The organism is Bacillus sp. LH1, from assembly GCF_057924895.1.
In genome coordinates, this window is the sequence record NZ_CM175007.1 from 155,001 (window position 1) to 212,671 (window position 57,671).

General features: G+C 35.7%; 51 protein-coding genes, 9 tRNA genes, 2 rRNA genes and 3 riboswitches (2 of these 65 cut by a window edge). Of the genes, 43 read left to right on the top strand and 19 right to left on the bottom strand.

What is annotated here, in order from left to right:
• From ACX9TM_RS00885 to glmS, 18 genes are all read left to right on the top strand, one after another.
• A 23S ribosomal RNA gene (locus ACX9TM_RS00885) occupies positions 1-477 on the top strand (it extends 2,445 nt beyond the left edge of the window).
• Positions 478-568: 91 nt separating this feature from the next.
• A 5S ribosomal RNA gene (gene rrf / locus ACX9TM_RS00890) occupies positions 569-684 on the top strand.
• A 9-nt stretch (positions 685-693) separates the two neighbouring features.
• Positions 694-768, top strand: a tRNA-Asn gene (locus ACX9TM_RS00895).
• Between the two features lie 4 nt (positions 769-772).
• Positions 773-845 (top strand) — tRNA-Thr (locus ACX9TM_RS00900).
• A gap of 24 nt (positions 846-869) precedes the next feature.
• A tRNA-Glu gene (locus tag ACX9TM_RS00905) sits at positions 870-944 on the top strand.
• 5 nt (positions 945-949) lie between these two features.
• Positions 950-1,025 (top strand) — tRNA-Val (locus ACX9TM_RS00910).
• 17 nt (positions 1,026-1,042) lie between these two features.
• A tRNA-Tyr gene (locus ACX9TM_RS00915) sits at positions 1,043-1,126 on the top strand.
• Between the two features lie 65 nt (positions 1,127-1,191).
• A tRNA-Gln gene (locus tag ACX9TM_RS00920) sits at positions 1,192-1,266 on the top strand.
• A gap of 5 nt (positions 1,267-1,271) precedes the next feature.
• Positions 1,272-1,344 (top strand) — tRNA-Lys (locus ACX9TM_RS00925).
• 8 nt (positions 1,345-1,352) lie between these two features.
• Positions 1,353-1,424, top strand: a tRNA-Gly gene (locus ACX9TM_RS00930).
• 10 nt (positions 1,425-1,434) lie between these two features.
• Positions 1,435-1,507: transfer RNA gene (locus ACX9TM_RS00935), tRNA-Ala, on the top strand.
• Positions 1,508-1,624: 117 nt separating this feature from the next.
• Positions 1,625-2,770: a glycerate kinase gene (locus ACX9TM_RS00940; RefSeq protein WP_000869588.1), complete on the top strand. Its 1,146-nt coding sequence runs from the start codon at positions 1,625-1,627 to the stop codon at positions 2,768-2,770.
• A 210-nt stretch (positions 2,771-2,980) separates the two neighbouring features.
• Positions 2,981-3,874 carry an arginase gene (gene rocF, locus ACX9TM_RS00945; RefSeq protein ID WP_000711563.1) on the top strand — a complete coding sequence of 298 codons (894 nt, stop codon included), beginning with the start codon at positions 2,981-2,983 and terminating at the stop codon, positions 3,872-3,874.
• A 248-nt stretch (positions 3,875-4,122) separates the two neighbouring features.
• Positions 4,123-4,944 carry a diadenylate cyclase CdaA gene (cdaA, locus tag ACX9TM_RS00950; protein ID WP_001115697.1) on the top strand — a complete coding sequence of 274 codons (822 nt, stop codon included), beginning with the start codon at positions 4,123-4,125 and terminating at the stop codon, positions 4,942-4,944.
• Positions 4,937-6,418, top strand: a complete 1,482-nt coding sequence (locus tag ACX9TM_RS00955; RefSeq protein WP_048538434.1) for a CdaR family protein — start codon at positions 4,937-4,939, stop codon at positions 6,416-6,418. Before cdaA ends, ACX9TM_RS00955 begins: the two co-directional genes overlap by 8 nt.
• Positions 6,411-7,757, top strand: a complete 1,347-nt coding sequence (gene glmM / locus ACX9TM_RS00960; RefSeq protein WP_000521476.1) for a phosphoglucosamine mutase — start codon at positions 6,411-6,413, stop codon at positions 7,755-7,757. The genes ACX9TM_RS00955 and glmM overlap by 8 nt, the downstream gene beginning before the upstream one ends.
• Before the next feature lie 288 nt (positions 7,758-8,045).
• On the top strand, positions 8,046-8,231 hold the full coding sequence (locus ACX9TM_RS00965; RefSeq protein ID WP_001206405.1) for a hypothetical protein: 186 nt from the start codon (positions 8,046-8,048) through the stop codon (positions 8,229-8,231).
• Positions 8,232-8,243: 12 nt separating this feature from the next.
• A complete protein-coding gene (glmS, locus tag ACX9TM_RS00970; RefSeq protein ID WP_000334163.1) occupies positions 8,244-10,046 on the top strand; it encodes a glutamine--fructose-6-phosphate transaminase (isomerizing) in 1,803 nt (600 codons plus the stop codon).
• 181 nt (positions 10,047-10,227) lie between these two features.
• Here glmS and ACX9TM_RS00975 read toward each other — a convergent pair whose 3' ends face one another.
• Both ACX9TM_RS00975 and ACX9TM_RS00980 read right to left on the bottom strand, forming a co-directional pair.
• Positions 10,228-11,118 (bottom strand): hypothetical protein, encoded by an 891-nt coding sequence (locus ACX9TM_RS00975; RefSeq protein WP_049106473.1) that lies wholly within the window; start codon positions 11,116-11,118, stop codon positions 10,228-10,230.
• 61 nt (positions 11,119-11,179) lie between these two features.
• Positions 11,180-13,750, bottom strand: a complete 2,571-nt coding sequence (locus ACX9TM_RS00980) for an AAA family ATPase (RefSeq protein WP_049106472.1) — start codon at positions 13,748-13,750, stop codon at positions 11,180-11,182.
• A 181-nt stretch (positions 13,751-13,931) separates the two neighbouring features.
• On the opposite strand from ACX9TM_RS00980, the gene ACX9TM_RS00985 reads away from it, so the two are divergent.
• From ACX9TM_RS00985 to ACX9TM_RS01010, 6 genes are all read left to right on the top strand, one after another.
• Positions 13,932-14,405 carry a hypothetical protein gene (locus ACX9TM_RS00985; protein ID WP_049106471.1) on the top strand — a complete coding sequence of 158 codons (474 nt, stop codon included), beginning with the start codon at positions 13,932-13,934 and terminating at the stop codon, positions 14,403-14,405.
• A gap of 290 nt (positions 14,406-14,695) precedes the next feature.
• On the top strand, positions 14,696-15,505 hold the full coding sequence (locus tag ACX9TM_RS00990; protein ID WP_049106470.1) for a TnsA endonuclease N-terminal domain-containing protein: 810 nt from the start codon (positions 14,696-14,698) through the stop codon (positions 15,503-15,505).
• Between the two features lie 15 nt (positions 15,506-15,520).
• A complete protein-coding gene (locus ACX9TM_RS00995) occupies positions 15,521-17,695 on the top strand; it encodes a Mu transposase C-terminal domain-containing protein (RefSeq protein ID WP_053089515.1) in 2,175 nt (724 codons plus the stop codon).
• A complete protein-coding gene (locus tag ACX9TM_RS01000) occupies positions 17,673-19,385 on the top strand; it encodes an ATP-binding protein (RefSeq protein WP_049106469.1) in 1,713 nt (570 codons plus the stop codon). The genes ACX9TM_RS00995 and ACX9TM_RS01000 overlap by 23 nt, the downstream gene beginning before the upstream one ends.
• Positions 19,351-21,237 carry a TnsD family Tn7-like transposition protein gene (locus ACX9TM_RS01005; protein ID WP_049106468.1) on the top strand — a complete coding sequence of 629 codons (1,887 nt, stop codon included), beginning with the start codon at positions 19,351-19,353 and terminating at the stop codon, positions 21,235-21,237. Before ACX9TM_RS01000 ends, ACX9TM_RS01005 begins: the two co-directional genes overlap by 35 nt.
• 123 nt (positions 21,238-21,360) lie before the next feature.
• The gene (locus ACX9TM_RS01010) at positions 21,361-21,543 is read left to right on the top strand and encodes a hypothetical protein (RefSeq protein WP_049106467.1); all 183 of its coding nucleotides are present in this window, start codon (positions 21,361-21,363) and stop codon (positions 21,541-21,543) included.
• Positions 21,544-21,555: 12 nt separating this feature from the next.
• On the opposite strand, the gene ACX9TM_RS01015 is transcribed toward ACX9TM_RS01010, so the two are convergent.
• From ACX9TM_RS01015 to ACX9TM_RS01025, 3 genes are all read right to left on the bottom strand, one after another.
• On the bottom strand, positions 21,556-21,720 hold the full coding sequence (locus ACX9TM_RS01015) for a hypothetical protein (RefSeq protein WP_160310372.1): 165 nt from the start codon (positions 21,718-21,720) through the stop codon (positions 21,556-21,558).
• 5 nt (positions 21,721-21,725) lie between these two features.
• The gene (locus ACX9TM_RS01020; RefSeq protein ID WP_049106466.1) at positions 21,726-22,772 is read right to left on the bottom strand and encodes a hypothetical protein; all 1,047 of its coding nucleotides are present in this window, start codon (positions 22,770-22,772) and stop codon (positions 21,726-21,728) included.
• A 329-nt stretch (positions 22,773-23,101) separates the two neighbouring features.
• Positions 23,102-24,229, bottom strand: a complete 1,128-nt coding sequence (locus tag ACX9TM_RS01025; protein WP_011109777.1) for a DUF3994 domain-containing protein — start codon at positions 24,227-24,229, stop codon at positions 23,102-23,104.
• A gap of 588 nt (positions 24,230-24,817) precedes the next feature.
• Between ACX9TM_RS01025 and ACX9TM_RS01030 the strand changes: the two genes are divergently transcribed.
• Positions 24,818-26,782 (top strand): S9 family peptidase, encoded by a 1,965-nt coding sequence (locus ACX9TM_RS01030; protein WP_016126168.1) that lies wholly within the window; start codon positions 24,818-24,820, stop codon positions 26,780-26,782.
• A gap of 107 nt (positions 26,783-26,889) precedes the next feature.
• The gene (locus ACX9TM_RS01035; protein ID WP_000147394.1) at positions 26,890-27,456 is read left to right on the top strand and encodes a DUF4256 domain-containing protein; all 567 of its coding nucleotides are present in this window, start codon (positions 26,890-26,892) and stop codon (positions 27,454-27,456) included.
• 72 nt (positions 27,457-27,528) lie between these two features.
• Here the strand turns inward: ACX9TM_RS01035 and ACX9TM_RS01040 are convergent, their stop codons facing one another.
• Positions 27,529-28,035, bottom strand: coding sequence for a DoxX family membrane protein (locus ACX9TM_RS01040; protein ID WP_000236367.1), 507 nt, complete (start codon positions 28,033-28,035; stop codon positions 27,529-27,531).
• 392 nt (positions 28,036-28,427) lie between these two features.
• Between ACX9TM_RS01040 and ACX9TM_RS01045 the strand changes: the two genes are divergently transcribed.
• Positions 28,428-29,204 carry an SDR family oxidoreductase gene (locus ACX9TM_RS01045; RefSeq protein WP_033684235.1) on the top strand — a complete coding sequence of 259 codons (777 nt, stop codon included), beginning with the start codon at positions 28,428-28,430 and terminating at the stop codon, positions 29,202-29,204.
• A 39-nt stretch (positions 29,205-29,243) separates the two neighbouring features.
• Here ACX9TM_RS01045 and ACX9TM_RS01050 read toward each other — a convergent pair whose 3' ends face one another.
• The 4 genes from ACX9TM_RS01050 to ACX9TM_RS01065 all read right to left on the bottom strand — a co-directional run bounded on the left by ACX9TM_RS01050 (position 29,244) and on the right by ACX9TM_RS01065 (position 32,941).
• Positions 29,244-29,912: a methionine ABC transporter permease gene (locus tag ACX9TM_RS01050; RefSeq protein ID WP_000527148.1), complete on the bottom strand. Its 669-nt coding sequence runs from the start codon at positions 29,910-29,912 to the stop codon at positions 29,244-29,246.
• The gene (locus ACX9TM_RS01055; protein ID WP_000571313.1) at positions 29,887-30,927 is read right to left on the bottom strand and encodes a methionine ABC transporter ATP-binding protein; all 1,041 of its coding nucleotides are present in this window, start codon (positions 30,925-30,927) and stop codon (positions 29,887-29,889) included. Before ACX9TM_RS01055 ends, ACX9TM_RS01050 begins: the two co-directional genes overlap by 26 nt.
• 12 nt (positions 30,928-30,939) lie before the next feature.
• A complete protein-coding gene (locus ACX9TM_RS01060) occupies positions 30,940-31,752 on the bottom strand; it encodes a MetQ/NlpA family ABC transporter substrate-binding protein (protein ID WP_000756994.1) in 813 nt (270 codons plus the stop codon).
• Positions 31,753-31,838: 86 nt separating this feature from the next.
• Positions 31,839-31,953: riboswitch (SAM riboswitch) on the bottom strand.
• Between the two features lie 79 nt (positions 31,954-32,032).
• Entirely contained in the window at positions 32,033-32,941 is a 909-nt protein-coding gene (locus ACX9TM_RS01065) for an NAD(P)-dependent alcohol dehydrogenase (protein ID WP_000643856.1), read from the bottom strand.
• Positions 32,942-33,098: 157 nt separating this feature from the next.
• Here ACX9TM_RS01065 and ACX9TM_RS01070 point away from each other — a divergent pair, with 157 nt between their 5' ends.
• From ACX9TM_RS01070 to ACX9TM_RS01095, 6 genes are all read left to right on the top strand, one after another.
• Positions 33,099-33,863 carry a DUF6612 family protein gene (locus ACX9TM_RS01070; protein ID WP_000720580.1) on the top strand — a complete coding sequence of 255 codons (765 nt, stop codon included), beginning with the start codon at positions 33,099-33,101 and terminating at the stop codon, positions 33,861-33,863.
• Positions 33,864-33,929: 66 nt separating this feature from the next.
• On the top strand, positions 33,930-35,366 hold the full coding sequence (locus ACX9TM_RS01075) for an FAD-binding oxidoreductase (protein WP_065382031.1): 1,437 nt from the start codon (positions 33,930-33,932) through the stop codon (positions 35,364-35,366).
• Positions 35,363-35,896, top strand: coding sequence for an MFS transporter (locus ACX9TM_RS01080; protein ID WP_000222361.1), 534 nt, complete (start codon positions 35,363-35,365; stop codon positions 35,894-35,896). The genes ACX9TM_RS01075 and ACX9TM_RS01080 overlap by 4 nt, the downstream gene beginning before the upstream one ends.
• A 78-nt stretch (positions 35,897-35,974) precedes the next feature.
• Positions 35,975-37,693 (top strand): DUF3981 domain-containing protein, encoded by a 1,719-nt coding sequence (locus tag ACX9TM_RS01085; RefSeq protein ID WP_065382032.1) that lies wholly within the window; start codon positions 35,975-35,977, stop codon positions 37,691-37,693.
• A gap of 125 nt (positions 37,694-37,818) precedes the next feature.
• The gene (locus tag ACX9TM_RS01090) at positions 37,819-39,069 is read left to right on the top strand and encodes a multidrug effflux MFS transporter (protein ID WP_001006738.1); all 1,251 of its coding nucleotides are present in this window, start codon (positions 37,819-37,821) and stop codon (positions 39,067-39,069) included.
• Positions 39,070-39,330: 261 nt separating this feature from the next.
• Positions 39,331-39,834 (top strand): hypothetical protein, encoded by a 504-nt coding sequence (locus ACX9TM_RS01095; RefSeq protein ID WP_000756528.1) that lies wholly within the window; start codon positions 39,331-39,333, stop codon positions 39,832-39,834.
• A 16-nt stretch (positions 39,835-39,850) separates the two neighbouring features.
• On the opposite strand, the gene ACX9TM_RS01100 is transcribed toward ACX9TM_RS01095, so the two are convergent.
• Positions 39,851-40,066, bottom strand: a complete 216-nt coding sequence (locus tag ACX9TM_RS01100) for a DUF3951 domain-containing protein (protein WP_065382033.1) — start codon at positions 40,064-40,066, stop codon at positions 39,851-39,853.
• Between the two features lie 167 nt (positions 40,067-40,233).
• Positions 40,234-40,339: riboswitch (SAM riboswitch) on the top strand.
• 136 nt (positions 40,340-40,475) lie between these two features.
• Here ACX9TM_RS01100 and ACX9TM_RS01105 point away from each other — a divergent pair.
• The 5 genes from ACX9TM_RS01105 to ACX9TM_RS01125 are packed head-to-tail and all read left to right on the top strand — an operon-like array spanning position 40,476 to position 45,775.
• A complete protein-coding gene (locus tag ACX9TM_RS01105; protein WP_000289312.1) occupies positions 40,476-41,393 on the top strand; it encodes an ABC transporter permease in 918 nt (305 codons plus the stop codon).
• 16 nt (positions 41,394-41,409) lie between these two features.
• Entirely contained in the window at positions 41,410-42,414 is a 1,005-nt protein-coding gene (locus ACX9TM_RS01110; protein WP_000501525.1) for an ABC transporter permease, read from the top strand.
• Positions 42,371-43,381, top strand: coding sequence for an ABC transporter ATP-binding protein (locus ACX9TM_RS01115; RefSeq protein ID WP_000531265.1), 1,011 nt, complete (start codon positions 42,371-42,373; stop codon positions 43,379-43,381). The genes ACX9TM_RS01110 and ACX9TM_RS01115 overlap by 44 nt, the downstream gene beginning before the upstream one ends.
• Positions 43,378-44,151: an ABC transporter ATP-binding protein gene (locus ACX9TM_RS01120; protein ID WP_000205673.1), complete on the top strand. Its 774-nt coding sequence runs from the start codon at positions 43,378-43,380 to the stop codon at positions 44,149-44,151. Before ACX9TM_RS01115 ends, ACX9TM_RS01120 begins: the two co-directional genes overlap by 4 nt.
• Positions 44,152-44,164: 13 nt before the next feature.
• Positions 44,165-45,775, top strand: a complete 1,611-nt coding sequence (locus ACX9TM_RS01125) for a peptide ABC transporter substrate-binding protein (RefSeq protein ID WP_025690493.1) — start codon at positions 44,165-44,167, stop codon at positions 45,773-45,775.
• Positions 45,776-45,791: 16 nt separating this feature from the next.
• Here ACX9TM_RS01125 and ACX9TM_RS01130 read toward each other — a convergent pair whose 3' ends face one another.
• Positions 45,792-46,259 carry a YusW family protein gene (locus ACX9TM_RS01130; protein ID WP_001221552.1) on the bottom strand — a complete coding sequence of 156 codons (468 nt, stop codon included), beginning with the start codon at positions 46,257-46,259 and terminating at the stop codon, positions 45,792-45,794.
• A gap of 173 nt (positions 46,260-46,432) precedes the next feature.
• Here ACX9TM_RS01130 and ACX9TM_RS01135 point away from each other — a divergent pair, with 173 nt between their 5' ends.
• The 3 genes from ACX9TM_RS01135 to ACX9TM_RS01145 are packed head-to-tail and all read left to right on the top strand — an operon-like array spanning position 46,433 to position 47,816.
• A complete protein-coding gene (locus ACX9TM_RS01135; RefSeq protein WP_000544202.1) occupies positions 46,433-47,332 on the top strand; it encodes a helix-turn-helix transcriptional regulator in 900 nt (299 codons plus the stop codon).
• 17 nt (positions 47,333-47,349) lie between these two features.
• Positions 47,350-47,541, top strand: a complete 192-nt coding sequence (locus ACX9TM_RS01140; protein WP_000922547.1) for a hypothetical protein — start codon at positions 47,350-47,352, stop codon at positions 47,539-47,541.
• On the top strand, positions 47,538-47,816 hold the full coding sequence (locus ACX9TM_RS01145) for a hypothetical protein (RefSeq protein WP_000156944.1): 279 nt from the start codon (positions 47,538-47,540) through the stop codon (positions 47,814-47,816). The genes ACX9TM_RS01140 and ACX9TM_RS01145 overlap by 4 nt, the downstream gene beginning before the upstream one ends.
• Before the next feature lie 44 nt (positions 47,817-47,860).
• Here ACX9TM_RS01145 and ACX9TM_RS01150 read toward each other — a convergent pair whose 3' ends face one another.
• The 4 genes from ACX9TM_RS01150 to proC all read right to left on the bottom strand — a co-directional run bounded on the left by ACX9TM_RS01150 (position 47,861) and on the right by proC (position 53,575).
• Positions 47,861-49,501, bottom strand: coding sequence for a peptide ABC transporter substrate-binding protein (locus ACX9TM_RS01150; RefSeq protein WP_065382034.1), 1,641 nt, complete (start codon positions 49,499-49,501; stop codon positions 47,861-47,863).
• A gap of 405 nt (positions 49,502-49,906) precedes the next feature.
• Positions 49,907-51,547, bottom strand: coding sequence for a peptide ABC transporter substrate-binding protein (locus ACX9TM_RS01155; RefSeq protein ID WP_000726482.1), 1,641 nt, complete (start codon positions 51,545-51,547; stop codon positions 49,907-49,909).
• 132 nt (positions 51,548-51,679) lie between these two features.
• A riboswitch (SAM riboswitch) is annotated at positions 51,680-51,784 on the bottom strand.
• 152 nt (positions 51,785-51,936) lie between these two features.
• Positions 51,937-52,770 carry an aldo/keto reductase gene (locus ACX9TM_RS01160; RefSeq protein ID WP_000604203.1) on the bottom strand — a complete coding sequence of 278 codons (834 nt, stop codon included), beginning with the start codon at positions 52,768-52,770 and terminating at the stop codon, positions 51,937-51,939.
• 1 nt (position 52,771) lies between these two features.
• A complete protein-coding gene (gene proC, locus ACX9TM_RS01165; RefSeq protein WP_000956250.1) occupies positions 52,772-53,575 on the bottom strand; it encodes a pyrroline-5-carboxylate reductase in 804 nt (267 codons plus the stop codon).
• A 186-nt stretch (positions 53,576-53,761) separates the two neighbouring features.
• Between proC and pnuC the strand changes: the two genes are divergently transcribed.
• Entirely contained in the window at positions 53,762-54,412 is a 651-nt protein-coding gene (pnuC, locus tag ACX9TM_RS01170) for a nicotinamide riboside transporter PnuC (RefSeq protein WP_000252484.1), read from the top strand.
• 67 nt (positions 54,413-54,479) lie between these two features.
• On the opposite strand, the gene ACX9TM_RS01175 is transcribed toward pnuC, so the two are convergent.
• From ACX9TM_RS01175 to modA, 3 genes are all read right to left on the bottom strand, one after another.
• On the bottom strand, positions 54,480-55,331 hold the full coding sequence (locus ACX9TM_RS01175) for a GRP family sugar transporter (RefSeq protein WP_065382035.1): 852 nt from the start codon (positions 55,329-55,331) through the stop codon (positions 54,480-54,482).
• A 300-nt stretch (positions 55,332-55,631) separates the two neighbouring features.
• On the bottom strand, positions 55,632-56,306 hold the full coding sequence (gene modB, locus ACX9TM_RS01180; protein WP_000020526.1) for a molybdate ABC transporter permease subunit: 675 nt from the start codon (positions 56,304-56,306) through the stop codon (positions 55,632-55,634).
• A 5-nt stretch (positions 56,307-56,311) separates the two neighbouring features.
• On the bottom strand, positions 56,312-57,118 hold the full coding sequence (gene modA, locus ACX9TM_RS01185) for a molybdate ABC transporter substrate-binding protein (RefSeq protein ID WP_001031846.1): 807 nt from the start codon (positions 57,116-57,118) through the stop codon (positions 56,312-56,314).
• Between the two features lie 160 nt (positions 57,119-57,278).
• Here modA and ACX9TM_RS01190 point away from each other — a divergent pair, with 160 nt between their 5' ends.
• On the top strand, positions 57,279-57,671 hold the start of the coding sequence (locus ACX9TM_RS01190) for a substrate-binding domain-containing protein (RefSeq protein ID WP_002180310.1). 528 nt of this gene lie beyond the right edge of the window; only the first 393 of its 921 coding nucleotides appear in the window; its start codon is at positions 57,279-57,281; the stop codon falls past the right edge of the window.

Consider the following 57,671-nt stretch of genomic DNA (forward strand, 5'->3'; position numbering starts at 1 on the left):
TCAACGGATAAAAGCTACCCCGGGGATAACAGGCTTATCTCCCCCAAGAGTCCACATCGACGGGGAGGTTTGGCACCTCGATGTCGGCTCATCGCATCCTGGGGCTGTAGTCGGTCCCAAGGGTTGGGCTGTTCGCCCATTAAAGCGGTACGCGAGCTGGGTTCAGAACGTCGTGAGACAGTTCGGTCCCTATCCGTCGTGGGCGTAGGAAATTTGAGAGGAGCTGTCCTTAGTACGAGAGGACCGGGATGGACGCACCGCTGGTGTACCAGTTGTTCTGCCAAGGGCATAGCTGGGTAGCTATGTGCGGAAGGGATAAGTGCTGAAAGCATCTAAGCATGAAGCCCCCCTCAAGATGAGATTTCCCATAGCGTAAGCTAGTAAGATCCCTGAAAGATGATCAGGTTGATAGGTTCGAGGTGGAAGCATGGTGACATGTGGAGCTGACGAATACTAATAGATCGAGGACTTAACCATATAATATGTAGCAAATGTTATCTAGTTTTGAAGGAATATATATTAAAATTTCTTCTTGACATTTCGAAAGAAATGTTTATAATGATAAAAGTCTGGTAATGATGGCAGAGAGGTCACACCCGTTCCCATACCGAACACGGAAGTTAAGCTCTCTAGCGCCGATGGTAGTTGGGACCTTGTCCCTGTGAGAGTAGGACGTTGCCAGGCTAATATTATTCCGCAGTAGCTCAGTGGTAGAGCTATCGGCTGTTAACCGATCGGTCGTAGGTTCGAGTCCTACCTGCGGAGCCATTATGCTTCCATAGCTCAGCTGGTAGAGCACTTCCATGGTAAGGAAGAGGTCACCGGTTCAAGCCCGGTTGGAAGCTTGGGAATAGGTTTAAAACTTTTTTGGCCCGTTGGTCAAGTGGTTAAGACACCGCCCTTTCACGGCGGTAACACGGGTTCGAATCCCGTACGGGTCACCACTTTTGGAGGATTAGCTCAGCTGGGAGAGCACCTGCCTTACAAGCAGGGGGTCGGCGGTTCGATCCCGTCATCCTCCACCATATATATTTAAAATGTCGGAGGGGTAGCGAAGTGGCTAAACGCGGCGGACTGTAAATCCGCTCCTTCGGGTTCGGCAGTTCGAATCTGCCCCCCTCCACCATTTTCTTTAAAATAACCTGAGAGGGTTTATTTTTTTGAAAAGATAACCATACTAGTAAATATTAATGGGCTATAGCCAAGCGGTAAGGCAACGGACTTTGACTCCGTCATGCGCTGGTTCGAATCCAGCTAGCCCAGCCATTTACGAGCCATTAGCTCAGTTGGTAGAGCATCTGACTTTTAATCAGAGGGTCGAAGGTTCGAGTCCTTCATGGCTCATCATTTTTGCGGAAGTAGTTCAGTGGTAGAATACAACCTTGCCAAGGTTGGGGTCGCGGGTTCGAATCCCGTCTTCCGCTTAATTAATAAGGGGCCTTAGCTCAGCTGGGAGAGCGCCTGCCTTGCACGCAGGAGGTCAGCGGTTCGATCCCGCTAGGCTCCATCTAAATAAAAAAGCTTACATCATACGATGTAAGCTTTTTTTGTGTTTAAAAAGACAACTTTTATACTTGTCGTTTAAAATGAAGAAAACGTAAAAATAAGGGATGGGGAGATAATTGTGAAAGTTGTTATTGCATCTGATTCATATAAAGAAAGCCTAAAAGCTATAGAAGTATGTGGAGCTATTGAAAGAGGTTTTAGAGCAATTTTTCCTAATGCAGAGTATGTGAAAATACCAATTGGAGATGGAGGAGAAGGGACGGTTGAATCACTTGTTGATGCTACAGGGGGGAGAATTATATCAATTAGTGTGACAGGACCGCTTAGAGAAGGTATACAAGCTTTTTATGGCATTTCTAAAGATAAAAAGACAGCGTTTATTGAAATGGCAGCAGCATCAGGATTACAGCACGTTCCAGTTGAAAAGCGCAACCCACTTATTACAACGACAAAAGGAACAGGAGAACTTATATTACATGCGCTAGATCAAGGAGTGGAGTACATAATTTTAGGACTTGGAGGAAGTGCTACAAATGATGGCGGGGCAGGTATGTTAGAGGCTTTAGGAGTAAGGTTTATAAATGGTAAGGGTGAAGTAATAGATCCATCTGGAGGCACATTACACTCGATTGTTACTATTGATTTTTCACGAATGGACCCACGCTTAAAGGGGGTAAAGATAGAAGCGGCATGTGATGTGGATAATCCATTAGTCGGAATGCAGGGAGCATCTTTCGTATTTGGGAGACAAAAGGGTGCAAATATCGAGATGATGAAAGAGCTAGATGAGAATTTACAACATTATGCGAATATGCTTAAACGATATGTATCTTTTGATGTATCTGAAATACCTGGTGCAGGGGCAGCGGGAGGAATGGGAGCGGCTGTTATTTCAGTGTTAAAGGGAGACTTGCGTAGGGGCATTGAAATTGTATTAGATTATACAAATTTCGATAAACATATAGAAGATGCACATCTTATTATAACTGGTGAAGGTAGAATAGATAAACAAACTGCATATGGAAAGGCTCCTGTGGGTGTTGCGGGGCGTGCAAAACGTTTTTCTGTGCCTGTAATTGCTATTGGAGGGTCTGTATCATCTGATTGTTCAGCTGTGTACGAGAAAGGAATAGATGCGGTATTTAGTATCACAACGAGACCGATGACACTAGAAGAAGCATATAAAGTAGCAGAAGAAAATATTGAAATGACAACGAAGAATATTGCAACAGTATGGAAAATAGCATCAGAAAAACACTTCTAAATATAGGAGTGTTTTATTATTATTATTTAATAATAGTGATTGCGATTGTTTCATTAAGTTAACTTTATACATAGAATAGTCTTAAAATTTGGTTTTCAACGTGAATATAAGTGAATAAATTGTATATCCATACAGAAAAATGTCGAGTTGAGTCAGACTATATAAAAGATTTAAAATATTTAGTGAAGGCATAAAAGGGGGATACTATCTATGAAAAAAGAAATCTCAGTTATTGGAGTTCCAATGGATTTAGGACAGATGCGTCGTGGAGTTGATATGGGACCGAGCGCGATCCGTTATGCAGGGGTAATTGAAAGAATTGAAGAAATTGGATATGACGTTAAAGATATGGGAGATATATGTATAGAGAGAGAAAAAGAGATAGATGAAAATACAAAATTAAGAAACCTTACACAAGTTGCAACTGTATGTAATGAATTAGCAAGTAAGGTGGATCATATTATAGAAGAAGGTCGTTTTCCACTTGTATTAGGTGGTGACCATAGTATTGCTATCGGTACATTAGCTGGTGTAGCAAAACATTATAAAAACTTAGGCGTTATTTGGTATGATGCACACGGTGATTTAAATACAGAGGAAACTTCACCATCTGGAAATATTCATGGTATGTCACTTGCAGCAAGTTTAGGTTATGGACATTCTTCACTTGTAGATTTATACGGAGCATATCCAAAGGTGAAAAAAGAGAATGTCGTAATTATCGGTGCGCGTGCATTGGATGAAGGAGAAAAAGATTTCATTCGCAATGAAGGTATTAAAGTGTTCTCAATGCATGAAATTGATCGTATGGGGATGACGGCTGTGATGGAAGAAACAATCGCATATTTATCTCATACCGATGGTGTACACTTATCATTAGATTTAGATGGTCTTGATCCTCATGATGCACCAGGTGTTGGAACGCCTGTAATTGGCGGTCTATCTTATCGTGAAAGTCATTTGGCGATGGAAATGTTAGCAGAAGCTGATATTATCACATCTGCTGAATTTGTTGAGGTAAATACGATTTTAGATGAGAGAAATAGAACGGCAACAACAGCAGTTGCTTTAATGGGTTCTTTATTCGGTGAAAAACTAAAATAAATGTAAGAAAAGCAACTGAGAAGTTGCTTTTTTTATTTGAAAATAAGCGTATAATAATGATTTATATTATACTGTACAATAAAAATGTTTGACATCTTACCAATTTGAGCTAAAGGGGGTTGTTTGTAATTGTCGTTTGTTTCATGTATGGTATAATTAACTAGTTGTTGGAAATACATACAGATAGAGCATAAAACAATATTTCAATATATGGATAGAATTGCTCGTAAGTAGGAGGAAGGGATAGCATGCCTTTTGAAGATACGACCATTTTGAAATATCTTAGTACGGCATTAGATATTGCCATTGTATGGTTTATTATATATAAGCTAATTCTTATAATCCGAGGGACGAAAGCTGTTCAACTTTTAAAAGGGATTACAGTTATTATCGTCGTTAAGATGATCAGTATTTTCCTTGAATTGCGTACGCTATCTTGGCTAACTGAACAAGTATTAACGTGGGGATTTTTAGCCGTTATTATTATCTTTCAGCCAGAATTGCGAAGAGCACTTGAGCAGCTAGGGCGCGGGAGTTTATTTTCGCGTGTTGGAACGCATGAGGATGATGAACCTGAAATGGTTGCAACAGCGATAGCAAAAGCAACCGAATATATGGGGAAACGTAGAATTGGTGCATTAATTACTTTGTCAAAAGAGACCGGTATGGGTGATTATGTGGAAACGGGTATTCCGCTTAATGCAAACGTATCATCGGAATTACTTATTAATATTTTTATTCCAAATACACCTCTTCATGACGGAGCGGTAATTATGCAAGGAAGTACAATTAAAGCAGCAGCATGCTATCTTCCATTATCAGAAAGTCCGTTTATTTCTAAAGAATTAGGAACTAGACATCGTGCTGCAATGGGAGTTAGTGAAGTTACTGATAGTATTACAGTAGTTGTGTCTGAAGAAACTGGTCAAATTTCTTTAACGAAAAATGGTAAGTTGCATCGTGATTTGAAGACAGAACAGCTGAAAGATATGTTATTAGCTGAATTTAGTGGAAACGAAAAAACGACTTCTTCGTCTTTATGGAATTGGAGGAGAAAGCGTCATGGATAAGTTAATGGAGAATCATTGGTTTTTAAAAGGGATCTCATTACTATTGGCGTGTATGCTTTTTATGTCAGCGACGTTAACTGAAAAAAATACGACATCAGGTATATTACCTTTTGCAAATGATACGAAAGAAACATTAACTAATTATGCTATTAATCTTAAGTATGATGAGGAGAAATATATTGTAAGTGGTATTCCGGCAGAGGGCGTTAAAGTAAAATTAGAAGGCCCAAAAGCATCAGTTGCTACAGCAAAAGCAAAAAAACAATTTGACATACCGGTTGATTTGCGAGATAGTCCAAAAGGAACTTATGAGATTTCTTTAAAAACGAACGGGCTTCCAGATGATGTGAAAGGAACAGTTCAGCCATCAACAATTAAAGTTACTCTTCATGAAAAGGCGAGAAAATATGTTCATGTAGATCTGAAATTATCAAATGAGGATCAGATGCCAGCGGGGGCTACTCTAGAAAAATCAAGCCTTAAACCGGATACTGTTGAGGTAGTTGGGACGAAAGAAGAAATTGAAAGCATTTCCTCTGCCAAAGCGTATGTTGATTTAAAAGGTGTTAATAAAACTGTTACAAAAACGCCCGAAGTTACATTATACAATAAAGAAGGAAAACGTTTAAATGTAAGAACAAGTCCATCTAAGATTAGTGTAACGTTGAATGTGGCAACGCAAACTACAGCCAATAATACTGAAAAAACTGTTCCTGTAACGTATACGAAGAAGGGGAGTTTAGCAGAAGGATTGGCGGTTACAAATATCAGTGTTGAACCGAGAGAAGTAACGATAGCTGGTCCAAAAGATATTTTGGATAATATACAATCGCTAGAGGGGGTCGAAGTAGATCTTAGTCAATTGACAGAGTCTACAACATTCGATGCCTCTGTTTTATTACCCAAGGGTGTAACAAGTGCAAAACCGAATCAAGTGAAGGTTTCGGTGGGAGTGCAAAAAACAAAACAAACGAAAACAAAAACGATTGATGGTATCCCAATCCAGAAAAATGGACCGTCTAAAGATGTTACTGCTCAGCTACTTTCGCCGCAAGATGGAAAGATAAGTGTTGATATTTCAGGAGAAGCAAGTATAGTAGATAAAATAACAGCTGCTCAAATAACAGCGGTAATTAATCTGCAAAATGTATCCTCAGGGACGAAAGATATTTCCATTCAAGTGAGCGGTCCTGGTAATATTTCAATAGAGCCAAAACAAAAAAGTGCTAAAGTTACTATTGTGAAGAAAGAAAAACCAGATAAAGAAGTACAGGGTAATGGTCAACAACCGGATTCAAATACGGATCAAGAAAATCAAAATGAGAAACCAAAAAATCCTGAACCTGATTCAGAAAAAGAACAGGAAAAGAATCAAAACCAAAATCAAAATCAAGATAAAGATAAAGAAACGAGTCAAGAACCAACAGTAGATAATCAAAAAGAGCAAGAAAAAGGAGCGAATCATAATGGGTAAATATTTTGGTACAGATGGAGTACGCGGAGTTGCAAATAAGGAGTTAACACCTGAATTAGCTTTCAAAATTGGACGTTTTGGTGGTTATGTATTAACAAAAGATACAGATCGTCCAAAAGTAATTATCGGTCGTGATACACGTGTATCTGGTCATATGTTAGAAGGAGCTTTAGTAGCAGGTCTATTATCAACTGGAGCAGAAGTAATGCGCCTTGGCGTTATTTCTACACCGGGCGTTGCTTATTTAACAAAAGCACTAGATGCACAAGCGGGTGTTATGATTTCTGCATCTCATAATCCAGTACAAGATAACGGTATTAAATTCTTTGGTTCAGACGGCTTTAAATTAACAGATGAGCAAGAAGCTGAGATTGAAGCTTTATTAGACAAAGAAGTTGATGAACTACCACGTCCGACAGGTACTAATCTTGGACAAGTGAGCGATTACTTTGAAGGTGGACAAAAATATTTACAGTACATTAAACAAACTGTTGAAGAAGATTTCTCTGGCCTACATATCGCTTTAGATTGTGCACATGGTGCAACTTCTTCTCTAGCTCCATACTTATTTGCAGACCTAGAAGCTGATATTTCAACAATGGGAACTTCTCCAAACGGTATGAATATTAATGAGGGTGTAGGATCTACACATCCAGAAGGCTTAGCTGAATTGGTAAAAGAAAAAGGTGCGGATATCGGACTTGCTTTTGATGGCGATGGCGACCGTTTAATTGCTGTAGACGAAAAAGGAAACATCGTTGACGGTGATCAAATTATGTTCATTTGTGCGAAATATATGAAAGAAACTGGTCAATTAAAACATAATACAGTTGTTTCAACTGTTATGAGTAACTTAGGTTTTTACAAGGCACTTGAAGCAAATAATATTACAAGTGATAAAACAGCAGTTGGTGACCGCTACGTAATGGAAGAAATGAAGCGTGGGGGTTACAACCTAGGTGGAGAACAATCAGGCCATATTATCTTACTTGATTACATTACAACTGGTGATGGAATGTTAAGTGCACTTCAACTTGTAAACATCATGAAAATGACGAAAAAGCCATTATCTGAGCTTGCAGGAGAAATGACGAAATTCCCACAATTGTTAGTAAACGTTCGTGTAACAGATAAAAAATTAGCATTAGAAAATGAAAAAATTAAAGAAATTATTCGTGTTGTAGAGGAAGAAATGAACGGTGATGGCCGTATTCTTGTTCGTCCATCTGGAACAGAGCCACTTATTCGTGTAATGGCAGAAGCACCAACACAAGAAGTTTGTGATGCATATGTACATCGCATTGTAGAAGTTGTGAAAGCCGAAGTTGGCGCTGAATAATTAGCTGAATTTATATGAAAAAGGAGCACAAAAAGTGCTCCTTTTTCATATGTTTTATAGACGATGAAAAAAATTTCATTGACGGTTTATCCATGTTTGTTATAAGATGGTCTTGTTCTTTTTCTCAAAGGAAATATTGTAAATTATAAAAGCGCCAGAACTACAAATAGTGTAGTTGACGAGGTGGGGTTTATCGAGATTTCGGCGGATGACTCCCGGTTGTTCATCACAACCGCAAGCTTTTACTTAAATCATTAAGGTGACTTAGTGGACAAAGGTGAAAGTGTGATGAGAGAAGAGGAACGGATGAAAACTAGCTGTATAAGTATATACGGACTTAAACCCAATCGAGAGGAAGGTGAAAGCCGTTACAAGCTTACAGGGCTAGCAATATGTAATCCGTTTTTTAGTATAAATAAAAATGGTATCGGACTATGTCGTTACATGTTCGCAGAGCAGTGTAAGCATTTGTAACGGCGACTAAACATGTGTGGAATCGTAGGATTTATTGGAGAGCAAGATGCAAAGGAAATTTTATTAAAAGGTTTAGAAAAGCTAGAATATCGTGGATATGATTCAGCAGGTATTGCAGTACAAGCAGAGAACGGTGTTGTTGTATACAAAGAAAAAGGCCGTATCGCAAAACTTCGTGAAATCGTAGATGAGAACGTAGCAGCAAGCGTGGGTATCGGACACACACGCTGGGCTACACACGGTGTTCCAAGTAAAGTAAACGCGCATCCGCATCAAAGTACATCAAAACGCTTTACATTAGTTCATAACGGTGTAATTGAAAACTATGAATTAGTGAAAAAGGAATATTTACAAGATGTAACGTTCGTAAGTGAAACAGATACAGAGGTTATCGTACAGCTTATGGAACAACAAGTGAGCACAGGATTAAGTGTAGAAGAAGCGTTCCGTAATACGCTATCTCTTTTACATGGCTCTTATGCAATCGGATTACTTGATGCTGAAAATCCAAACATGATTTATGTTGCTAAAAACAAAAGCCCGCTATTAGTAGGTGTTGGTGACAACTTTAATGTTGTGGCAAGCGACGCTATGGCGATGTTACAAGTTACAGATCAATTTATTGAGCTAATGGATAAAGAAATCGTAATCGTAACGAAAGAAAGTATTACAATTAAAAACTTACAAGGTGAAACGATTGAACGTGCACCGTTTACAGCGGAATTAGACGCAAGTGATATTGAAAAGGGAACATATCCTCATTTCATGCTTAAAGAAATCGATGAGCAACCACTTGTAATCCGTAATATAATTCAAAAGTATCAAGATGAAAATGGCGAAATTGAATTAAATCAAGACATCCGCAATGCGATTTTAGATAGCGATCGTATTTACATCATTGCATGTGGAACGAGTTATCATGCAGGTCTTGTTGGAAAACAATTTATCGAGAAGTTTGCAAAAATGCCAGTTGAAGTACACGTGGCAAGTGAATTCTCTTACAACATGCCATTATTAACAGAAAGACCATTCTTCATTTACATTTCACAAAGTGGTGAAACAGCTGATAGCCGTGCAGTACTTGTGCAAACAAATGAAATGGGCCATAAAGCATTAACAATTACAAACGTGCCTGGTTCTACGCTTTCTCGTGAAGCTGATTATACACTTCCGTTATACGCTGGACCAGAAATTGCAGTTGCATCAACGAAAGCTTACACAGCACAGCTTGCAGTACTTTCAATTTTAGCGGCTGATATTGCTAAAGCAAAAGGTGAAGTTCTTGATTTCGATTTAACACACGAACTAGGACTTGTAGCAAATGCAATGATAGAACTTTGTGATCAAAAAGAAGAAATGGACGCATTAGCAAAACAATTTTTAGCAACAACGCGTAACTGTTTCTTCATCGGCCGTAGCGTAGACTTCTACGTAGGATTAGAAGGTGCGTTAAAACTAAAAGAAATCTCTTACATCCAAGCAGAAGGATTCGCTGGAGGAGAGTTAAAACACGGTACAATCGCTTTAATTGAAAATGGTACACCAGTTATCGCACTTGCTACACAAGAGCACGTAAACCTTGGAATTCGTGGTAACGTGAAAGAAGTAGTAGCACGCGGGGCTAACCCATGTATCATCTCAATGAAAGGCTTAGAAATGGAAGGTGACAGCTTCGTATTACCAGCTGTACACGAAGCGCTAGCACCGCTAGTAGCAGTTATTCCATTACAACTTATCTCATACTACGCAGCGCTTCACCGCGAGTGTGACGTTGATAAGCCACGTAACTTAGCTAAGTCTGTTACTGTTGAGTAGGAGATTGGTAGGTTAATAAATATATGTTGAAATACAAAAAAGTCGGGAACTGAACAAAAAAGTCAGAAACCAGACAAAAAAGTTAGGAACCGAACAAAAAAGTCGGGAACTAAAATAGTAAGAAAAAAGCATGGCGAATGCCATGCTTTTTTCTATCTTATTAGCAGATTCACCTGAATATTTATAATTTGTATTTTGTCCAATCATCACTTAGATCAATACAATTCAAATCTCTAATTACATTCCAAGGTAACATCCATTTATTGGTTTTTGATAATATCAATAAGTGGAAAGATATTGGCATCCCAGAACTTTGTTTAATTAAATAGTTTCGGATTTCTTCAATATCAATAAAATTTTTATCACCCAATTCATACTCCACTTTATAATGTTTGGGTTTGGAGATATTAAACAGAGGATCCCCATGTAAGTGTTCTAGTTTATCAACCAAAAACTTTATTGTCATATAAACAGACTCACTATCCACAGATCGGGCAATTAATTCATCTGTCAGTAAGGAGACAGCTTCAGATAAATACAATATGTCTTTAAAACTAACATTTAGCTCATAATGCTTGTTTCGGTCCTCAAACGAAAAGTATAGGTCTCCACAGACATTGGTGCCCCAGTTACCATGAATTATTTTATTTCTATAAATTGCAAGCTTCTTATAAAGCTTAAAAAATACCTGTATAAGCGGCTGTTCGTTAATGAGAGATGTAGGATATTTAAATTCTGATAATCCATTCGAATGTTCATATAACTTTATTTTTTTAGCGAACTGAAATGGAACATTACTCTCATTTTCTTCTAATATCCATTCAAAAATCATATCGAGAGCTTTATAACATGTAACAAAAAGTAAAGGGCTTAAATTTTCGAGAACTTCAATTCTTTTGCTCGAGCCGAACTCCGCATACATTTCTAATTTATGAGTCTTTAAACCGTCTAATTGAAATGTCACAGTTGAATCAGACGTTATCCCATATCCTTTTTCAACAGCTAAAACAGATTCTCTCAAAACCCATCTTTCATAGCCCAGTTTTTCTACTAAATCTTGACCTCTGAACAACTTTTTCAACACCTTTATATGAATTTCCTAACAAATAAAATAGCGAAAGGTTCCTTGTTTATTATTTAAACGATTTACTGAACAGGTCCAGTTTATTAAGGTCTTCAATCATTTCTTCATTACTTGGGATTATTCGACCGATAGCATGAGATTCATCATGTACATACGTGGATGTCTGTGTCATGCCTTCTGTTACGAGTTGGACAATCTCATCTGTGAATTTAATCTTACTAAGTCTTTGCGTTTGTACACTTGGATTGAACCGTTCGACAACACCGTTTAATAACAGTTCTTCAACTGCTCGTTCCCATGATTCCCTAAGTAGCATGTACCATGTTTTCACGTTTGGGATATACATATCAGGATCTAATTGGCTTTCTAACTTTTTTAACTTTGGTAGTTCATTTCTCAAGTATTTAATTCTTTTATTGGTTGATAGGGTTATCCATGGCATTTCTGTTTTTGCAATCCCTGCTCTATTACCGTTTCTCCTTACAGAACAATAAGATGCGTTCACGTTTTGTAAATTAGCATGTTTTTGTAAGGTATGTAGGAACACGATGTCATGTGTAAAAATAATGACTTGCCGTTTTTTTGCTTCCTGTATCAATCGATGAGCTACATACTCTCTCCTACTGTGATCTAAAGAGGAGACCGGATCATCCAGTATGATTCCTCCATTTGATGGTATAGAAGAAATTTCAGCAAGGAAAAAGGCTATTGATAATGTCTTTTGTTCTCCTTCGCTTAGGATTTCGTTAATGTTTATTTTCGGGCTGGAATCCAAAGCAAGTTTTATCGTGGTTTTACCTTTTACCCCTCTGCTATTTAGCTTGAATAAAATGTGTTCCCTTCTTAGTTGCTTTAGTTCTTTTTCAATTTCACTCTTAAACTTGTCGAGCAACAATGAACTAGATAATTCGTTATATTTTCTTGTCAATTTTGTTGTATCCAGCGATTTTATTGCTTTATCAATCTTGACGACTTTCTGATGAATTTTTACTAAACGATGGACATCATCTATCCTTTTAAATATTTTTTCTTTTGAAACCAACTCGTTTTGTTCTGCTAATAATTCTGCTGAATTGTCTTGCTTGGCTAGTGTTTTTAAATGCTCCAATTCACTGTTTTTAATCTCTAACCAATGTTCAATTTCTTTTAGCGGCGGTAATTTAACTTCTGAAATATCCTCTAAGGACAGGTACTTATCGTCCTCGGCGTTTTGTAATAGCGTATTAATTTTTATTGCTGATTGGATGAATAATTTCACTTTCATATCCAATTCAGGCGAATCATGAGAAAAGAAGGTACGAACAGAGGAATCTGTCACTTTTGTGAATGGTAAAGATTTTAATTTAACTATTAAATCGTGTCTTTGAGCGTGTAACTGAGCTGTCTCTTGACTGATACTGTCATTAACGAATTCCTCAAAACCCGTTAAGCGCATTTTAGCTTCTTCCTTTAATTCTTGTTGGCACAACAAACATCTCGCTTCATTATCGACATAAGGAAATGATTGTTCAGGATAAACCATTTCATGATATTGCTTGGCGGTGTGCCAGAGTTTTTTCCAAGGGTTACTGCCAACACCATCTAAAGGTTGTTCTACGAACGCTTCACGAGTTAAAACTTCCAGTGTTGCTTTCGAATCAAGGTATCTTCGATGTAACGAAACAAACTCTTTAACCTTTTCAAAAGATAATTGGTTATGAATTTGTTGGAGGTTGTTTTTTAAGTTTGTAATATCGTTTATGTTCCTTTGAAGCTCATGTATCAACTTAATAGGATTTGAATCTATAAGAACATTTAAATCTTTTGAAATCTGATTAAGCCGTTCCTGATCTTGTTCTGTAAAGGTACAATTCTGTTGAATGTCATTTTCCTTCGTTTTGTAAGAAATGGATTCAACAAACCTTTTGGCATTAGAAGGGCTAGTTAACTCATGGAATGAAGGTAGTGTTTCTAAAAAATTATCTTTTACCTGTAATAACTTTTGTTTTATTTCAGTTTGATGTCTAGCAAGATCATCGAAGATTTTAAATTCAGTTGGAATAAATACAACTTCGTTTTCAGATTCTGCATAAATTCTCGCACAATCAGTGTCGAAAATACTAATAGATGTTAACTGCTGCTCAGGCGCGGTATTTACCACTCTATTTATAATGGCTTCTTTACCATTTTGCTGTACATAAATGTCGGCTGTGCTTGTTGAATCGATGGTTTTATAAATATTTGGATGGATCTTTGTTTTATCATCCACAGCTCGGCAAGCCTGCTTTAACACCTTAGCATAACTAGATTTGCCAGCGGAATTTTCACCGTATACAACCGTTAGCCCATCTGGTAAGAATTTAAGCCCATGCTCCGGTTCAATAGCGGCAATATTATTGAGGTTTTTTAATGCAGTAATCTTAATAGTATCTTTAGGGTTCTTATTAGGGATATGATTTTTTTCTAAAGGAGTGATGTTTAAAATCCTCTCAGAAAACCCGTTCTCATAAAGGATATTATCTATTACTTCGTTTATGTCTTCATTTTCCAGCTCAGATTTTTGATAGAGCTTTCTGATTAAATCATTTTGCCATTTAGGAAGCCCTAATGACCATTCCCAAATATGTTCATTAAATTCCATATAATTCCCTCCTCTGACAATAACTTAAACCATTCAACAAAAGAGAACAACATATTTTTGAAAGTTGTAGAAAAATGACATAATTATTATTTTTATTAAGATAGAAAAATCTAGGGGATGAGTATTTATTCTGAAAAATCGGAAATCACTTTAAAAAGAGAGAAATAAGGGAGAGGGAAATATGTATGTCGATAATGTTCGAAATACAATTAGCAGATTGGAACAGGGTGAATATGAGGAATATTTAAAAAGGCTGCGATCAGTTTTAAGGAGAAAATACAGCAAAAATGTAAAACCATCCGAACTTAAACGGCGTGTTGATGAATTTGTTTCTGGAAAAGATCCTAAAATTGAATCATTCGAAGCCTACTTAATAACATTTGATGAGCTATCAACTAACGGAGCTATGAATGTATTACATAACAACAATGTAAGGATGCCAAAAAACTGGCGACAATTACTCCTTAAGGTAACAGAGGATCGAACACTTTCCCCCGAAGCCATCAAACATTTAGAGGAAGAAGAAATTCTAATTGAAATAAAAGCATTGTTTTACTATTCTATTGAATACTGTAAAAGCGAAAACAGGGATAAATTTTTTGAAAATCTGCATCATTTTAATGGATTTTTAAAAATTGCATCCAATAAAAAATGATCTGTTTGGTAAATTAACAGGTCGTTTTTTTAATTAAGGTGGTTTATAAATGACGTTGTTTGTTCATAATGATAGAAAAATGTAATATGTAAATTACTGGAAAATAAATTCATCTCAAAAATTTAAGCGAAATTGAAATGAAAAATAAAGAAAAAGATACTTTTTAAAAATATTTTTCATAAAAAATATTTTTTTGGTAAAAAACGAAAATGGAAAATTTTATAACATGTAAGGCGGAAAACTCCTGTTTATGATAGGAGCATGGAAACTTTCAGCAAAGGGTGACAACTATGTCCAAGAGGAAAACTGAATTAACAGAAAAGAAAATTGCCGAAATGGAAAAAGAAGGTCGAGGGCAAGGGACTGGAGAGGATTATAAACCATGGATTAATATTCAGGATTTCCCGTCCAATGGACTGGCTACTAGGGGAAAAGGGTGGAAAACAAATCGCATCCACCAATTTTTATCCAAATTGGAACGTGATTACTTCTATGTGTTGGAATGGAACAACATTGTTGTCGATATAAGAGAGCAGTTTCCGCTAACCCGCGAAGATACCTGGCACATTGCAGATGAAAAAGGAATTAAACATCCGACTGATCCGAAATCACAAATCCCTATTGTGATGACAACTGATTTTCTTATAACTATAAAAGGCTCGACAGGTAAAAAGCATGTCGCTCGAACTGTAAAACCATCTAAAGAATTGGAAAATGAGCGGATTATAGAAAAATTTGAAATTGAACGTTCATATTGGGAAAGTCGCGGAATTGACTGGGGAATCATCACCGAAAAGGAGATTCCGAAGGATATGGTTGCAAATGTGGAATGGCTCCATTCTTCATATTTTGAAATTGAGGATTTGCCTGTCTCTACAATTAATACCTACACCCAACAGTTAAAGTCATTTATCAAAAAATATAACACTTCCATTATCGAAATGGTGACAGAATTTGATAAAACCTTTCAACTTGAAAATGGAACAAGTTTAGACATCCTTAAATATTTGATCGCTCGAAAAGAAGTATCTGTTGATATAACGAAGAAAATTTACACCCATCTTTGGGTGGAGGATGTATTTAATCTTGATTCTATATAAGAAAGAAGGAATGTAATGTTTGTAATCAATGACATTATTAGTATCGAAGAAGCGTATGGTAAAAAACGATTAGAAAGAATCATTTGGATTGATGAAGGAAATGTCATTTGCTACACCATTGATATGGAAAAGAAAAGCACAATACCAATTAAGCGGAAAATCTCTGATTTACAGCAATTACACACAGAACAATTGTTATCGTTAATTAAAAGTGATCCTTACGGTTTTATCTATCAAGACGAGGAACAACTTTCAGAGAAAAGTAAACAATTACGGGATGAACGCTGGAAATGCATCAAAAGCATAGCTTCACAGGAACCAGATATATACGAAAGTGATAAAAGAGGTCGTCTCATAAGAGAGGCAATTGCTAAAACAGGGAAAAACAAACGGTTGTTTTATAAATATTTGGTCCAATATTGGCAAAGAGGGAAAGTCAAAAACGCCTTGCTGCCTGATTATAGGGAGTCTGGAGGAAAAGGAAAAGAAAAGACCTACAAAGATAAAAAGAACGGGAGACGGCGAAAGTTTGAAAACGTCATTGGTGAAGGGATTATCATCACGGATGAAATCAAACGAGTTTTTGGGATAAGTGTGCAGAGATTTTATCATACTGCTAAAAAAAATCCGCTTGCTACGACCTATAAATTAATGATGGAAACCTTTTTTGTAGCAAGTCATCGTTATGAAAATGGCGTAAAAAAGCCTATCCTCCTTGAACAAGACAAGCTTCCAACTCTAAGACAATTTAAATTTTGGTATGAAAAGAACTATAAAGCAGAAGAAAAGCTTCGGAAAAGAAAAGGAAACCGAAAATACGAATTAAACCATCGGGCAGTTCTGGGGACATCCGTAGGTGATTTATATGGACCTGGAACTAAGTATCAAATTGATGCGACTGTTGCTGATGTTTATCTCGTTAGTTCCTTTAATCGAAACTGGATCATCGGTCGTCCCATCATTTATGTCGTCATCGATGTTTTCAGTCGAATGGTTGTTGGGCTTTATGTAGGTCTTGAAGGACCATCGTGGTTTGGAGCGATGATGGCTCTTGCCAATACTGCAAGCGATAAAGTTTCGTATTGTAAGAAATACGGTATTGATGTAACGAAAGAAGAATGGGATTGTCATTATCTTCCTCAAACTCTTTTAGCTGACCGGGGCGAATTAGAAGGGTACAACGTGGAGCGACTAATCAACGCTTTTCATATAAAAGTGGAAAATACACCACCATACAGAGCTGATTGGAAAGGGATTGTCGAGCAACATTTTCGGATTATCAATACAAAAGTGAAGCCATTTTTGCCTGGGACTGTGGATACGACTGTTAAAGTAAGAGGTGATAGGGATTACCGATTGGATGCCACTTTAACACTAGAAGAGTTTACAAGTGTCATCATTAAATGTGTACTTCATCATAACAATCATCATTGGTTAAAAAATTACAACCAAGATGAAATGATGATTGAGGATGAAGTATCCTTTATTCCCCGTGAATTGTGGAACTGGGGAATTAAAAATCGTTCAGGAAAACTTCGTTCTTATTCAGAGAATATTGTAAAACTTCATCTTCTTCCGACAGCAAAAGCAAGAGTAACGTATAAAGGAATCGAGTTTAAGAAGATGCGTTTCAGTAGCGAAACAGCTTTAAAAGAAAATTGGTTTGGGGAGGCAAGAGAAAAAAGTTGGCAAATTCCGATTTGCTACGACCCAAGAGACATGTCACACATCTACTTGCCAAGTGAAGACGGTAGAAACTATGAGATGGCAACACTGCTTGACCATCATAAGAAATACAGTGGCAAAACTATTGAAGAAGTGGAGTATTACTTTAATTCCGAATTGTTAAAAGAACAATCGTTTGCACACGAAGAACTTCAACAAAGTGTGGATTTAGTTAGCGACATTGAACACATTGTTCAAAAAGCGAAAAAATCTTTGGATAAAGAAAAAGTAGAAATAAGCAACAACCAAAAGGTTAAAGGTATTCGTGGGAATCGTTTAATGGAAAAGGAAGCAAGGCGAAAGGAAGAAGCTTTTTTACTTTCAGATGCTCAGCAGTTTAATCAACCGATGGAAACAAAAGAGATTGTTGAGGAAACAACTCCTAAAAAGAGTGTTTCCACGATTGAATTATTACGTCAAAAACAAAAGGAGAAGTTGAATCGTGCAAGGATTAGCGGCAAATGAATCACAGATACTTTACGGTGAAGACATTGTAGATGCTATTTACAGCGACCAGATAGTACAGGATTATGAGTCAAACCCTTTAATCGAAGCCCTTCCTCCCATTTTTACAGAGGATGAAGTAATTGAACAAATATCAGTTTTTCCGCCGTTTAATGAAAAAGAACGGAAATTAAATCCAAGTTATCGATTCCATTGTATTCAAAGATTGTTTCAATACTTTCAGCCTTTTGAAAAACATCTCGACCTTGAACAACGGATTTCAAGAGCAATTCGACAAGGATATTTGCACCGAAACCCTATGAAGAAAGAAGAAGTCATGAGGGTCCATGAAAGTTACAAGGCAATAAAAGAAGGAAAGTTTATTAAAAATTATCAAACAGAAGCCAAACGGACAGCGGCAGGGTTCACCATTATCGGCTTATCGGGTATTGGAAAAACGACCGCAATTGAAAGGGTATTATCCTTTTACCCGCAAATCATCAGGCATCAAGAATACCAAAGAAGACCATTTCAGTTTACACAGATTTGTTGGATGAAGTTAGATTGTCCATTCGACGGTTCACTGAAAGGATTATGTATGAGCTTCTTTTCAGAATTGGATCGTTTACTCGGTTCCAATTATTTAAATAAATTCGGGTCACAAAAAAATACCACCGATTTAATGATGCAGCGAATGGCTCACCTTGCAAGCCGACATGGTATCGGGCTTCTTATCATCGATGAGATTCAGCATCTTAGTCTCAGCAAAAGCGGTGGTTCCGATAAAATGCTAAACTTCTTCGTAACACTCGTTAATACCATTGGCATTCCTGTTTTGATGGTCGGGACGAATAAAGCCATTTCTATTTTACAAAGTGAGTTTCGTCAAGCAAGACGAGGAAGTGGACAAGGTGATATGGTCTGGTCACAGATGCCGAAAGACGAATCTTGGGATTTATTTGTGGAAGGTATGTGGGAGTATCAATGGACTCTGAATTTTACGGAACTAACAAATGAATTAAGTGATTTTCTCTATGAAGAAAGTCAGGGAGTTTTAGATATTTCCATAAAGCTCTTCATGCTTTCACAAATACGAGCAATCGCATCGGGAGAAGAAAAAATAACGAAACAAATCATCAAGAAAGTGGCAAGTGACAGCTTACGGCTTGTTAAACCAATGTTGGAAGCATTAAAATCAGGTATTCCAAGTGAGATTGCTAAATACGAAGATATTCGTCCCATTGATATAGACGAGGAAGTCGAAAAGTATAAAGCCTCTATTGATATGCAGAAGAAGATAAGAATTCAAAAGAAGTTACAAAGGCAAAAGTGTCATAAAAAGGAACAGTCTCTTTTGGAAGAAGTGACACTGCAACTTTTAGCTATGGATTTTGATCCAAAAGAGGTCCAAAGTGCCGTAAGGAAAGTGTTTAACAAAATAGGGGGAAACCTTGGAAAACCAACGGTGCTAAAAGAAGTGATAAAACTTCTTATTAATAAGGACGAAAAGAAGGAAGAAAGAAAAGACAAGAAAAAGAAAGCTATTTTATCAAGCGAAAATTATTTGGTTCTCTTGCTTCAAGAAGCAAGAAAGAAGAAGCAATCGGTCCACGAATATTTTTTAGATAAAGATATCATTAAACAACCATTAAATGAGTTCTGGGAGGGTAAAGAAAATGCTACATTGGTTCCCCACTCCGTATCCCGATGAATTGCTATATAGTGTATTGGCAAGGTATCATGTATGGTCTGGAAATACGAGTCCAAAAATGACGACTGAAGAACTGTTCGGAAAACGAACAGTTCGTTCCGTTTGGGACTTACCAGCTAACCTAAATATTTTATTAGGTCAGCTCGGTTCTTATTGGGATGCCAGTCAATTGATTAATAATAATACGATGTATCCTTACTATGCCACTTTTTCACTTCCGAAACAGGCAGAGCAAGTAAGAGAATCAATGTTGGACAGTGATGGAAGCACGATTCATACCCGTATCGGTGTTGCTGCAAGTAATGTGAAATTAAAAACAAATCTTTGGGTATGCAGTAATTGTATTAAAGAGGATATGGACACTTATGGAGAAACGTATTGGCGAAGGGTTCATCAAGCTCCAGGTGTTTTTATATGTCCGAAACATGAAACAGCATTGGAGAAAACGACTGTTTCTGTAAAAGCCCAAAACCAACATGAGTTTGTTGTCGCTACCCCTTATGTTCAAAGAAAGAAGATTAATCTTGATGGGATAAATAAAGAAGAGGTTCAATTACTTATTAAAGTTGCTAAGGTAACTGAATCTCTTTTAAACAATACCTATCTTCAAAATACAGATAATACTATTCGAAATAAATATTTGGAACTGTTAAAACAAATGGGTTATGCAAGTGTCAACGGATTTATAAAACGGGACAGGCTATACCAGAGTTTTGGTGCAAAATTCTCCGACCGCTTCTTGGATCTTTTACAGTCGCTTGTTTTCTTAGAGGAATCGGATTGGCTAACAATGATCTTCCAAAAACATCGGAAGTCCTTTCATCCTATTCGGCATATATTAGTGATGTTGTTTTTGGAAACAAGTTTGGAGGATTTGTTTGGTGAAAAGGAACATGGTTCATTCGGAAAAGGACCTTGGCTATGCTTAAATGTTGTATGTCCAAATTATCATAAGCCTGTTGTAACAGATTTAACGATTACAAGGTGTTATGATACTGGAAACCCAGTTGGAACATTTCGCTGTGATTGTGGTTTTGTTTTTTCACGAAGAGGACCTGATAAAAATAAGGAGGATTGTTACCGCATTGGTACAATAAAAGATTATGGTCATGTTTGGATGGAAAAGCTGACGGAACTGGTTAATGAAGGAAACACCCTTACAGATATAGCGAAGGAAATGCGGGCAGACCGAGCTACCATCAAAAAATATGCTGCTGGATCGGGGTTAAAAGTGCCATGGAAACTTCCGAAAGTTGATAAAAAAAGCGTAAATGAGTCTTTGGAGCATTTCCAAACCCAATTATCTCAAAGGAAAAATAAGTGGCTTGAACTTCAGGAGGAATATCCTAGAAAATCAAAAACAGAGTTGCGGAAAATAGCTCCTGATGTGTATGCTTTTTTATATCGCAATGATCGTGATTGGCTTAATGAATTTTCCCCTACAAAGAAAAGAATTCAAACCCCAAATCAACGAGTAAACTGGAAGAAACGGGATATAGAATTGTTAAATCAAGTGCAGAAAGTAGTAGGTAATTGGGATAAGGATGCCGATAAACCAATAAAAATTACGGTAACTTCAATCGGAAGGAAAATAGACGAATTATCGTTATTACAGAAAAAAGCAGATAAGATACCAAAAACTATGGAATATATCCGTAAAGTATCAGAGGATACAGTGTCCTTCCAAAAAAGGCGAGTTGAATTCACAATTGAAAAATTGAAACAGGAGGGAGAGGCAATTCTTGAATGGCAAATATACAGAAAAGCAGGACTTCGGTCAACCGTTTCAAATGAAGTAAAAAGGTTAATTTCGTTAAAAGTCAATGAATATGACACAATAAAAAACATCTGAAATTTTTAAAAAATGAATTTAATGAGTAAATATACAATGTTTAAAGAGGAGAATTTAAAAAAATAACATACTATTTATATAGGCAGGGTATATTAGTAAAAAGAATAAAAGGGGAGGGTGAAAATGGAAATTTATCCAGTGCATTTAAGAAAGCTGCGATCTGAACAAACGAAGGGTAGTATATTAGAAATGGAGTCAGAAAAACTCAAAGAAAACCTCAATGTTTTATTTGATGATTTTTATAAATTGAAGAAACACTTAGAATATATGGAAAATAAATATAAAATAAAGGGCGAGGAAAATTAATTTTCCTCGCCTTTATTTAGAACGAACTAATTTATTTATCTCTCGATGCAATTCACCCAGGCGTTTTCGATTCTGTTCTTGTCTTTGTTTTTTAACTTGTTCTAGTACGCTGCTACTATATACTTTAGTATCAGCTCTCATTTTTCTGTTGTTTACATCGACTATTAATTTAGTCATGATAATCAGCCTCTCTTTATTTTATTTTCTTTTAAAGAGTACAATTGGAAGGCTGTTGTAACAGCTCGCGAAAGTTTGTCTATGTTCATTTTACCATTTTTTGTTTGTCTATTCAACACATGCTCATTACGACTATCAATCAAGATTGAGTAAATATACACAATTTCTCCAATAGTCGCTATAAACGAAATCGTGTTTTTTTGGTCATACTCCCATGCGAAATCTGATGTCAATATTTTTATATATGACATGTTCTTACATGTGCTATCACTTGTATTAACCGTTTTAGGAAAATTAGGATTCACTCTCGTATAATATTCTTGTTCTAGCTTATCCTCTTCTAGTCGATAAATGGAATAATCACCGAGAAACCTTAATGTCGAAAAGGTTAATTTGGTTCCATTATATTTATCAGCAATAATATCCTGTAATTTATTGTATAGTATGTTTGAAAAATCAACTTCTTGCTGAGCATGAATTGGAAGGTTCTCTGAATCATTAGCCATTTCTTTTAAGTTTTTTTCTAGCTTTAATATTAAAGTATTTTTATTTTCGATGTCCTTGTCCCATTCTTTTAGCAATTCGAAAGCTTGTTTGAACTTAAATGTGTTTCCTGATGAAAGGTATGGAGAAATCACTTCATATTCTCGGCGTTGATTTGCGTATGCATAATAATGAAAATAATCTTTTTTGCTTTCATCAGTCATGTCTTGAAGAGTCTTTTCTTCTATGTACTTATTAAATAGGAACCAAATTAAAAGAAGCAAACATGGTGTAAGAAAACAAAAACCTAATACCACGTCTAAAGTGAAAAACCATGTAATTGCTCCTACTGGAATTCCCCATAATAGTTGTCTCCAAGACCACATCTCTTTTAACAATGCATAGCTTTTAGTGCCTTTTTTCTTTTTTAAATCTAATAGATAATGGTCATGAGCATCACTTACTTTTGGCATAGCCTCTCTAATAGTTTTTATGTATGGATCAAATTTCTCTGTAGCAAATTCTAAATTTTCTAAAGTTGTATCCTTTTTATGTGTATTTGTCCCCAACGCATTTTCCCCCTTAATACATTAAAAAATATCAATAACATTTATTTTATCACTTTTACAGATGTTGGATAAGGGGTTATTTTTATATTGATCATTTGTAAATTCTCTTCTTTTTTATGTGCTGGTCCCCGACTTTTTTGTATTGCAGAAAAAAACGCAGTTCCCAACTTTTATTTTTATGATACATAATTTAAAACGATAGATTGCAGACTCTAAGACCTTAAAGTTCCCAACTTTTTTGTCTTATAACAATATAGTTATACGTTTGAAATAAATTAAAACTAAGAAAAAACTCTGTAAAAATCATTTTACAGAGTTTTTTTAGTTATTTATTGTTTTACATAACAAATTGTTACTTGTTCGTCTATGTGGAAAATCTGTAACGCTTTACCATCTAAATTTTTAACCTCATATGATGAATAAATAGGTCTTTCCAATTTCACTTCTTGACCATTTTGAGTTCCTTTTTCCACCATTAGCGTTAACTGATGGGAAGAAACGTCTGCTTGGTATGTTCCTGTTAAGTAATTATCTTTATTTGGATAAGAACCATTTGCATATGTTTCAAATGTCTTATCTGCTTTTAGGACTAACGTAGTTTTGACTCCGTCTCCGTAATCAATACCCCAATTACCTACAAGCTCTGTACCGTCTTTATAGTTGTTCTGTACATTCTTAAACTTAGCGGAATCCTCGTCTGGTGTATCAATTTTTCCTTTGAATATACCAGTTTTATCTTGGGTACTGTATGTTTTAACTGTATTACCACTAGATAAACTCGGTGAGTTAGAAGAACTAGTACCACTTGTTGTAGAAGTAGTTGTTGAACCACCCTTAGCTTCCGCTTTTAACTTATTAAATACAGGTTTCCAAATGCGTTTTGCTTCATCTAATTTATTGTTTGCTTTATCTATGATTGCATCATCCGTATCTTTAAGTGTTTTAGAGTAATCAAATAACTTCGATACTTCTTTGAAAGATTCTTTTAACTTTTGAACAGCTTTTACAATTTCCTTATGATCTTCCTTGTATTTTCCTGGTGCATCTATACGCTCTATTTTATTAAATACTTTATCTAAGTCTTTAATACTATCTCGTACCTCTTCATTTGACTTACTTCCCTTTTTATTATCCCTCACAGAAGCATCATAGTAATCTAGACGTCTTAATAAGTCTTCTTCAATGTCTACCATAAGTTGTGGGTAATCCTCAGGCAAAACCATAATCATCTTAACATCTTTACTTTCTTCTTTTGAGTTAGTTGATTTTTCCTTTGTTTCAGATGATTTACCTTCTGTCTTAGTTTCTTTACTTTCTTGTTTACCAGATTCAGCATTTGTTTTTTCTTTTTCTCCAAATAAATTTGTTACACTACAAGCTGACATAGAAACTACTAATCCAGATGCTAGTAAAATTTTACCTGTACTCTTTTTGAAATTCTTCATATGATTTTTCAATTCTCCCTTTCAAAACATAAAATAGATGTGCTTTAGCCCCTTTAAAACTAAAAAACATACCCCTTCTATATTTATTTTATAATACCTTTCTATGTATAATATTTTACAATTAATTACAGATACGGTCAAAATTTATCTTAGTTTAACGATGTTCACAAAAAAGATGCGAAGCTTTATTCCTTCAAGTAAAGATTCTAAGTGAGTTTTGATTAAAATTTTTTTATAAAAATCTCATACTTAGTTAAAAAGAGTGATTCTATTTTGATCAATCGTTTTTTCAAAATGAATTTTTTTGTTGTTAAATAAAGATTTGTGACTTCATTTTTATCAAATTTTATTCCAAACCAATATATAGTTATAGCTTTAAAATAAATTTACAAATTTGTATCTAAAAGGGGTGTTTTTGTGTCGAAAAAGAACATCTAGAATTGGTAAGTGGATAGAACTCCATAAATTAAAGTTTTACTTTATCGACTTCACCTTTATTTATCTGAATTTTCCGTTATCATTTTAAGTATTCGTGAACAATTTCCTTTATTACGGCAAAAAGAGACGAGAGATTTATGGACATTTCAAGGGGGGATATTGATGAAAGTGAATGAAAAAACATATCTAAGTATAGAAGAGATTATTTCATTGCCAACCGTATCAAGTACAAACATAAGTGATGATGGTAAAAACGTAGCATTTGTTAAGAAGACGGCTGATTGGAAAGACAATACATATAGGAATCATGTATGGATATATGAAAAAGATAAGAAGCAGAGTTACCCATTATCAAATGGTGATATAGATAGTACACACCCATTATGGTCTCCAGATGCTAGGTGTATCGCATATCTTAGTCCAGTTGGTGATGGGAAAAATCAGATATTTGTTAAGTCACTAGATGGTTATAGAGAGGTTCAAATTACCGATGAGAAAGAAGGAGTCAGTACATTCAAATGGGGTCCTACTGGCAAGGGTCTTTATTATGTTACGCAGTCAAAAGAATGTGAGGAGATAAAGAAACGTAAGGATCTATATGGAGATTTTCAACATATAGGTAAGGAACACCAGAATAATTGTTTATATTACATTGAAATAGAGAAGGTGATACAAAGTGATACAGATGAACACGAGAACAGAGTTGTTTATCAATTAACGGATGGTAAGGATTTTCATATCCATGAATTTGATATTTCAAATGATGGTAAAAAGGTTGTATTTATGGCGACACCAAGCTCAAATATGGCAGATTATATAAATGGAGATCTATACATACTCCATATTAAAGCTGGAGAGCTACAAAAGCTGAATGTGGATAAGTTGTTGGGAGGGAGTGTTTGCTTTTCTCCTGACGGCAGTGAAATATGTTACACAGCAAGCATAAGAGAGAAGGGTTACTATAGAAACCATATACAAGATAGTACGTTAGAGATATATGATATAAATACCGGAGAGCTAATTCAACCTTTAACAGATTTTGATAGTACGGTTATGCCATTACAGTGGACAGCTAAAGGGGTTTTAATTAGGTGGCAGAATAAAACGAATTATCTTATTGGATTGCTAGCCGAAGATGGCACTGTGGAAATATTAAGCGAAAAAGTAGATGGCTTTATAATGGATGCTTCTATAACAAAGGATGGCAAACATATATCCTACAATAAGGCTATAACAAATGAAACCTTTGAAATCTATTTAGACGATAAAAAAATAACGGATGAAAATAGCTTTTTCAAAGGGAAACTTAGAAGTAACAGGGAAATCATCTCATGGAAAAGTAGCGATGGTCTTGAAATAGAAGGTGTTTTATCAACGCCAGTAGAGTTGGACACTAATAAAAAATATCCTTTATTAGTAGTAATTCACGGCGGTCCGGCTTGGGCATCTTTTCCGATATTTTCAGACTGCTTCAATGAGAAATATCCGATTGAACAGTTTGTTGAAAAAGGCTTTATCGTTTTAGAACCAAATTACAGAGGAAGTTCAGGTTATGGTAATGAATTTTTAAAAGCTAACTATAGAAAACAGGGGATTGCTGACTACGATGATGTTATATCTGGAGTGGATGAACTAGTAGAAAAAGGGATGGTAGACAAGGATAGAGTAGGAGTTATGGGATGGAGCAACGGTGGATATGTATCAGCTTTCTGTTCTACGTTTAGTAGTCGGTTTAAAGCTATTTCAGTTGGCGGTGGAATAACTAACTGGAGTACCCATTATGTAAATACAGATATACCTTACTTTATTAGAATGTATTTAGGAAATACTCCATGGAATGATCCAGAGATATATACGAAGACATCACCTATGACGTATATTAAATCAGCTTGTACGCCTACCTTAATTCAACATGGGGAAAAGGATGCAAGAATTCCAATTACAAATGCATATGATCTATATCAAGGATTAATGGATATGGAAGTTGATACAGAATTAATTATATTTAAAGGAATGGCATATAGTTCTGACCAACCAGGAGTTCATGTGGCTATTATGAAGCAGAACTTGATGTGGTTTTCACACTATATTCTTGGAGAGAGTATGGAGGGTTTTAGGACTTTGTAAGGGATGTTTGTACAAGACATAAGGTTGAAACGGTCTTCATATTGAGATGATTTATTATAAAATATATACTTAAACTACTATCAGTACATAAATCAGGGAGGACTAATATGACAGGAAATAAAAATGACTTACTAGTAGAAAAACGTGAAGAGTTATTGAAAGTATTGCAAGCTCGTTTTGAGAAAAACATGAACCGCCATGAAGGTCTTGAATGGGCTAAAGTTGAAGCGAAGCTGACTACTAATAATGAAAAAATGTGGTCACTTAACGAAATGGAAGTAACTGGTGGTGAACCGGATGTTGTTGGTTATGATGAAGAAAAGGACGAATATACTTTCTATGATTGTTCAAAGGAGAGTCCTAAAGGCCGCAGAAGTCTTTGTTATGATCTTGAAGCGTTAGAATCAAGAAAAAAACATAAACCAGAAAATAACGTTATTGATGTTGCCAATGCTATGGGCATTGAATTATTAACGGAAGAACAGTATCGGGAATTGCAACAACTTGGCGATTTTGACATGAAATCATCAAGTTGGGTACAAACACCTTCAGATATTCGAGAACTCGGTGGTGCTTTATTTTGCGATTATCGCTTTGGACATGTTTTCGTGTACCATAATGGAGCAGACTCTTACTATGCTGCCAGAGGTTTTCGTGGCTCGTTAAAAGTTTAAATTAGGAGAAATAAGAAAAAGAGCCTATATTCAGGCTCTTTTTCTTATTTATATTTTAAAAGTAAACTGTTACTATGCAGTTTTACTTAATTTATATGTTCCGTGGTTGTTTTTACGGAAAAGTTTAGGGAAAACATAGCCATCTAATCCAATACGTCCAGCGTTCTGCCCTGCAACTAAAATGAACATAGTCAAAATAAGCAGGTTTGGGTTTACACTAACGGTTCCACTTAATAAAAATGAAAGATTCATTATGATTCCGAAAAATGCAGCTGTTTTTGTTAATCCGCCTAAAATTAAACCTAGACCTACTAAAATTTCTCCCCATTGAACTAAAAAGCTAAATAGGTCTGCGTTTGGAAGGACAAAATGTTGAAGAAAATCTGCCCACCAACTTTGTACTGCAGGGTGGTCACCTGATGCTTGAGCAATAGCACCCTTTAGAAAGCCACTTGCGTCAAAAGATTGTCCGAAGACTTTGCCTATCCCAGCAGCGAGCCATGTATACCCTATGTAAAGCCGTAAAAGTAATAATATGAAAGTAGCACGTTTATCAGTTCTTAAAAAATTGATAACCATTGAAATCCCTCCAATATTGTATTTACATGTTTATTATATATATATTGTGAATAAATTCACAATAGAGGAAATGTGAACGAATATATGTTTTGAGTAATTGTTTTATTTTTTGTAACATTTCATCTTTTTTGATAGACTAATAATAGAGATATATCAAAAGGAGGCAAAGACTCAATATGTGGATGAACTTGTAATGATTAGAAACTAGATAGATGAATTTTTCTCTCATAAGCGAGGGTTTATTTAGTTATCTGTAAATCATTCAAGGAATGCATATTTGGCTTGTACATCCCTTTTATAAGGATAGGTGCCTATTTTATGTATCTGTCTTTTTTGTGGGAAAGTTTATATCTCTTATATAAAATATGCGTCCTTTAAACTTGGAGGAGTATATGATGAACCAATTAAAAAATAAAGTAGCAGTTATTACAGGGGTAAGTCGTCTAGACGGTATAGGCGCAGCAATTTGCAAAGAATTGGCTGAATCAGGATACGATATATTTTTTACGTATTGGACGGATTATGATAAAGAGATGCCATGGGGCGTTGAGAAAAATGAACAAATACAATTAGAAGAAGAGCTATTACAAAACGGTGTTAGAGTATCAAGCATGGAGTTAGATTTAACTCAGAATGATGCACCGAAAGAGCTTATAAATAAAGTTACTGAACAATTAGGGTACCCTCATATATTAATTAATAATGCAGCATATTCTACGAATAATGATTTCTCTACGTTGACTGCTGAAGAATTAGATAAGCATTATATGGTGAATATTCGTGCGACTACATTGCTCAGTAGTCAATTTGCCCGAGGATTTGATAAAAAATCTGGTGGTAGAATTGTGAATATGACTTCGGGGCAATTTCAAGGTCCTATGGTAGGAGAACTAGCGTATGCAACAACGAAGGGAGCTATTGATGCTCTTACTAGTACGTTGTCAGCAGAGGTAGCTCATTTAGGAATAACAGTGAATGCAATTAATCCAGGACCAACTGATACAGGATGGATGACTGAAGAGATAAAACAAGGGTTAAAGCCGATGTTTCCTTTTGGCAGAATTGGTGAGCCAAAGGATGCAGCTAGACTCATTAAATTTCTAGTAAGTGAAGAAGCTGAGTGGATTACTGGGCAAGTTATTCATTCAGAAGGTGGATTTAAAAGATAAAAAAGAAGGTATCTCACCTTGGTGAGATACCTTCTTTTTTTAATCTTTCTTCAATCTTCGTGCAACACCATTCCCTAAAGACTGTAATCCTTGAACGAGGATAATTAAAATAAAGACAGTTGCATACATTACTTCAGGTTCATAGCGTAAATGTCCGAAGCGATATGCTAAGTCCCCTAGCCCACCAGCGCCTACAAGACCAGCCATTGCTGTTGCGCCGATTAAGCCAATCGTTGCGATTGTTAATCCAAGTACAAGGGAGGGACGAGCTTCTTTAACCAGGACGTGCCAAATGATTTTTATAGTAGAGACTCCCATCGCTTGGTAGGCTTCAATGACACCGCGATCGACTTCTAGTAAAGCTGTCTCCATTAAACGTGCGATATAAGGGGCTGTGAAGACGACAAGCGGTACGATAACACCTTGTACGCCAATGGATGTTCCCATTAGAAACTTTGTAAAAGGTAAAATGAAGAATAATAGAATGATAAATGGAAGAGAGCGAATAACATTAATAACCGTATTAAGAATAGGATAGATGATTTTATTTTCATGCTGTCCACCAGGTCTCGTTAAAACAAGTGTAACACCAAGTGGCAGTGCAATAAGGATCGAGATGAGTAATGAAATAGATGTCATTTGAAAGGTTTGGATTGTGGCTTCCCATATGACTTTACCCCATTCATCCAAAAAGGACTTGTTTCCCATAATCTGTTCTACCTCCTTCTACGATGATTCCTTGCTCTTGTAAAAATGATAAAGCACGGTGGATTTCATTTTGTTCCCCTTGCATATGAACGACTAGTTTCCCATATGCTTCATGTTTTAACTGCGTAATATTACCGGATAAAATATTCGGATATACTTGGAACCGTTTTGTGGCAACGGCTAAGGCAGGTTCCCCTGAAGTAGTGCCAATAAATGAAAGTGTTACAATTTCTCCAGTACTTTGTAGTTCTTTCTGTACCTTTTCTGGAATTTTCGCTGCAAATGCGCTATTTACAAATTTCTTCGTTGTTACATGTTGTGGGTTTGTGAAAATATCTTTTACAGTCCCACTTTCGACTACAGATCCATGTTCCATAACAGCAACGCGGTCACATATACGCTGGATGACATTCATTTCATGTGTAATGAGTAAAATCGTAATTCCGATTTCTTCGTTAATCTTTAATAGCAAATCAAGGATAGAATCGGTTGTTTCTGGATCTAATGCGCTCGTTGCTTCATCACTTAATAACACTTCAGGTTCATGTGATAGCGCACGAGCAATTGCGACACGCTGTTTTTGACCACCAGAAAGTTCGCTTGGATACGCATCTTTTCTATTAAAAAGATCGACAATGCGTAAATACTTTTCTACTCTTTTTTCAATTTCTGCTTTTGGAATGCCAGCAAGCCGTAACGGTAATGCGATATTTTCATAAACGGTAACAGTTTTAAGTAAATTGAATCCTTGAAAGATCATTCCGATTTTTTGTCTCGCTTTTGCTAGTTCTTTTGTCGATAACGTTGTTAAGTCTTGTTCGTTTACAATGATATTTCCTGTCGTTGGTTTTTCTAATAAATTTACACATCGAATCAATGTACTTTTACCAGCGCCACTATACCCAATGATTCCAAATACCTCGCCTTTTTCTACTTTAAGGGAAGTAGACTTAAGAGCCTCAACATTCCCTTTTTTTGTTGTAAATACTTTGGATATGTTTTTTAATTCAATCATTATCGTCAGCTCCTACCAAGATGGTAAAACTGAACCATCAAATTTTTTCTCGATAAACTCTTTTACTTCTTTAGATTGATAAGCTTTCTTTAATTTATTTACAACGGCATCATCTTTATTTTCAGTACGAACAACAACCCAGTTCACATAGGGTGAATCTTTTCCTTCGCGGAAAATAGAATCTTTCGCTGGACTTAATTTTGCACCTAATGCAAAGTTTGTGTTAATTGCAGCTGCTTTCACTTCACTTAGTTGCGTTGGTAATTGAGATGCCTCTAATTCGACAATCTTTAATTTTTTTGGATTTTCAATTACATCTTTTGCAGTCGCTTTTTCTGTAGCCTTTGGATCAACTTTTAAAACCCCTGCTTTTTCAAATAATTTTAAAGCTCGAAGTTCATTCGTTGGGTCATTTGGTACAGCAATTGCATCGCCCTCTTTTAAGTCTTTTACATCTTTTATATCTTTAGAATATACACCCATAGGGAATGTTACTGTTGAAAATACTTCAGCTAATTTCATATTGCGTTCAGCTTTAAATACATCTAAATACGATTTCGTTTGGTAGCTATTTACATCAAGGCTTTTTTCATCTAATGATACGTTTGGCGCTACATAATCATTAAATACTTTTATATCAATTTCGAGGCCATCTTTTGCTGCAACTTCTTTTACCTTTTCAAAAATTTGTTCATGTGGTCCACCTGTTACACCGACAGTAATCTTTTTCTCGTCTAATTCTTTTACCTCTTTATCTGAACTCACACTACATGCGCCTAATAATAATACTGCTCCGCTTACAATGCTTAATAATACCTTTTTCATCTATAAATCCCCCTTCATATACGTTCCAAAATAAAAAGCACCTCCCAAAAAATAAGAGAGGTGCCGAATAGACGAAATAGATTCCTCTCTTATCTTCCAAAACGAAAACTCGTTTTGCAGGAATTAGCACCTTAGCTTATACGTCATAAGCTCGGTTGCCGGGCATCATCGGGCCAGTCCCTCCGCCACTCTTGATAAGAGTATGTGTATGTAGTTTTGAATATGGTACTAATAGTAAATCGTACAAAAAGAATTGTCAATGATATTTTCAGAATATATTTTATTTTAAGGTAATCGAAACGTTCCCCTTTTTATGTCCTTTTTCTACATATATATGAGCTTCAGCAATTTCTTCTAATCGGTAAGTTCTATCAATAACAGGCTTTAGCTTTTCTGTTTCAGCTAGTTGTTTTAGTAGGTTCATATCTTCTTTACTGACTTTTGCCATCATTCCGTTCACAGATACATATTTTCCATTAGGCATTAATGCATCTGTACAAAGAGACTTATTATATTTTCCAACTGCATCAAATATAATATCATAGTGCTCGCCCCGCTTAGTAAAATCTTCTTTCATATAATCAATTACGTTGTCTGCCCCTAAAGCTGTTACTAAATCGAAATTCGAACTACTACAAATGGCTGTGACAGTCGCCCCGAAGTATTTCGCAAGTTGTACGGCAGCTGTCCCTACTGACCCAGAGGCGCCGTATATAAGTACTCGTTGCCCTTTTTTTATCTGTCCTTTTCTAAGGAAGTGCAATGCTGAAGTTCCGCCAAAAGGAATAACGGCAGCTTCTTCATATGTCACATTGGTAGGTTTTAATGCTATTAATCCACTTTCATGCACGCATGTGTATTCGGCATAACCACCAAGGTTTAGTTCTGTTAATGCAAAAACTTGATCTCCTTTTTTAAATTGTGTTACATCTGTTCCAATGTCTTCGATTTCACCGGATAACTCTACGCCAAGTATAGGTTTTCTCGGTTTTCTGAAACCTAATATGATCCGCATAGGAATCCAAAATAAGAGGGGGCTATTAAAGCCACGTATTCTACAATCTCCAGTCGATACACTTGTTGCGTGAATTTTAACTAATACTTCATTTTTTTTAGGTTTAGGCTTTTCTATATTTTGAAGTTGGAGAACATTAGGTGGTCCATACTTTGTGCAAATAATAGCTTTCATAATGACCTCCTGAAATGAGTTGTTATTATTTACATCATATTTAAACTTTTTCTCAAACATGTTGCTATATAGGAAATAAATTTAAAGAAGAATATTACGAATTATATAGATTTCATAGGAAAAGAGATGATATTATTTTTGGGAAGGAGGGGACGTTATGAAAAAAATTATTTTAATTTCAAGTTTAGTACTTGCAGTCGGTCTAGGAGTAGGGTGTAGTAATGAGAAAGCAAAAAAGACTGATGAACCGAAAAAAGAAGCTGTGCAGAAAGAAAAGGAATTAACAGCGAAGGATGTTTTTAATAAAGCGAATGAAGCTTTTAAAAACGAAGAAAATGTAACGATGACATATGATGTGGGAATAAAGGCTGAAGGAACAGAGATGAATGTAATAAAGGCCAAAATGCAATTAGAGCCGAAGAAAAAAAATTCTCGTTCTGAAATGAATGTTTCTGGTACAGAGGTTGTTGTTTATGATGTGGGTGGCAAAATTGCTGGTCAGTTGAAAAATCCTAATACGGGTGAAGTTATGTCTGTACCAGAGGAACAATTAAATGCTAACGGAATGAATGCGACTCAAGGAATGGTAGATAATTTAGAGATTCCATCGGAAATTTTAAATAAAGTGAAGATGGAGAAAAGTGGAGATAATTATAAGCTGAAGTTTGCATTAAAAGGGCAAGAGACAGAGAGTATGTTAGCTAGTATGGATGAAAAGCAGAAACAAATGCTACAAGGCCAAAATGCAAAGATAGAAGAAATAGATGGAGAATATATTATTACAAAAGATTTTAAATATGAATCAGCAAAGATAGATATGGTTATGAGTAGCAATGGTGAGGATAAAGCGCACATTATTACGGATGCGAAGTTTACATCGTATGATAAATTTGATCCAATACAATTGCCAGCAGCAAAGTAATCACTGTCAAGAGAGGTACCTGAAAGAACAGGTATCTCTTTTTGTTGCTAATAAGGAGAGTGTCCTTTGAAAAAAAGAAAGATAGTAGTGGTCATTGTTGCATATACGGTTTTGCTTGCAACGTCTGTACATACGTATAAAAAACAAATTGATCATCCTATTATGAGTGATGTAGGTAAATTGCTTCCGACAAAAATAAAACGTGTTGAAAGTGCTACGGAAGAGCACTCGTTAATAAAATTAGTGCGAGATGCAAAAGTTTCAGGACAGAAAATTTCCATTGCAGGCATGCAACATAGCCAAGGAGGACAGACATATTATCCAAATGGCACGATGCTCGATATGAAAGGATATAATAAAATATTAGAATTTGATCCAGAGAAGAAGCAGATTACAGTTCAAAGTGGTGTCACGTGGAATGATATTCAGAAGAAAATAAATCCATATGGCCTTGCGGTACAGGTCATGCAGTCTCAAAATATTTTTACTGTTGGTGGTTCATTAAGTGTAAATGTACACGGGCGTGATATTCGTCATGAGGCACTAATTGATACAGTAGATTCATTTAGATTGTTAATGGCAGATGGCACGGTACGTAATGTAAGTAGAGAAGAAAATGCAGAGTTATTTCCATATGTCATTGGGGGTTACGGTTTATTTGGAGTTATTTTAGATGTGACGCTGAAGTTAACAGATGATGAATTATATGAAATGCACACGAGAATGATAGATTATAAAGAATACGTATCTTATTTCAAAGAGAAAGTGAAAAGAGATGAAAATGTTCGTATGCACTTAGCGCGTATTTCTGTTGCTCCAAATTCATTTTTAAAAGAGATGTATGTGACAGATTATATTTTGGCACAAAATCAAAATATGAGAGAAGAGTACAGTGAATTAAAGGAAGAAAATATTATAGCGGTACCGAAATTTTTACTTGGGTTATCACGTTATAGTGATTGGGGAAAGAATACATTTTGGGATATACAAAGAGGTTATTTTGAACGTACAGATGGAAAGTATGAGACGCGTAATAATGTTATGAGATCAGATAGTGCTTTTATGGAATATGAAAATCCAAATAGGACCGAAGTGTTACAAGAATACTTTGTGCCTATAGATGCTTTCACGGAGTATATAGATGATTTACGTAACGTATTAAATGAAGAAGAGTTTAATTTACTCAACATTACGATTCGTTACGTGGAAAAGAATGAAAATGCAGTTTTGTCCTATGCGAAAGATGATATGTTTGCGCTGGTTCTTTTGATTAACCAGGGACGCTCAGAGAGTGAGATAAAGAAAACAGAGGATGTCATTCGGAAGATGATTGATGTTACTTTAAAGCATAACGGTAGTTACTATTTGCCGTACTATTCTTATCCAACGAAAGAGCAGTTAAAGAGGGCATATCCTCGTATTGAAGAATTTCTCAAGAAAAAGAAGGAAGTAGATTCAGAAGAGAGATTTGTGAATTTATTTTATAGGGAGTATACGAAATGACATATAGAAGATTTGTGGCTTCGCAAAGTATCATCATGATGGCAGGAAGTATGGTATTTCCTTTTTATATATTATTGCTTCGAAACGTTGGAAATAGCTTCTCGCAATTTGGCTGGGCGTATGGCTTATTTGCTTTAACATCAGCACTTGTATATCCACTAGTGGGAAAGATATCTGATCAAGTAGGTGATAAAAAATTATTAATCATATACGCTTGGTCCATGGCAATCTTAATGCTTTGCTTTCCGATTGCCACGGAAGTATGGCATGTATATATTCTTCAAATTGTAATGGGCATTTTAGGTGCTGTGCAGCGTAATACTGAGAAGACTTCGTTAGCACGAAAGGTTGCGCAGGAAAAGGCTGGTTATGAGATTGGAAAATACCATGTGTGGACATCCATTGGCGGAGCAGTAGCGGTTATTGCCACGGGATATTTAGTAGATTTCTTTACGATTGGTACAATTTTTTATATTGCATCTATTCTATATGTAGTGAGCGGGATTGTATTAAGTAGTAAAAAAATATAACTATTCCTATTTTCACCTTAATACCCTTTATTTGTTATACTAAAAGGGAATACAAAAGAAAAGGGGACAGTGCCTTTGATGAAATTTGTAGTTTTAGCTATTCTTACTTTGTTTTTGATTCCATGGACAAGAAGTAGTAGTAAGCTTCGAGCAGTGGATAAGAAGGGAGATAAGAAGGTTGTAAAGGGTAAGAAATCATCTATTTTAGTTATTCCTGTTTTATTTTGGATAGGTATTGCAATCTATGAATACTTTTGGCTAATTGATGATCGGGTAGACTCGATTCTTACTCATTATTCTGTTGCAGTAGCAATTTTAATTGGGCTTGTTTTATTTTCACAAGATCAAATAGGGAAATTAGAAGGCACATTAAAAGGACTTCTAATGTTTATTTTACTCGCAAGTTACGGCTACTTTGGTTATTTGCATGATATAGTAATCTCGCAAAAGAAATATGATTCTGTTGTTAAGGTAGAGAAAGATATTTCAGAGCCATTTACTGAAAATGACCAGCCGTTTACAGTGCCGCCAAAGACAGCGGAGAATAAGATGAAAAAAGTATTTGGTGATATTCCAAAAGTAGCTTATTTTGAGCTAGGAGAATTAACGCCACAAATGGTAAACGGCGAGGCTTTATATGTAGCGCCGATTGAAGTTTCAGGATTTTTTAAAGCGCGTAAAGCTGAGACAATTCCAGGGTATGTAACGATGTCAGGTACGAATCCTGATGCGGAAGCGAAACTGCACCTCGGTTATAAAATGAAATATGTGCCAAGCATGTTTTTTGGTAATAATTTAGAGCGTGTGGTAAGGCAAGCAGAACCAAATTTAATCTTTAAAGGAAAACCTAAATTTGAGGTTGATGATAAAGGAAAACCATATTATACAATGACGTATGGTGAATTTATTTCAGGAAGATCTGGATTTGAGGTAGAAGGTGTTGTCTTAGTAGATGCACAAACAGGTGAAGTGAAAAGATATGATAAAGGAAAGGCACCTAAATTTGTTGATGGTGTATTAAATCATGAGACTGCATCTACGTTAAATACGTACTTTGGTAAATATATTCACGGATTTTGGAATACGAAATTCTCACAAACAGATATGAAAATTCCGACTGAGTGGGGAACGAAAGAAGGCGTGACCCCGATCTTTGGTAAAGATGGAACACTGTATTATTTTACAGACTTTACTTCTCCAAAAGAAGGAGTAGATTCAGCCCTAGGCTATTCATTAGTAGATGCACGCACAGGCAAGCTATATTACTATAATGGAAAAGAAGTAAAGGGGATTATGGATGGTTCAGCAGCTACAGAAGTAGTAGATAATTCCTTTAAGAGAGAGAAATGGCATGGGACAATGCCTGTCATTTATAACGTATACGGTAAACCAGCTTGGATTATTCCGGTTGTTGATGACGGAGGCCTAGTACGTGCACATACAGTTGTATATGCTGCTAATGCAAAAATATTTGCGACAGGTTCTTCGCAGAAAGAAGCGCTTGAGAATTATAAAAACGTAATGAGCGGTAATGGTGATACATTTAGACCAACCTCAACAGGAAAAGAAGCGCAAAAAGAAGGTATTGTACAACGTGTATATAAAGAAAAATCAGGTGAAAATACAATCGTGTACGTACTTTTAGAGAATGAACAAAAGGTATTTATGATACCGGTGAAGAAATTCCCATATGCTATGTTTACAGAAGTAGGAGACCCAATTCAAATTACATATTTAGATACGGGAGAGATGATGTCCTCAGTATCTAAATTTACGAATAGCAATGTGAAAAAGTAAAGCGATAGAATTTCTATCGCTTTTTTTACATTATGAAAGAGGAAAATGCGCTGTACTTGACGTATGTTTATGATGTAACTATAATTGTTACGATTCAGTTTGTATAGGAAAGGGTGAATTGAAAAGTGAATGAAGTTAATCACGAAATATATAAACCTGTAAAGGCAAACAGGTTATGGATGATTCTTGTATTAGGAACACTTACGGCGATTGGGCCATTATCTATTGATATGTATTTGCCTTCATTACCGAAGTTAACGGATGACTTGCAAACAGGTGCATCCCTCGCGCAGCTTACATTAACAGCTTGTTTGCTTGGGCTGTCAGTAGGACAATTATTTGTTGGCTCAATTAGTGATATTTACGGAAGACGCAAACCTCTTATTATTGCTCTTATTATTTATGTTGCTTCTTCTTTACTTTGTGCTGTTGCGCCATCTATTTGGACATTAGTGTTATTGCGCTTCCTACAAGGAGCTTCAGGATCAGCCGGGATTGTTATATCACGTGCGATGGTACGTGATATGTATTCAGGTTCTGAAATGACGAAGTTTTTCTCACTGCTTATGTTAGTAAACGGAGCAGCACCTATTTTGGCACCGATTATTGGGGGGCAATTATTACAGTTTACAACGTGGCGCGGTGTTTTCATCGTTCTTGGAGCAATTAGCGTATTCATGTTAATCTCAGCTATTTTTGTATTACGTGAAACATTACCTCCTGAAGAAAGAGAAACAGGTGGTTTGTCAGGGACTTTGGCGACGTACGGAAAATTGTTAAAGGACCGTCTGTTTATGGGATATGCATTGTCACAAGGATTAGTAACAGCGGCAATGTTTGCATACATTTCGGGCTCACCATTTGTGTTGCAGAACATATACGGAGCATCACCACAGCAGTTTAGTTTATTCTTTGCAATCAACGGTATCGGTATTATTATTGCTAGTCAGGTTACGGGTCGTTTAGCGGGGAAAGTGAATGAGAAGACATTATTTGTCTCTGGTATCATTATTGCAGCTGTTGGTGGTTTATCTTTACTACTGACAATCTTACTAGGAATAGGGTTAATTGGTGTTTTATGCTCGTTATTCCTTGTCGTATCAAGTGTTGGGGTTGTCTCAACAACTGGGTTCTCATTAGCGATGAGAAATCAAAAACAAGCTGCAGGAACAGCATCAGCTTTATTAGGTTTATTACAGTTCATTTCAGGAGCACTTGTTGCACCGCTAGTAGGTATTGGTGGAAGTAATACAGCATTACCGATGGGTGTTGTAATAGCTCTTTGTGAAGTTGGTGCGGTACTATGCTATTTATTTATGGCTAGAAGAAGTGAAAAGCAGTTTGAACTGCAAGCAAGACAAAATTTAGAGGCTTAACAAAAAAGAACTGATTCAAAGGGAATATTTGAATCAGTTCTTTTTTCATTTCTTTGAAATACCTCATATAGTTTTGTAAGGTGCTGTAGTAAAGCAGTGCAAAAGTTATTTGTATAAAGTGACGATACTGTGACAAACATGTTGGTATATATATTACGATGTCGTCTTAAGTGTAAAAAGTAGGGCGTTCTCGGTATAATAACAAGTGGAGATAAAAGAAACTATAATGAGTAGTAGCTGTAGATAAAAGGAGAAGAAGAGATGAAGAAGGTTTTGGGTATTGCTGTAATGGGAAGTATGATCCTTCTAGCAGGATGTAATGGAAATAAGGATACGAAAGAACCGAAAGAAAAGGTAGAGCAATCTACAGAACAAACAGAAGAAATGAAAGAATACCGTGCAGTACATGAAAAATACGATTTGAAAATGAATAAAGAAATTAATAACGCACTGCAGTTATTTGAAGTGGCAAAAGAAAAGGGCGGTAAGGAAATAACGACTGCTACATATAAAGAAGATGTGCAAAAGGTAACAACGAGCATGTTAGAAGATATTGATCATATACGAAAAGAAATTCGTGTTCCGAAGTCGAAAGAGCAAGAACATGAGGTATATGTCGGTTTCTTGAATGAATCGGAACAAGCAATGAAAAAATTACAGAAGTTAGCGAAAGAAGAAGATTCATCGTTGATTCGTGATATAGAAATTAATTTTGCAACAGCATCGACATACTATAAACGTTTTCAAGCAGAAACGAAAAAATAACCTTGCCTATGCAAGGTTATTTTTTCTTCTTGCTATCTCCATCTTCATCCTCGGATACTAATATCTTCTGTTCTTCGTGAAATTCGGAAATAGTTTGCCCGGTAATATTATCGAAAGGGGTATAAAAAGAAGTGATACTTTTCTTTTTGATGAAGAGTTTGTAGAAGCCGATGATGACAAGTATAACGATTGTTAAGGGTAATCCTATAGTAGCTAGAAGTAAGGGGTCCATCTTATAACTCCTTTCATATCTTTTTTTATTATAAGCGAAATACGATATAGATAAATAAAAGTATTAAAAACTGATTTTTCTAAATATATCCAATTTGATTGACTTTTCATTTTTTCAGAATTATAATTCGAAATATACAATTTGAACCAAATAATAATATAGCAATTTACTTATCCAGAGAGGTAGAGGGACTGGCCCTATGACACCTCAGCAGCGGGTTCTGTAATAGGAACACCGTGCTAATTCCAGCAAGCAAGTCTTGAAAGATAAGTGATGGGCCTTTGTTTATTAAGCCTTGATCTTATTTTTTAAGATCAAGGCTTTTTGTATTCTAAAAAGAGAAAAGGGAGTAATGGAAAAAGTACGTTTATAAAACTAAGTAAATATATGTGTTTAGGGGGTTATTGGGGTGTATGTAATTAAAAAATTATCAGTTATGGTGTTCACGCTATGGGTTATTACGACGGTGACATTTCTAATTATGCATATTATTCCGGGGGATCCATTTTCATCAGATGCAAAAATCTTTCCTGAAGAAGTGATCCAAAACATGAGAGCGAAGTATCACCTTGATGAACCGTTATGGAATCAATATGTTGCTTATTTAGACGGCGTAGTTCATTTTGATTTTGGTGAATCTGTTCAATCAACCGGGCAAGGTGTATCAGAAATTATAACAACTGGTTTTGGTCCATCAGCAATTATTGGTTTACAAGCACTTATTATTTCATTGCTAGTCGGAATTGCTGCAGGTACATTTGCTGCTCTCTATCATGGGAAGGTAATTGATTACGGTGTAAGTTTACTTGCCATCCTCGGTATTTCTATTCCGAGCTTTATTTTAGCACCACTATTTATACAAGTATTGGCTATTCAATTCGAGCTCTTACCAGCAGCTTCTTGGGGTACATTTGAACATACGGTATTGCCATCCTTTGCATTAGCGTTAGGACCAATCGCAGTGATTACAAGATTTGTTCGCTCTAATATGATCGAAGTACTGCAGAGTGATTATATTAAGTTAGCGAGAGCGAAAGGTATACCGATTAAGAAGATTATTATAAGACATGCTCTTCGAAATGCAATTGTTCCGGTACTTACATTTGTTGGACCATTAATGGCGGGACTTTTAACAGGTACTTTCGTTATTGAAAAGATTTTTTCAATTCCTGGTCTCGGAAAATATTTTGTAGATAGTATTTTTAATCGAGATTATCCAGTGATTATGGGAACAACCATTTTTTATAGTGCACTTTTAATTGTATGTATTTTTATTACAGATATTATTCATCGTATTGTTGATCCACGTATTCGTTCTATTACGTAAGGAGGGGGATGTTTAGATGGGAGCTTATGAAATTAATGACCAGTTATTAACAAATGAAGAGAAGAAAGAATTAACGATAAATAAAGATCAGCAAAAGATTAGCCGAAAGAAAGAAGTGTTTCGTAAGTTTGTATCGAATCCAATCGCAGTTTTAGGATCAGTGACGTTATTACTCATTATTGTTTTCTCACTTGTTGGTGAAAGTTTAACGCCATTTACTGCGAGTGAACAAGTAAAAGAGGCAACAAACTTACCACCTAGTAGTGAGCATTGGTTCGGAACAGATGATTTGGGAAGAGATATATGGGCACGTACTTGGGCTGGCGGGAAAATTTCATTAACAGTTGGATTAGTGGCAGCTGCTCTTGATATAGGACTTGGTGTGCTAATCGGAGGATTTAGTGGATATGTGAGAGGGCGCAATCGCCTTGGGACATTAATTGATGAGTGGATTATACGAGGAATCGAAGTGTTATACGGTATCCCGTATTTATTAATTGTTATTTTACTATTAATTGTTATGAAACCAGGTCTTTTTACCATTATCATCGCCCTTGCATTAACAGGATGGATTGGTATGGCACGTCTCGTTAGGGCGCAAGTCTTATCTTTAAAACAAAGAGAGTTTGTTATTGCAGCGGAGCGATTAGGTACATCCCATATGAAAATTATATACGGGCATTTAATTCCGAACTTAACGGGCATTATTATCGTAAATTTATCATTTACAATTCCCGCAGCTATTTTCTCAGAATCATTTTTAAGCTTTATCGGACTAGGAGTGCAATCACCGGCAGCAAGCTGGGGGACGATGACGAATGATGCACTTGGGACATTATTGAGTGGAGAATGGTGGCAGCTATTCTTCCCAGCAATCATGATTGCGCTCATTATGTTCGCATTTAATGCGATTGGTGATGGTTTACAAGATGCAATTGATCCAAAAATCGTAAAACGGAATCGAAAGGAGAAAAAACATGGGACAGCTCTTATCTTTAGAAAACGTAACGTTAGCCGTTGAAAAAGAGAATAGTAACCAAGCAATTGTGAAGCATGTTTCCTTTTCTATTAGCGAAGGTGAAATAGTTGCACTTGTAGGAGAAAGTGGTTCAGGGAAAAGTGTTACAGCACAATCTATTATCGGCTTAAATCAAGAATCAATTCATATTGATGATGGAAATATATCTTTTGAATCAAAGGAATTAACGAATCTACAAGAATCAGAATGGAATCAAATTCGAGGGAAAGATATGTCGTTTATCTTTCAAGACCCACTTTCATCTTTAAATCCGACGATGAAGGTGGGAAGGCAAATTACAGAGGTGATTTTGCAACACGAAAAGAAATCGAAAAAAGAAGCAAAAGAAATTGCGATTAACTTATTAAATGATTTAGGGATACATGAAGCAGAGAAACGCTTTGAACAGTACCCACATCAATTAAGCGGAGGCATGAGGCAACGTATTTGTTTAGCAATCGCATTTGCCTGCCACCCCAAACTCGTTATTGCGGATGAACCTACGACAGCATTAGATGTAACAATTCAAAAGCAAATTATGGAGTTATTAAAGGAAAGAAAGGAAAAGCAAAATACGAGTATTTTACTAATTACGCACGATTTAGCACTTGTACGTGAAGTAGCGGATCGAGTAGTTGTGATGTATGGAGGACGTGTTGTTGAAAAAGGAACGATAGAGGAAGTGATAGGTTCCCCTAAACATCCATACACAAAAAGCTTATTACAAGCAATTCCGAATATGGATGATTCTGAAAAAGTATTACGTGCAATAGAAGGGACGACACCTTCCATTGAGACGTTAAATAGCTTTGGTTGTCCTTTTGTAAATCGTTGTCCAGTAGCGATAAAAGAATGTATTCATCGTTTCCCAGAGAGAACAACATATTCCAAGGAGCATAGTTCACATTGCTGGCAACATGTTCTGGAGCATAATAAAGCGAAAGCAAAAGAGAAGGTGAATGCCTCATGACGACAGATTTAATTACTGTAAAGCAAGTAACGAAAACGTATGGAAGTAAAAATAAAGAAATCGCAGCGTTAAAAGACATATCACTTTCTATCCCGAAAGGAACAACGCTTGGCATTATTGGAGAAAGTGGTTCAGGAAAAACAACACTTGGTAAGCTCATAGCTGGGATTGAGAGCCCAACGTCTGGTGAAATTGATTATAACGGTCAAGTCGTTCACAAGTTGAAGGCAACTCATAAACGTGATTTCTTACAGAAAGTACAGTTTATTTTTCAAGATTCCACAGCAGCATTAAATCCGCGCTGGAAAGTACGCGATAGCGTAACGGAAGGCTATATTTCATTTGGTTTAGGTGATAAAGGATTGAAAGATAAAGTAGCAGGTGATGCGCTAGAGCGTGTTGGGTTAGATAGACGATATATTGATCGCTATCCGCACGAATTTAGCGGAGGACAACGTCAACGAATTGCTATTGCAAGAGCGTTATTGTGTGAGCCGGAAGTATTAATTCTTGATGAACCAATTTCGGCATTAGATGTTTCGCTTCAAATCCAAATTGTGCACTTGCTGCAAAAAATTCAAAAGGAACAAGGTTATACATATTTATTTATCGCGCACGATTTACCGATGGTTCACTATTTATGTGAAAAAGTAGCTGTCTTATACAAAGGAGAACTTGTTGAATTTGGAAATACGGACGAAGTATTCCGTAATCCACAACATTCTTATACAAAAACACTATTGGCATCAACACCAAAAATTTCAGGTTAAAGGAGAATGTAGGATGAAGAAGTTTTTACTGTTTGTCATTATGACTGTTTTAGCAATTACTTCTGTCGCTTGCGGTAAGAAAGAGACGCAAAAGGCGAGTGCTGGTAAGGGAGAAGGAGATCGATTAGTAACGAATATTGGTAGCGATCCATATACACTTGATTCCGCTATTGCGACAGATAGTACTTCAGGTTATGTAATTGGACATTTATTCTCAAGCTTATATACGCAAGATAGTGATGGAAAATATCAAAATGAATTAGCAGAGAAAGAAGAAGTAAATGCTGATGGAACTGAGTATACAATTCATTTAAAGAAAGATATTAAATGGTCAGATGGTTCTCCTATTACAGCAAATGATTTTGAATTTGCATGGAAGCGATTATTAAATCCGAAAACGGGTTCTATGAATGCGACAGAAATGTATTTTATTAAAGGGGCAGAGGCATACAATACTGGAAAAGGTGAAGAAGGACAAGTTGGTATTCAAGTTGTTGATCCTCAAACATTAAAGGTAACACTTGAGCACCCAGTGTCTTCCATTAAACAAAAATTAGCAAGCTCATTATTCATTCCATTATCAAAAAAATCAATTGATGATAATAATAAATTAAAAACAGATCCAAAAGAGTTAATTACGAACGGACCATTCACATTAAAAGAATGGAAGCATAATCAGGCTATTACGGTACAAAAAAATAAAGAATACTATGATAAAAAGGTAACATTAAAAGAAATTGAGTTTCGTATTATTCCAGATTCTAAAACAGCGTACCAATTATACAAATCAAAAGAATTAGATTTACTAAGTAGTTTACCGCAAGAAATGATTGAGAAAGAAAAAGGAAATAAAGAATATAAACGTGTTGCAGGATTTTCATCTTATATTTATTCGTTTAACGTAGAAAAAGAGCCGTTCACAAATGCGAAAGTACGTAAAGCATTCTCATTAGCAGTTGATCGTAAGTTTATTGTTGAAAAACTGTATAAAAACAATGCACAAGAAGCAAATGCATTCGTTCCAGAAGGAGCAAAAACACAAAGTGGGCGTGATTTCCGTAAAGAAAAAGGTGGTTACGTTAAATTTGATCCAGCAGAAGCGAAAAAATTATTAGAAGAAGGTATGAAAGAACAAGGCTGGTCTACATTACCTGAAGTAACATTAAAATTCACTACAGATACACAACATAAAAAAGTAGCAGAAGCAATGCAAGAAATGTTTAAGAAAAATCTTGGCGTAGATATTAAATTAGAAAATAAAGAGTGGAAGAGTTACATCGACACATATAAGCAAAGTGATTTCCAATTAGCTTATATGGGATGGGGCGGTTCTCTATTAGACCCAATTACTAAATTAGATTTATATGCAGGTGATGGTCCAAACAATTATGCAAAATGGCATAATAAAGAATTTGATGCTTTAGTGAAGGAAGCAGAAGTAGAACAAAATGAAGATAAGCGTTTTGATTTATTGCATAAAGCGGAAGATATTATGTTTACAGATTCACCATTAATTCCAATTATATTCCCGTCGGATTCCTATTTACAAAAACAAACGGTATCTGGACTTCAATATTATGTTGGATCTAAACCAGATTTAAGATATGCAAAAATAAAGAAGTAGGCAACCGCCTACTTCTTTATTTTATTTCTCTTTTATATTCTTTTTTCGTTCCATCAGAGAAGACAACTTCTAAATCGAATTTTTGATAGTCTTTATCAAGTTTGAACACGTTCACTACTTGATCGATTACTTCTTGGTCAGGAGTATCTTTATCAAATTTTAATTCTTGTAGAAGTGGGCTTAATTTTGTGATAGCCTCGTCTCCTGTTAATTTTACATCTGCTTTATGATCTTCAATTTTTGCTTCCATTTTCTTGTCAGCTGCTACATTTTTATAGTCTGCTTCGTAGTCTTTCTTTGTATCTTGGTAGTCTGCCTTTAAATCGAATTCATTGAAGTTTAGTTTTAAATCTGCAGGAGCCTCATTTTTTGCTTCTTCAGTCGTCTTTTTATTAGAAGTTGTGTCTTCTTTGGCAGGAGCTTTACATCCTGTTAATGCAGGTACTAGCATAAGAGCTAATAAAACTGATAGTAGAATTCTCATTATAAATTCCTCCTTATGTAAATTCGTTCTATACAAGTTTTTCCCAAAAACATGTAATTATGTATGTGTTGAAAATAAATTATTATCCTGCAGTCACAAGGACTAATCCGCAATTTAAATCAAAAACGATTTGTATGTATATGGTAAATTGAAGTTGTGAGGGAGGGGCTAAAATGCATGAAGAATATAAAGAGATAATAAAAAAATCAATTGAATATATAGAGAATCACTTACATGAGGAGCTTACAACAGAAAGAGTGGCATCCCACAGTGCAGTATCGATGTACCATTTTCATCGCATCTTTCAAAGATATGTTGGGATGAGTGTAACAGATTATATTCGAAAGAGAAGGTTAACTCATGCTGCGCAAGTTTTAGTGTCAACGGAGAGAGCTGTTATTGATATTGCAGTGCAATACGGTTTTTCCTCACAAGAGGCATTTACGAGAGCTTTTAAAAGAATGTTTCAATTACCACCAAAGAAATATCGAAAGTACTTTCAGTCATTTTATATAGAAAGAGAGGGTGTTTCAATGCAAAAAGGTATACCGAAAGGATGGATCTTAAGTGGAAGTCATCCTGCTGAATATGAGATGGGTTTAGATTATGAAGTTGTCCATCAAGGAAAAGTATCTGCATACATAAAAGCAAAAGAGAATGTTACGCATGGAGGATTTTCAACATTAATGCAAATGTTCCGAGCGGATAAATATGTAGGGAAGAGATTACGTTTTACAGCATTTATTAAGAGTGAAAATGTAAGAGATTGGGCAGGATTGTGGATGCGAGTAGATGGAAAAGATACAGAACCGCTCGCTATGGATAATATGCAAAATCGCCCCATTAAAAATACGAATAACTGGCAATCGTACTCGGTTGTATTAGATATAAAAGAAGAAGCACTTGGTATTGCATTTGGTGTTTTATTATCAGGAGAAGGTTGTGTGTGGCTAGATAGTATTCGATTTGATGAAGTAGATGAAAAAATCCCTTCAACAGATTTGGCAGAGAACTTTTATGAAACACTTTTAGAAGATCCGGTGAATCTACAGTTTGAAGAAGTAGAAAAATAAAAACAAGGAGAAAAGATATGCTCAAATATGTAAAACTAATAAGTATTAGTTTAGTAATATCGTCTTGTATTATGGGAATTAATTATTTAGTTAGCTATCTTTGGTCAGGGCATATACCTTCTTTGACGTGGAGAACATATTTGATGTTTGTGTTTATATTTATGATGAGTTTTGGTTCAATGCAAAAAGAAGGAAAAGAGGATTATTGACAATAGTCTTTTTCGCCTTTCTTTCATTAACACAAATGGTTGTAACTGTGCCACATGAAATGCTTTCTAAAACATATCAAACAATTAGTGAATTATTTCCTGCAACATATGCAGCGAATGGCTATTATACAATAATATTTGGAGGAGTTAGTTTAGAGAGAAATATTATTTCATTATTAGTTATTGTATTGGTTACACAATCAGTAGCAGTGATGACTTTAGCTATAAAAGGAATGGTAAAGGGAAGAAGAAGCTCTGTAGTTAAAGAAGTATAAAATAAAAAGGTATCCTCGGTGGGATACCTTTTTATTAGCACTTATTATTTTGTAACTTCTGTCCACTTGTAGTTAAACTCACCACCGAAGTCAGTTGTTACAAGTCCTTTAATGAAAGAGCGTTGTAAGTAAGAACGGCCTTGTTGGTATAAAGGAGCGACAGCGCCGTCTTGTAATAGAATTTTTTCAGCTTGCTTCATTGCTTCAAAGCGTGCTTTTTCATCGCCAGCTAAATCTGTTTTCACTTTATGAATTAGCTCATCGTACTCTTTGTTAGAGTATTTATCGAAGTTATAAGCACTATCTGTTGTAAATAAATCTAAGAATGTAATTGGATCAGCGAAGTCAGGGCCCCAGCCGTCAATACCAATTTCATAGTCACCACTTAATAGTAGTTTTAGCTGTTGTTTACGTGGTTGTGGTTTTAAATTCACTTTTAATCCATCTAGGTTCTTTTCTAATTCACCTTTTAAATATTCACCAGTCTTTTTAGCTAAAGCGTTGTCACTTGTTAATAGTTCGATTGTTACTTTGTCAGTACCAAGTTCTTGTTTTGCTTTTTTCCAGTTTTCTTTCGCTGTTTTCACATCATCCTTGACTAGATTTCCATTTTCTTTACGGAAGTCATTGCCTTCTGGGCTCTTTGCAAATTTCGCAGGAACCATTCCTTCAGCTGGAACAGCGCCGTTATTTAAGATTGTTTCTACGTAAGCTTTTTTATTCATTGCGCCGTTAATAGCAAGGCGTGCATGTTGATTTTTTAATGTTTCATTTTTCTGATTTAATCGTAAGAATTGAATACCGACTTCAGCGCGTTCTTTGAAGTTTGGATCGCTCTTATATTTATCAACAAACTCTGCAGTTAAAGCAACACGATCAATTTGTCCTGAATCATATAAGTTCACTTCTGTAGACTTATCTTTAACGACATTGAAGTTGATTTCTTCTAATTTTACAGTTTTAGCATCCCAATAGTTAGGATTTTTCTTCAATTGGAAGCTTTGTTCATGTTTCCAGTTATCTAATGTGAAAGCACCGTTATAAATTAAATGATTTGTTTCTAAACCATATTTATCGCCTTGAGACTTTAAGTACTCTTCATTAATTGGTAAGAATGTTGAGAATGTAGTTAAGCTTAAGAAGTAGGGAACAGGACGGTCTAGTTGTACTTCTAACGTTTTATCATCAACAGCTTTGACCCCTAGTTGATCAATTGGCAATTGTTTTTGGTTTATTTGTTTCGCATTCTTTATATCGAAGAATAAGAATGCGTATTCAGCTGCTGTATCAGGATTTACGGCACGTTGCCAAGCGAAGGCAAAGTCCTTTGCTGTAACAGGAGTACCGTTTGACCATTTTGAATCACGGAGATGGAATGTATATTTTGTTTTATCGGGACTAATGTCAACCGACTCAGCGACACCAGGAACCGGTTTATTATCTTCTCCCATTGCATATAGCCCTTCAAAAACATTACGCATTACGTTCATGGATTCCCCATCCGTTGCTTTTGCAACATCCATTGTTGGAATTTCTGAAGCGAATGATAAGTTAATTGCCTGTTTATCAGGTGCTTTATCGTTTGCTTTCGCTCCGCTTGCATTATCTTTATTTCCCCCGCAAGCAGTTAGTAATAGACTTGCCCCTAAAACAGATGCAACAACAGGTACAACTTTTTTCTTCATTGTTCGTTCCTCCCTAAATGTGTTGTTCGTAACGTCATAATGTCCGTGTCTTGAAGTAGCTATAGAAGGAGATAAAACCTATTATAAATATTTGTTTATAGGTAATCAGGTGTTCTATATGTATATACATGTCGAACTATAATCTATCGTTATATGTTTCAACGTAGTAGACATTATATTTTGATGGTGAAATATTTTGTTTCTTTGATTATTTAGAATATTAACGCTGAAAAGAACTATATGTCAATAATAAAAATAGATTGTTAATTTCTCAGAATAATATATTAAAAAAGCAGATTCTCATGTGTGAGAGAACCTATTTTTAATATATTTTGCTAAAAAAACAATTGGTGTGGGCTAATAATAAGTGGGGATGAAGAAACCCCCACTTATTAAAGTTTCACTTTATTTTTCAATTTTTGCCCACTTGAAGTTTAATTGACCTGCAAAGTCTACTTGCACAATTCCTTTCACATAAGAACGTTCTAAATAAGATTCGCCTTTTTGGTAAAGAGGAGCGATAACAGAGTCTTTAAATAATATTTTCTCGGATGCTAGTAATGCTTCCCAGCGAGCTTTTTCATCACCAGCTAAAGTTGTTTTCACTTTTGCTATTGTTTCATCGAATTCCTTATTAGAGTAATGATCTAAGTTATAAGGGTTATTCGTTGTAAATAGCTCAAGGAATGTAATTGGATCCGCAAAGTCAGGGCTCCAGCCATCAATTCCGATTTCGTAGTCACCTTTTAATAAAAGCGAAACTTGTTGCTTACGCGGCTGAGGTTTTATATTTACTGTTAATCCATCTAGATTCTTTTCTAGTTGTCCTTTTAAGAATTCACCAGTTTTCTTATCAAGGTCAGCATCACTCGTTAATAATTCTAATGTTATCTTTTCAGAACCAAGCTCTTGTTTAGCTTTTTTCCATAACTCTTGTGCAGATTTTGTATCAACTTTTGTTAAATCGCCGTTTGCAGTACGGAAGTCTTTTCCTTCAGGTCCTTTTGCAAAGTTTTTTGGAACGAGACCAAATGTTGGTGTAGAGCCATCATTTAATAACGTATTTACAAAGGATTTTCTATCAATTGTTTGATCAATTGCTTGGCGTGCAGAAACGTTTTGAAGTACTTTGTTTTGTTGATTCATACGTAAAAATTGTACGCCTACGTTTGGACGTTCTTTAAAGTTAGCATCCTTTTTATATTTATCGACGAAGTCAGATGTTAGTTTTATACGATCTAATTGTTTTGACTCGAATAAATTTACTTCTGTTGATTTTTCTTTTACGACATTAAAATTGATTTCTTCTAGTTTGACAGTATCTTTATCCCAATAGGTAGGGTTCTTCTTAAATTTAAAGCTTTGTTCGTGCTTCCAATCGCTTAGTGTAAAAGCTCCATTGTACAAGATTGTATTATCTTCTAAAGCGTACTTATCACCTTGTACTTTAAAGAATTCCTCATTAATTGGTAGAAATGTTGGGAACGCTGTTAAGCTAATAAAATAAGGAACAGGACGCTCTAATTCTACCTCAAACGTATGGTCATCAACTGCTTTTACACCAAGTTGGTCGGCTGGAAGTTCTTTGTTGTTAATTTTTGTTGCGTTTTTAATATCAAAGAATAAAAATGCATATTCAGAGGCTGTTGCTGGATCTACGGCACGTTGCCAAGCGAACACAAAATCTTTAGCTGTAACAGGAGTGCCGTTTGACCATTTTGAATCTCGCAAATGGAATGTGTATTTCGTTTTATCGCCACTTACTTCATGAGATTTTGCAACACCAGGAACAGGTTTGTTACCTTCACCAAGATTATACAAACCTTCAAATACGTTTCTCATTACTTGACCAGAATCAGTATCTGTAGCACGAGCCGTATCCATTGTTCGTATTTCAGTAGGTGAAGATAAGTTTAAAACCTGTTTACTAGGTGCCTCGTCTTTTGCATTTGCTCCGCTTGCTTCGTTTTTATAACTACCGCAACCAGTTAATAAAATACTTACTCCTACAACTGATGCAATACCGGGTACAAACTTCTTTTTCATTTGATTTTCCTCCTAAATAATTAAGTTTGGATGATGATGAGGGAAATGAAAAATAAAAAATCCCTCTTTTCATATTGAGAAAGAGGGATTTTTACGTACAAGTTATGCACCCGTATATAAACGAAGTCCCTCATTCTATCTTTCAAGCATAAAGCTTGCAGGAAGTGGCACAGTATTCAAAATGAACCTGTTGCCGAGGTTTCAAAGGGCCAGTCCCTCCACCTCTCTTGATACAATGAGTAAACGAATAAATTTTATTAATTTTTGTGTTTCTTTGATAATTCAAAATCTTACACCTTGAATAATGAAGTGTCAACTAAATGAAATATAGTTTAAATTTTCAGTTTTATTAAATAGAAAAACCACTGCATATGGCAGTGGTTTTTCTACTAGAAGTTAAAGTTATCTGGATCTGGACCAACGCGACGATCTTCATTTAAAGCTTGAATTGCTTTCATATCATCAGCACTTAATTCAAAGTCGAAGATGTTTGCATTTTCAATAATGCGATGTTCTTTAATTGATTTGGGAATTGTTACAACTTCGTTTTGTAAATCCCAACGTAAAATAATTTGCGCAGTTGATTTATTATATTTTGTCGCAATTTCTTGTAACGTTGGATTATCTAGTAGTTGTCCTTGCATTAATGGTGACCAAGCTTCAAGCTGGATATTATGTTCTTTACAGAATGCATGTAACTCTTCTTGTGCTAAACGTGGGTGGTATTCCACTTGGTTGACCATTGGCTTAATTTCAGCAATTTCAAATACGTCTTGTAAGTGGTGAATGTGGAAATTACTCACACCGATAGCGCGAACACGGCCATCTTTATAAAGTGTTTCTAATGCTTTCCATGATTCAGTATATTTCCCTTTTACAGGCCAATGTACTAAATATAAATCTAAATATTCTAGACCTAATTTCTCTAATGTAGTTTCAAATGCTTGAAGCGTTGTTTCATATCCTTGATCGCTATTCCATACTTTTGAGGTAATAAATAATTCTTCACGTGAAACACCGGATTCACGAATCGCTTGCCCAACGCCTTCTTCATTTTGATAGATTGCTGCAGTATCGATGCTGCGGTAGCCATTTTTAATTGCTGCTTTTACAGAATCAATTACTTCTGAACCATCTTCTACTTTAAAAACACCTAAACCAAACCAAGGCATTTTTACACCGTTATGTAATGTTGTATAGTCTTTTAAACTTGTTAAAATCATATTATTTCCCCCTAGCTTTTTTGTTTGTTGCTTCTACTGCTTTTTGAATTGCCTCTGAAAAATTATATTCGTATAAAATTTTGAGACCTTCAGCTGTGGAACCACCTGGCGTTGTTACTTGTTCGCGAAGGTTAGCTGGATTTTGCGTTTGTTCAAGCATAGAAGCAGAGCCAGAAATCATTTGAATGACAAGATGTTTTGCGGTTTCTTCATCAACTCCATAACTTTTTGTTGCTTCAATTAAGCTTTCAGCAAAGTAATAAAGGAAGGCTGGTGCACTTCCAGTAACTGCAGTAAGCTGATGAACTTCTTCCTCAGTACAAAGTTGCGAAGTACCAATACCTTTTAAAAGTAGTTGCAGGGTTTCTTGATGTATCTCGTTTACTGATTGTCCCATTGTATATAAGGAGATAGACTTTCCAATTTCAGCAGCTGTATTAGGCATAATCCAAGCAACAGGCGTGCCTTTTGGGAGTCTAGCTTCTAAATAAGATGGTCCAATGCCAGCTGCTACTGTTACGACTAGTTGATTTGATATTAACGGAGATAGCTCAGCTAATAACTCTTCATGAGCCGAAGGTGGCATTGCTAAAACAACCGTATCAACAGATGTAACATGCTGTTTCCAATCTGTTGTAGTAGACACATTATATTGATGTTGTAACTGTTTTAGCTTTTCTATGTTGCTTCGGTTAGAGACGATAATTTCTTCGATGTACTCTTTGCTTGTTTTAAGTAATCCGGAAAATATAGCTTCTGCCATACGACCGGCACCAATAAATAAAATTCGATGTTTAGTTAGCATATCCTTTATTCCTTTCTAGTAGAGATATGTTATAAAAACGATATCATCTTTAAGAGAATTTTGTAAAAAGAAAAGACTTACCGTAGATGGAATGGATAATGAGAAGGCGGAAATTCATGGTAAAGGAAAGAGCTATTCCTTATACTGGTGATAGGGAATTTATTACACATCTGGGGAGAGATAAATATGGTTAGAAGTCCACTTTTTTTACTTGTTTCTAGTATTATTTGTGTATTAGTTGGATTGTATATTCAATCGAGTTATATTGAAATTTTCGCATCAATTATGGGAATCATTAATGTTTGGTTATTAGCGAGAGAAAAAGTATCCAACTTTTTATTTGGCATGATTACTGTTGCGGTATTTCTATACATTTTTATTACACAAGGTTTATATGCAATGGCAGTATTAGCCGCTTTTCAATTTATATTTAATGTATATGGTTGGTATTATTGGATTGCACGAAGTGGGGAGGGCGAGGTAAAAGCAACAGTTCGTTTAGATTTGAAAGGGTGGACTTTTTATATAAGTTTTATTTTAGTTGCTTGGATTGGTTGGGGTTATTATCAAGTCCGTTATTTAGAGTCAACAAGTCCATATTTAGACGCTTTAAATGCCGTATTGGGACTAGTGGCTCAATTTATGTTAAGTCGAAAAATATTAGAAAACTGGCATTTATGGATTTTATATAACGTAGTTAGCATTGTAATTTATATTTCTACTGGTTTATACGTCATGCTAATATTAGCTATTATTAATCTCTTTATATGTGTAGCTGGTTTGCTAGAGTGGAAGAGCAATTATAAGGGGCAAGAACATACAAATAATTATATCTAGAAAATAATTAGAATTAAAAAACCCCTGAAGTACATATGCTTCAGGGGTTTACTAATAGAATATAAGATTATGCTTTTGTCATACCAAGTAATACAGCGCCGCCGATAATTAAAACACTACCTAGTGCAATAAAGATCAATTGACGTTTTGTTTTCTTTTCACCTAAGAATACAATCGCACCGAATGTTGAGATAATGATTCCAGTTTGAGATAATGGGAAGCTTGTTGCTACTCCAACACGTGGTAATGAAAGAAGTAAGAATAAGTTTCCAGTTCCCCATAGTAAACCAGACAAAGCATTACGGATTGCATATTTGTTAAATGGTTTATGTTTAGACGTCAGTACAACCGCACCAACAAACATACCAACTGCTTGTGGTAAAATAGCAGACCAACCATCGATATTATACCAACGAATAATAATTACATATACAAGATAGCCGAAAGTAGAAACAATTAAAGTAAGAAGTCCTTTTTTCAATTGTCCAGGTGGCTGAGCATTTTCTTTATCATCTAATGATGTGAATACAACACCAACTACGATTAATAGGATTGCAATCGTTCCCAGAATGATCGTTGTAGTAGTAGTCCACTCACGGAAAGCGATAACCCCAAAGATAGAAGTTGCAACAAGTTGCATACCAGTAGAAATCGTTACAGTAGTTGAAACACCTAGTTTTTCAACTGTTTTTAATTGGTTTACTTGTCCTAAAGCCCAGAATAAACCTGAAATAAAACCAACAATTAAGATTGTCATTGTTAAAGCTGGTTGAGTAAATACATACATAATTGTTGCGAAGAATAGAGCACCGATTGTCATACCTACCGTTTGGCTATATGCACCACCGCCCATTTTTACGCTTACTAATAAGATGTTTCCCCATGCAATTGCAGGAAGAAGCGCTAATAAAATGTCCATTACAAGACTCCCTTCGGTTTGCTATACCAATATAGTTACATATCGTTCTAACGATCGGTAATGCCCCACTAATAGAGTAGAAGATTACCGATCGCTAAAACAGGATGAAGAATTCACGATATAAATGCGTTTTCATTTCTTCATTTTTTGAAACACCTCCATATAATAACAGGAAATTGCCTATTTTAGAAAGTGAATTCAAATAAAATGTATATTTTAATAAGAGGTAAAATTCAGTTATTTCCCGGTGGTATATTTTATTTCCTAAGAAATAAAGAAGCAGCTTCGAAAAAAGCTGCTTTAAGAGTTAGTAATTCTTTTATTAATAAGTTGAATACATAGTAGAAATACGAGTGACATACCGATAGTAATAACTACAAGTGTCCATGCGAGTTGCATATTACTTGCATCAATAGCCATGTAAATTGCAGTTGGGATTGTCTGTGTTTTACCAGGAATGTTCCCGGCAAACATAAGTGTAGCACCAAATTCACCGAGCGCGCGGACAAAGCTCAAAATCATCCCGCTTAGTAAGGCAGGAAATGCGAGCGGAAGTGTAACGTGCAGAAAAACTTGATATTCACTTGCGCCAAGGTCACGAGCACTTTCTTCAATTTGTACATTTGCGATAGAAAATCCCGTTTTCGCTGATTGGTACATAAGCGGAAATGCAACAACTGTAGAAGCAATGATCGCAGCAGTAGATGTGAACATAATAGACTGCTGAAATAATGATTCAACCCACTTTCCGATCGGGCTGTTGTTTCCAAAGATGATAATGAGAAAGAAGCCGATAACAGTTGGTGGAAGTACCATTGGTAATAAAAATATGGTTTCTAATAGTACTTTATATCGCCATGAGGAGCGAGCTAGTGCTCGCCCGACAATTGTCCCTAAAATTGTAACGAGAATAGTGGCGCATGCAGCTACTCTTAAAGATAGAAAGACAGGCGATAAAATAGCATCAATGCTCATAGTAATTACGACAGGACTGTAAATCCATATTTTTTAAAGATAGATTGTGCATCTTTTGACTGCAAATACTCATAAAATGAAGTCGCCTCTTTCTTATGTTTAGATTCCTTTATAACACCTAAAGGATAGTGGATTGGCTCATGAGAAGTAGCTGCTGCTGTCTCACCAATCTTTACTTTATCCGAAATGAGAGCATCTGTTTTGTATACGATACCAGCATCGACATTCCCTGTTTCTACATATGTTAACACTTGGCGAACATCTTTTGTAAATACGACTTTATTTTGAACATCATTCCAAAGGTTTTCGTGTGTTAGAGAAGCCTTTGCATATTTGCCAGCAGGTACAGATTCAGGTGTACCAAGTGCAATTTTTTTGATTTTCTCATCTTTTAAATCTTGAAATTTTGTAAGAGAACTATCTTTAGGGATGACTAGAACTAGTTCATTTCCAAGAAGATTTTTCCCCTCTTTTTCATTAATGAATCCTTTTTTTACAAGGGTTTGGAATTTATCTTCTGCTGCTGAGAAGAATAAATCAGCAGGTGCACCTTGTTCAATTTGTTGTTGAAGTGCTCCAGAAGCACCGAAGTTAAAAGAAAGTTTGATATTTGGCTCTTTTTCTTTATATTGTTTTTCGATTTCTTTTAATGCATCTTGTAAGCTTGCAGCAGCTGAGATAGTCAGTTCAACTGTTTTATCCTCTTTAGCAGCTGACTTTGTATGCTTTTCCCAACTTGTACAAGCAGCGCTAAATATAAGAAGGAAAGAAAGTATAAGTGCCCCGATGGAACGTAATATAAATTTATTCATAAAAAAATCCCCTTTCATTTTGACACATCTAATTATAACTAAATATAACTAAATATAACTAGTTATAATTGAATGTAATTTGAACATATGTCTATTTTTAAAAAATAGGAGAAATATTCTTTTCTTTGTTACAATGAAAGAAGAAAGTGAGGAATCGTCTATGGATCATCATTCCTACACAACGGAAGAAGTAGCAAAGCGATTAAAAGTATCAAAATTAACTGTATACGACTTAATTAAAAAAGGAGAACTTCCTTCTTATAGAGTTGGTAGACAGATGCGCATTGATGCAGCAGATTTAGATCAATATATAAAGCAAATGAAAACAGGGAAAGTACAAGTTAATCCTGTGAAAAACGATGGTAGTAGTATCTTGAACACGTGTATTATTAGTGGTCAAGAACTAACGTTAGATATGTTAGCTAAACGTATAGAAAATCGTTTGCCAAGTTCTAATGTTTTAAGAGCGTATCAAGGTAGCTTAACGAGTTTAGTGAAAATGTATCAAGGAGAAGGAAGTATCGTTAGTTTGCATTTGTTTGATGGTGAAACG

Coding starts and splice junctions, on each gene's coding strand:
- rocF (WP_000711563.1), top strand. CDS start 2,981: ATGAAAAAAGAAATCTCAGTTATTGGAGTTCCAATGGATTTAGGACAG.
- cdaA (WP_001115697.1), top strand. CDS start 4,123: ATGCCTTTTGAAGATACGACCATTTTGAAATATCTTAGTACGGCATTA.
- ACX9TM_RS00955 (WP_048538434.1), top strand. CDS start 4,937: ATGGATAAGTTAATGGAGAATCATTGGTTTTTAAAAGGGATCTCATTA.
- glmM (WP_000521476.1), top strand. CDS start 6,411: ATGGGTAAATATTTTGGTACAGATGGAGTACGCGGAGTTGCAAATAAG.
- ACX9TM_RS00965 (WP_001206405.1), top strand. CDS start 8,046: ATGAGAGAAGAGGAACGGATGAAAACTAGCTGTATAAGTATATACGGA.
- glmS (WP_000334163.1), top strand. CDS start 8,244: ATGTGTGGAATCGTAGGATTTATTGGAGAGCAAGATGCAAAGGAAATT.
- ACX9TM_RS00980 (WP_049106472.1), bottom strand. CDS start 13,750: ATGGAATTTAATGAACATATTTGGGAATGGTCATTAGGGCTTCCTAAA.
- ACX9TM_RS00985 (WP_049106471.1), top strand. CDS start 13,932: ATGTATGTCGATAATGTTCGAAATACAATTAGCAGATTGGAACAGGGT.
- ACX9TM_RS00990 (WP_049106470.1), top strand. CDS start 14,696: ATGTCCAAGAGGAAAACTGAATTAACAGAAAAGAAAATTGCCGAAATG.
- ACX9TM_RS00995 (WP_053089515.1), top strand. CDS start 15,521: ATGTTTGTAATCAATGACATTATTAGTATCGAAGAAGCGTATGGTAAA.
- ACX9TM_RS01005 (WP_049106468.1), top strand. CDS start 19,351: ATGCTACATTGGTTCCCCACTCCGTATCCCGATGAATTGCTATATAGT.
- ACX9TM_RS01010 (WP_049106467.1), top strand. CDS start 21,361: ATGGAAATTTATCCAGTGCATTTAAGAAAGCTGCGATCTGAACAAACG.
- ACX9TM_RS01015 (WP_160310372.1), bottom strand. CDS start 21,720: ATGACTAAATTAATAGTCGATGTAAACAACAGAAAAATGAGAGCTGAT.
- ACX9TM_RS01030 (WP_016126168.1), top strand. CDS start 24,818: ATGAAAGTGAATGAAAAAACATATCTAAGTATAGAAGAGATTATTTCA.
- ACX9TM_RS01035 (WP_000147394.1), top strand. CDS start 26,890: ATGACAGGAAATAAAAATGACTTACTAGTAGAAAAACGTGAAGAGTTA.
- ACX9TM_RS01040 (WP_000236367.1), bottom strand. CDS start 28,035: ATGGTTATCAATTTTTTAAGAACTGATAAACGTGCTACTTTCATATTA.
- ACX9TM_RS01045 (WP_033684235.1), top strand. CDS start 28,428: ATGATGAACCAATTAAAAAATAAAGTAGCAGTTATTACAGGGGTAAGT.
- ACX9TM_RS01050 (WP_000527148.1), bottom strand. CDS start 29,912: ATGGGAAACAAGTCCTTTTTGGATGAATGGGGTAAAGTCATATGGGAA.
- ACX9TM_RS01055 (WP_000571313.1), bottom strand. CDS start 30,927: ATGATTGAATTAAAAAACATATCCAAAGTATTTACAACAAAAAAAGGG.
- ACX9TM_RS01060 (WP_000756994.1), bottom strand. CDS start 31,752: ATGAAAAAGGTATTATTAAGCATTGTAAGCGGAGCAGTATTATTATTA.
- ACX9TM_RS01065 (WP_000643856.1), bottom strand. CDS start 32,941: ATGAAAGCTATTATTTGCACAAAGTATGGACCACCTAATGTTCTCCAA.
- ACX9TM_RS01070 (WP_000720580.1), top strand. CDS start 33,099: ATGAAAAAAATTATTTTAATTTCAAGTTTAGTACTTGCAGTCGGTCTA.
- ACX9TM_RS01080 (WP_000222361.1), top strand. CDS start 35,363: ATGACATATAGAAGATTTGTGGCTTCGCAAAGTATCATCATGATGGCA.
- ACX9TM_RS01085 (WP_065382032.1), top strand. CDS start 35,975: ATGAAATTTGTAGTTTTAGCTATTCTTACTTTGTTTTTGATTCCATGG.
- ACX9TM_RS01095 (WP_000756528.1), top strand. CDS start 39,331: ATGAAGAAGGTTTTGGGTATTGCTGTAATGGGAAGTATGATCCTTCTA.
- ACX9TM_RS01100 (WP_065382033.1), bottom strand. CDS start 40,066: ATGGACCCCTTACTTCTAGCTACTATAGGATTACCCTTAACAATCGTT.
- ACX9TM_RS01110 (WP_000501525.1), top strand. CDS start 41,410: ATGGGAGCTTATGAAATTAATGACCAGTTATTAACAAATGAAGAGAAG.
- ACX9TM_RS01115 (WP_000531265.1), top strand. CDS start 42,371: ATGGGACAGCTCTTATCTTTAGAAAACGTAACGTTAGCCGTTGAAAAA.
- ACX9TM_RS01120 (WP_000205673.1), top strand. CDS start 43,378: ATGACGACAGATTTAATTACTGTAAAGCAAGTAACGAAAACGTATGGA.
- ACX9TM_RS01125 (WP_025690493.1), top strand. CDS start 44,165: ATGAAGAAGTTTTTACTGTTTGTCATTATGACTGTTTTAGCAATTACT.
- ACX9TM_RS01130 (WP_001221552.1), bottom strand. CDS start 46,259: ATGAGAATTCTACTATCAGTTTTATTAGCTCTTATGCTAGTACCTGCA.
- ACX9TM_RS01135 (WP_000544202.1), top strand. CDS start 46,433: ATGCATGAAGAATATAAAGAGATAATAAAAAAATCAATTGAATATATA.
- ACX9TM_RS01140 (WP_000922547.1), top strand. CDS start 47,350: ATGCTCAAATATGTAAAACTAATAAGTATTAGTTTAGTAATATCGTCT.
- ACX9TM_RS01150 (WP_065382034.1), bottom strand. CDS start 49,501: ATGAAGAAAAAAGTTGTACCTGTTGTTGCATCTGTTTTAGGGGCAAGT.
- ACX9TM_RS01155 (WP_000726482.1), bottom strand. CDS start 51,547: ATGAAAAAGAAGTTTGTACCCGGTATTGCATCAGTTGTAGGAGTAAGT.
- ACX9TM_RS01160 (WP_000604203.1), bottom strand. CDS start 52,770: ATGATTTTAACAAGTTTAAAAGACTATACAACATTACATAACGGTGTA.
- proC (WP_000956250.1), bottom strand. CDS start 53,575: ATGCTAACTAAACATCGAATTTTATTTATTGGTGCCGGTCGTATGGCA.
- pnuC (WP_000252484.1), top strand. CDS start 53,762: ATGGTTAGAAGTCCACTTTTTTTACTTGTTTCTAGTATTATTTGTGTA.
- ACX9TM_RS01175 (WP_065382035.1), bottom strand. CDS start 55,331: ATGGACATTTTATTAGCGCTTCTTCCTGCAATTGCATGGGGAAACATC.
- modB (WP_000020526.1), bottom strand. CDS start 56,306: ATGAGCATTGATGCTATTTTATCGCCTGTCTTTCTATCTTTAAGAGTA.
- modA (WP_001031846.1), bottom strand. CDS start 57,118: ATGAATAAATTTATATTACGTTCCATCGGGGCACTTATACTTTCTTTC.